Here is a 55,570-nt window from a genome sequence, read left to right on the forward strand (position 1 = left end):
AGGCGATCGCCCTTTCTATATTCTCTCCCCTGTCTCCCTTGATTCTGTCACTGTAAGCATTTGCCAAATTATTTTGACTCCTTGCCCAATATTCGGGAAAAGCTGGGCGGGTGTAAACTTGTAAAGCAACTTCATAAAAGGCGATCGCCCTTTCTATATTCTCTCCCCTGTCTCCCTTGATTCTGTCACTGTAAGCATTTGCCAAATTATTTTGAGTCCCAGCCCAATCTTGGGGAAAAGCTGCGCGGGTGCGAACTTGTAAAGCAGCTTCATAAAAGGCGATCGCCTTTTCTATATTCTCACCCCGTTCTCCCTTGATTCTTTCACTATATTTAACACCTAAACTATTTTGAAACCTTGCCCACTTTTCTGAGTAAGCTTCGCGAGTAAAAAGAGTTAATCCTATATCCAAACAAGCAATCGCAATCTCTATGTTGCTTGCCCGACTGCCTTGCTGAAGACTTGAAAATGTTAGATTTAAATTGTATAAAATATTAGCAAGATTGTATGCTTGGTCTGCATCCAAGTTTTCCCGATTTTGAGTTGCCCACTCTCGCAGATATCGGGCAAAATCATCGTCTAATAATTCGAGATTGGCTTGCAGGATGGCGGTTTGTTCGTCTCTGGGACAGGTGAGGAGAGATTCAATCAGGGTGAGATAGGCTTGGTGGCGTTCTTCGTTCATTTTTTACTACCCATGTTTGGGATATTGTACTTTTTTTACGCCGGAAAAACCAGGGATTTTTGCACAATACCTTTACCCAGATTTTGTAGGGGCGGGTTTTACCAACCATATCTAACGAATACCAACAATCTAGATAAACCCGCCCCCCACCACCGATCGCCCACATCAACCTGGAATTTGCATCGCATCGGAAAATGTAGGTTGGTATTTTTCTTTGGGTGGGGGCGGGTTTTCGAGATTGTCGATTATTGACGATTATGGTTGGTGAACCCGCCCCTACAAGCACCATGTACATTGTGATTTATGGTTGGGTGGGGGCGGGTTTATCAGATTGTCGATAATTGGCAATTATGGTTTGTAAAACCCGCCCCTACAGTTTCCCCGAAATCACCTGATCCGACTAATTACCCCAACCCTTCAACTAACAGATTGCGAGCACTTTCCAACGCTTCCTGCAACTTACTTGCATCGCGTCCCCCAGCCTGCGCCAAATTCGGACGCCCGCCGCCTTTTCCGCCGCAAATTTGAGCAATTCCCCCGATAAACTTGCCAGCTTGCAATCCTTTTTTATTGACTTCAGGACTAAAAGCGGCCACCAAACTTACCTTGTCCGGTTCAGGAATTGATGCCAAAACAACCGCAGCATTTCCTAACTTTTGCTGCAATCTTTCCGCCGCAGTTTTCAGCGCTTCTGTATCCACATCACCCAATTGAGCTACAATGATTTTGAATTCGCCGAGATCCTCAGCCGCACTCAGCAACTGGTCGGATTTCGCGATCGCCAATTCCGACTTCACAGCAGCCAAATGTTTCTGAGTATCCTTCAACTCATTCTGCAAATTAGTAATCCGGTTCGGCAATTCTTCAGGCTTCGCCTTAAATCGATCGCCCAAATCGCGCACCACCTTATCGCGCACATTCAAATAGTCCAAAACAGCTTGACCGGAAACCGCTTCAATCCTGCGAGTTCCCGCTGCTACCCCCGCTTCGGAAACAATCTTAAACAGCCCGATTTCTGCCGTATTGCTGACGTGAGTTCCGCCGCACAATTCCATCGAAACGCCGGGAAAATCGATCACCCGCACCACATCGCCGTACTTCTCGCCAAACATCGCTGTCGCGCCTTTTTCCCTCGCAAGGGCGATCGGCATTTCTGCAACGACCGCAGCGTGCGCCTCAGCAATCCAACTATTAATTAAATCCTCAATTTTCAGCAACTCTTCTGCTGTGACAGCGCGCGGAGAATTGAAATCAAACCGCAATCTTTCTGACGATACCAGCGAACCAGCTTGCGAAATCGAATCGTCCACAATTTTCCGCAAAGCTGATTGTAATAAGTGAGTTGCTGTGTGGTTAGCCTGAATTCGGCGGCGACCGCTATTGTCTATTTTCGCAGTAATACTATCGCCAACTCTCAGCGTTCCCCGTTCCACAAAGCCGAAATGCACGAAGAAATCCGATTCCTTCTTCACATCATCAACTCTTACCAACAAACCCTCTCCATTCTCTCCCTGAATGCTGCCGTTCAAATAACCTTTATCCCCAATTTGTCCGCCGGATTCTGCATAAAATGGCGTTTGGTTCAAAACAACTTGTACCTCAGTACCCGCCGCTGCTTCCTCCACCGATTTGCCGTCAACCAAGATAACTTCCACCTCAGCTAAACTCGACAATTCAGCATAACCGACAAACTCAGTTCCCTGGATTGTTTCAGCCAACTTATCCAAAGAACCCTGCACGGTCAAATCGATTGTTTGGCGAGCATCTTTAGCCCGAGTTTGCTGTACCTTCATCGCCTCTTCAAAGCCGTCCAAATCCACAGAAATTCCCTGTTCCTCAGCAATTTCTTGAGTCAGTTCTAAGGGGAAACCGTAGGTATCGTAAAGAGTGAAAGCATCTTGACCGCTGATTTGTTGGTTGGTTTGCTGTTTTGTGCGATCGACAATTTCCTCCAGCAGCTTCTCTCCGCGTTCCAAAGTCTTGAGAAACTGCGCTTCTTCCCTTGCCAATTCCGCCTTAATTTGAGCTTCCCGCTGCCGCACGTTCGGATAAGCAGCTTCCGAAAGGGCGATCGCACTTTCAGCCACCCGCACTGTAAATTCGCCCTGAATTCCAATCAGTCGCCCGTGGCGCACCACCCGGCGAATCAACCGCCGCAAAATGTAACCCCGACCAACATTCGACGCGCGAATTTCGTCCGCAATCATGTGCACCACAGCCCGAATGTGATCGCCAATTACTTTCAGCGAAACCTTGACTTTTTCATCGCTATTGTGGTAATCAATCCCGGCAATTTCCGCCGCCGATTGAATGATCGGAAAAATCAAATCTGTTTCGTAATTATTGGGGACTTTCTGGAGGATTTGCGCCATCCGTTCCAGTCCCAAGCCAGTATCAATATTTTGATTTTGCAGCGGTGTTAAATTGCCCTCTGCATCTTTATTGTACTGCATGAAAACCAGGTTGTAGAATTCAATAAACCTGCTATCATCTTCGAGGTCAATATTGTCGCCTCTCTCTGGGTGGAAATCATAGTAAATCTCCGAACACGGGCCGCAGGGGCCAGTCGGGCCGGATTGCCAGAAATTGTCATCTTCTCCCATGCGCTGAATGCGATCGCCCGGAATGCCAATTTCATCGCGCCAAATCGCAAAAGCTTCGTCATCTTCTCGGAAAACACTAACAACCAAATTCGACGCTGGTAAACCGAAAACTTCCGTCGAAAGTTCCCACGCCCAGGCGATCGCCTGTTTCTTGAAATAATCCCCGAAACTGAAGTTACCCAACATTTCAAAAAACGTGTGGTGGCGGGCGGTGCGGCCGACGTTTTCGATGTCGTTGGTGCGGATGCACTTTTGAGAAGTGGTGGCGCGCGGTGATTCGGCGGTGCGCTGTCCGAGAAATATCGGCTTGAATTGTAGCATTCCGGCGATCGTCAGCAACACTGTCGGATCTTCGGGCACTAAAGAAGCACTCGGCAAGATTTTATGTCCCCGCTGGGCATAAAAGTCGAGGAAGGTTTGGCGGATTTGGCTGCCACTGAGAAACTTAGGAGAAATAGACATGGCAAAAACACTTAAGTATGTAAAGATGTAGCAACAATAGAATTTATAGGACTTACGCACGGGTGTCCAGAAACCGGGTTTTTCTACCAAAATACTTGCTTAAAATCCTCAATCTCGGTAGAAAAACCCGGTTTCTTTGTTCGGAGCGCGTGAGTGCTAACTTACATCTATTTGGAGATTCATATCATTATACTTAGTAATGTAAAGACCTATCAAGTTTTGCAAATAGTGCTTTACTCCTCCGAAAGGCCATGCTAACTTAATAATAGACACCGGGACAGGAAGAGAAAGGAGGTCGCTATATTTAGAAAGAAAGTTCGAGGATATAGACATGGTGTCTCCGGTCTAGATTCCCAGGCGCAGCAGAAATTAACCGAACACAACTTGGAATAGTGGCGAACTGCCCATCGAGCAGTCAAGCCAAACCGCAGTCAAGTCAGACTTAGTTGTGGTTGCGGATTAACAGTAAAGCTGCACAAGTTGTAAACCCTAGTAAGTAACAGTTCTCAATCGGAAACACATCTCGTTTGTTAAAAAAAACAAAGCTCTCATATTATTGGGTCTGATCGCTGTCGATCGGGCCCTACGCTTTTTTATAGGGCGATCGCAGGAGGAGAGGCTTCGAGGGGGAGAGAGGGCAGAGTTCGAGTGTGTAAATGCTTTGTGCTCAAAGGCAACATCCCTGGGAGTCGATCGGCGATCGGTGCAGCTTTTGAGTTATATATTATATATAATGGGATGTGGAGCAAGCCCGCCCGCTGTTTGCCGGGACTCAAGCGCTGTGATATGAGGCACGGTCAAGATGCGATATCCTTGAGGATGTCAGTAGAAGACATTAAAATCTACCCCGCTGTCCTGTATAGCAGCAAATCTACGCTTCTCTGAGCTTGGTGCAAGGCAAGGATAGCAAACCGCCATTTTTGGTGACAAGACCAGGCTCAAAAATTTGAATCTCAGGATATTTAGAGTCAAAACTCTCAAAAATCCCATCCCCGACGCAGGGGTGAGAGTTCAAAAAATAAAAGCCCGCACACTCAAAAAAGCTAGTGCCACCAACAACGCTAGTAAATCACTAGCACAGTTCTTAAACTCACAATTTCCGGAGATTCCAGGTGCAAGTATGGCCGAAATAACTAAAGAAGAAATGCGCGAACGGCTGGGAAATATCGACCAGATTCGCGATATAATTTTTGGAGCGCAGCTTAGAGAATACGATAATCGCTTCGATAAAATAGATTCCGAATTGTCCATGATGCAGCAAGATATGCAAGCTCGCATCGAACAAGTGAAGACAGTTCTGTCTGCAGAAATGAAGGTGGCCGTTGATTCGTTAGAAAAGAAAGTTAAATCGCTCACCTCAAACACGCAAGAAGAAAGCGCAGACATCCGTCAGCAAGTCGATCGCGTTAACCGCAAATTCTCCAGCAGCATTGAAGCCCTCGACGAGGCTATTGACAATCAAACCCGTTCGCTTCGCGACGAACTCTCCCAAACCAGAGAGCGACTATCTGAAGAAACCCGCACTTTGAAAACACAGGTTTTTGAAGAACTAGACCGTCGCTTTTCTATGCTCAGAGATGTTAAAGTTTCTAGAGACGACATGGCAGAAATTCTGTTTGAACTCGGTATGAGGCTCAAAGGAACAGAATTTGTACCCGAACTTAAAGGCGTTGCGGATAATAAGTTAAATACCGAATTTCTGTTGCCGGAGCGCCACCATAACGGATAATAACGCATGGCTTTACCGAAAGAAAATCCGGCTGACGAAAATGAGTTAGAGGGTTTTGTTTCTCAACCTGACGAGTCTGCTGCCGATGCAGCAACCCAGCTAGAACCCTTGCTGAATCTGTTAGTCGATCTCAAAATTATTGCAGGTTCCAACCAGCAAAATGCAGAGCCCGAAGATGACAGCAGTGGCGAAAATAATCAAGCTGGGGCCCTCGGCGGGTTGATGGATTTGTTAGGTATTTCTGAGCAAGCGCCAGAGGAAGTTGCAGCGAGTGTAACCGAAACTGGGGACGATCGCCAACCCCAGTCTGGCGATGCCCCGCCTGTTGCAAACGAGTTCAAAAGTTTGCTATTCGCTACTCACAAACTCAACACTTCAGAACTGGAAAAAGACTATTCCTCAGCTAAAACTATAGATGTTTCCGCGATCGGCCAGCCGGACTTGGAGGAATCAAAGCCTGTCGAAGAGTTGTCTAACTTGACAATGAAAGATTCTCTACAGGAAGTACAGGCTCAAAAATCCCACGGGTTCGATCGGCATTTACAGGATGTTTCCGCTTCCGAAACCGAGTCAAAATCCTCGGAAATTCCCCATAATCCCATAGTTTCCACAGTATCAGAGCCACCAGCAACTGCATATTTAGATCCGGTGGTTACTTCTTCGCTTCAATCGATGCCAAACTTGGTAGAACAGCCGACAACGATATCGCAGCCAGCAGAAATATTAGGTCAAATTAAACAGGACTTAAATGAAGCCGACAGCGCGATGGAAAGGCTGCAAAGTCTAATTTTCGGCTCCCAAATGTCGGATATCGAGCAAGTGAAAATTCTGCTGGCAGAAAACGATTTGCCGGGGGTGCGCCACCTGATGGCAAGCATCGACGATAAATTAGGAAAACTGGAGCACCAAATCTACGATCCCCAAGAGTTGATTGAGTTGATGCTGCCTTGGATCGCAGAAATTCTCAGCCGCAAAATTGCCGATTCCAGAGAAGAAGTTGTCAAGGCGATCGGGCCCATTATTGACGAAGTGATTAGGGCAAAAACTGTCGAAAACAAGTCAGCAATGAGTGCGGCAATAGCTGAGCTGCTTCCCGACGCACTTGCTCAACAAATAGTGAATTCGCCAGCGGATATTGCTAAGGCGATCGCCCCAGAAATCGGTCTGGCAATTAAAGAGCAAATTCGCCTCGACCAAGAGTCGATCGCCCAAGCCCTCGCCCCGGAAATGGGCAAAGCGATTACAGCCCAAATAAAACTCGAACGCGACTCTATGGTGGATGCGCTCTATCCCGTAATTGGCAGTACAATTTCCCGATACATGGCAGAAGCTATCAAGACAATCAATGAAAAAGTGTCAAATGCCATCAGCGTTGAAGGATTGAAGAGAAAAATTAGCTCCAAAGTACAAGGAGTCTCCGAAGCTGAATTAATCCTCAAAGAATCAGTACCCTTTACCGTCCAAGCAGCATTCTTAATTCACAAAGCATCAGGCTTGATAATTTCCGAATTTCAAAACTCAGAAAGCTACCAGTTAGAATCAGAAATGGTAGCAGGAATGCTCACAGCTATTCGCAGCTTTGTTAACGAGTGCATCGTGCAGCCGGGAGAATCTTCCGAACTAAATCAAATTGAATACGGCGACTCAAAAATTCTGCTAGAAGTAGCGGGATATTGCTACATGGCAGTCGTGATTAAAGGAGAACCGCCAAACTTGTTCATCAACAAACTGCGACAAACCGTTACTAATCTCATTCTTAATTATGCTAAATTAATTCACGAGTTTAACGGCGATCCCGGTACTATACCTGAGTCCCTGCACCCGTACATAAAAAGTTTATTCGACCCGCTGCAAAGGGAAAAATCAACAAAACCCCCGATCGCCCTAGCGGCTATCAGTTTAGCCGCCTTGAGCTTAATCTTAGTACCTTGGGGAATTTATCAGTACCGCAGCAGCGTTGAGCGTCGCCTCGAAGCAAATGCCATCGCAGCTTTAGCCTCGACTCCAGAATTAGCAGTTTACCGCTTAGATGTTGCAGTTGATGGCAAAACTTTAAAGCTAAGCGGTAAGTTGCCAAATCAAGAATTGCGGGCACAAGCTGCAAAAATAGTCGCATCAACTGCACCGAAATTGCAATTAGATAATAGAATTATAGCTGTAGATGTCCCCCCCGATCCAGTTTTGACGGCGGCTGAAGTGCAGCGGATTACTGCCGTTTTGAACCAGAAAGATGGCGTTTCTATTTCTAGTGGGTATGGCGATCGTAAAGTGACTGTAGAGGGTACCGTTAGAGACGGTGCAGATGCACAGAAAATAGCTCAGTCCCTGAAGCAAATTCCCGGTGTTCAGTCGGTCATCAGTACGATTAAATTAGAGCCGCTGAAAATTACAAGCCGCATTTACTTCCAGCCAGGAACGACAACATTAGACCCTACATACGGAGAAATCATCGCCAGTGTCAAAAAATTCATGGATCAATATCCTCAAAAACAGATTAAGATAATTGGGCACAGCGATCGAACTGGGGAAATTGCTACAAATCAACAGTTGTCGCTGAGGCGTGCCGCAGCAGTGCGAGATGCTTTAGTGCGGCAGGGTGCTGACCCAAAGCGCCTCCAAACGGTTGGCATCCCCAATCCTCCTGCCGACGTGGAACCCAACCAACCGCGACTTTTAAGCAGATGCGTGGTATTTGAACCAATAACTAAGACCATAAACAGTAAATAATTATGTCAGTTACTATATCTAAAAAAATGTGTATGATCGGCGATTTTGGCGTTGGCAAAACCAGCCTGATCCGCCGTTTTGTCGATCGGCAATTCAGCGACCAATACCTCTCCACCGTGGGAGTAAAAATTTCCAGCAAAATCGTAGAATTAGAAGGGGTAAAACAGCGGGAAAACGTGACTGCAAAGTTGCTGATTTGGGACTTAGAAGGGCATACAAAATTCAAAGGAATTGCACCGACTTACTTGCAGGGAGCTAGCGGTGTTTTAATCGTTGCCGATGTCAGCCGCTCCGAAACAGTTGAGCGAATCTCCGAACACATTCAGCTTTTTTCTTCAGTCAACCCTAAAGGCTCAATTATCGTCGCTTTGAACAAAGTAGACTTGATTGACGAGGAAAAATTAGCGCTGCTAGTGGAAATATCCCATTCGATATGTCAAGACAAAGTAATAGCAGTTTACACGACATCTGCTAAAACAGGCAAAGACGTGGACGAAATTTTCTCTAAACTAGCTTACACAATGATAGAACCAGTATGAACCCCCTTTTAAGAAAGTTATTGAACCCGCGACAAATAGAGTATTTTGTAGTAAATCACCATTTCATCATTCAGGAAACCTCCGCCAAAGTGCAGCATTATGCCGATACTCCGGGCGACGCGATACCCGGTGCAGATGCTCGCATGAGTTTTCCCGAACTGATTGGCATTGAAAATATCCTCATGTCTATCATTATGGGACGGCTGCCGGGTTTTGAAGTCAAAGGTATCGCTCGGTTTGGCGACCAAAACCGCCCTTTATACTTTGATATGTTAGCTATCAAACATGAAGACGAACATGAAGATGTGCCAAATAAATTGCTAATTTTGATTGAAGATACTACCGAAAAGATGGTGATGAAGCAATCGTTGATTCAGAGCGCGAATGAAGCTAATCTTTTGGTGAGCGCCTTAGCGGCTTCTAAAGATTATATAGATAAAGTTATTCGTTCGATGGGCGATGCGTTGTTGGTGACAACAACATTAGGAACTATCAAAACAATCAATCAATCGGCACAATGGTTATTTGGGTATAGCGAAGCAGAATTTATCGGCAAACCCCTGTCTTTAATATTAGTCGAAGAAACATTAATTTACCAAGCTCGCCACCGCTATATTTTGTCTCAGAAAGAGCTGCGTAGAGAACTGGAAGTAATCTGCACTACTAAAGCAGGAGAAGAAATTTGGGTAGAATTTTCCTGTTCGGCAATTCAGACAGAATTAGAGGGACTTTACGATTTCATTTATATAGGCAGGGACATCACAGAACGCAAACAACAAGAAATAGAAATTCGCCGCTCTTTGGCAAAAGAGCAAGAACTCAGACAGGTAAAATCTCGTTTTTTCTCGATGATTGCTCACGAATTTGGCAATCCTTTAAATACAATATTATTTGCTACTAAAATCCTCCAAGACTACGGCGACGAAATCACCCACGAGGAAAAACAAGACTACCTCGGACACGTTAAATCCGCATCTAAACACATGGCTCAGCTATTAGATGACGTGCGGTTGCTCAGCAGCGCCGAAGCCGGAAAACTCGAATTCTATCCCGCACCAGTTGACTTAAAAAAATTTTGCAGCGAGTTAGTAGAATCAATTAAAATTAGTTCGGGAAAAAATCATACAATTAACTTTATTTATCAAGAATTAGTTACGCCCGCTAAAAAATATGATACCGACTCGCAGGAAACGCAACAGTTGCCCGCACTAGATCCAAAATTGCTGCGGCACATCTTGACAAATTTGCTGTCAAATGCTGTCAAATATTCGCCTCTCGACAGCCATATTTATTTTGAATTAAATTGTCAGAATAATGAAGAAGCTAAATTTAAAATTAAAGATGCAGGCATTGGCATTCCTCTAGAAGACCAAGAACAACTCTTTGAATCTTATTATCGAGCCAAAAATGTCGGAAAAATACCCGGTACAGGACTGGGTTTATCCATAGTCAAGCAGTGTGTAGACTTGCACGGAGGTCAAATCGAATTTTCCAGCGAGATCGGGTTAGGCACTACCTTTATAGTCAGAATTCCCTTTGAGAAACAGAGATAAATAGATTGATTTTCGATTCTTCGATACACAGGGCGCATTCACTACTAAGAATCTCACATGAAAACCTTGTTAAAAAAACTGTTAGTTCCCCACCACTTGGAGTACCTAGCACTGGATAAAAATTTTTTAATCCAAGAAATCTCTCTGCAAGTGCAGCGGTTTGCCGACTCTCCCGACGAAGTAGTCGCCGGCAACGATGTCCGCATTCCTTTTCCCGAATTAGTGGGAACTGAAGAAATTTTAATCGATATTTTTGAAAATCGTTTGCCAAATTATGAATTAAAAGCGATGACGCGACTATTAGAAAATGGTTCGCGACTTTATTTTGATATGTATATCGTGGATTTCACCAATGACGATACTTATCAGAGATTAATTATATTTTTTCAAGACGTAAGCGACAGGATGGCTTTAGAACAAACTCTAGTGCAAGCTACCAATGAAATGGATATTTTATTGAGTACCTTAGCGGCTACTAATAATTATGTTGAAAAAATTATTACTTCAATGGCCGAAGTTTTGTTGGTAACAACAGCCTCGGGAAAGATTAAAAAAGTCAATCAAGCGGCTCAAGATTTGTTCGGTTACAGCGAATCAGAATTAGTAGGCCACCAAATAGACGCTCTTGCTGCTGTTGGCTCCTCTTTGCAAGCAGTCAGCCAAGAGGAGCCTCAGCAATCTCAAACTAACGCCGAATTAATTTGCACGGCAAAAACCGGAGAAAAGCTCACAGTTTCGTTTTCTTGTACGGCGATTTCGACTGATATTAAAGGCGTTTCTGGCTCTGGGCCCGCCCTTCAAGATTTAGTGTACATCGGCCGCGATGTCACAGAGAGACAGCGGGCCCGCAAGCGACAATTAACTCAGTACATCACCACTCGCATCCTGTCGGCATCCGAAACAATCAAAAAAGCTATAGCAGCAATTCTCCCCGTAATTTGCGACAGCTTGGGATGGGATACAGCCGAACTTTGGATGCCCGAAGCTGGGGAAAAACTGCTGTCAGAAACTAAGAGAATAACTGCGGTTTCCGACCCCAATTTGCTTCGCTGCGTCGCCACTTGGACAAAACGCTCAGTTTCTATCCCCAAATTTGCTGAATTTACCGAACAAATGACTTGTGCGTTTGGCGAAGGTTTACCCGGTTTCGTTTGGGCCAGCGGTTCCTCTCAGTGGATTGCCGATGTCGCAAAAAGCGACAGTTGTATGCGCCGCGAAATCGCTGCTGAAGAAGGACTGCACGGAGCTTTTGGTTTCCCAATTTGGGGCGACTACGACCCTGAAAATTCTGCAAAGTCTGTGTTGGGGGTGATGATTTTCTTCAGCCGCGAAGTACAGTGTTTTGATGAAGAATTGCTCCAGATAATGGCAAACATCGGCAGCCAACTCGGTCAATTTATCAAGCGCAAACAAGCGGAAATAGCTTTGCGGGAAAGCGAAGAACAACTGCGAGACTTATTTGAAAATGCTACTGACTTAATTCAAAGTATAGGAGCAGACGGTCATTTTTTGTATGTAAATCGAGCTTGGCGGGAAACTCTGGGCTACACCGAAGCAGAAATTGCTCAAATGACTGTTTTTGATATCATTCATCCGAACAGTTCCCCAGAGTCTCTGGACATATTGTACCAAGCAATTAGCAATAAAACTGCTAAGGAAAATACATTGTATCCAGACTCTATTCAAGTAATTTTTATTACTAAATATCACGAAAAAATTTTGCTAGAAGGCAGCATAAGCTGTAAATTTGCCGCAGGTTCGCTAGTAGCTATTCGCGCTATTTTGCGAGATATTACTGCTCGAAAAATGACCGAAGACGCCCTAGCAAAATCTGTGTCCTTACTGCAAGCAACTTTTGATTCAACTGCGGACGGTATTTTAGCTACTGACAGGAGCGGAAAAATCGTCACTTTCAATCGAGAATTTGTGGAAATGTGGCGCATACCTAACGAAGTGATGGCGCTGCGAGACGACGCCACAACGATCGCCTTTGTCCTAAACCAACTCAAAGACCCCCAAGCATTCCAAGAGAGAATAGAATCGCTTTACGATCAGCCAGAAGCCGAAAGTTACGATTTGTTGGAATTTCAAGACGGCAGGTTTTTTGAACGCTATTCGCAACCGCAGCGGCTGGGAGATAAAATTATCGGCAGAGTCTGGAGTTACCACGACATTACGGAACGCAAGCAAGCAGAAGATGCCCTGCGGGAAGAACAAGAAAAATCCGAAAAGCTGCTGTTAAATATCTTGCCCAAGGCAATAGCAGAACGCCTCAAGCAAAACGAAACTACTATTGCCGAATACTTTCCGGAAGTGACTGTTTTGTTCGCCGACATTGTGGGGTTTACTGCTTTGTCTGCTGTCATGAATCCGATCGACCTTGTGGAGATCCTAAATAAGATTTTCTCAGGATTCGACCTTTTGTGCGAACGGCACGGTTTAGAGAAAATCAAGACCATCGGCGACGCATACATGGCAGTAGGAGGACTGCCTGAACCCAGGGCAGACCACGCAGATGCGAGCGCCCAAATGGCCCTAGATATGCAAGCTGAAATAGCCCGATTTAATGCTAGGCATAATCAATATTTTAGCATCCGTATCGGCATTCACAGCGGCCCGGTTGTTGCAGGAGTAATTGGTATAAAGAAGTTTATTTACGATCTATGGGGCGACACGGTAAATATTGCTTCCCGCATGGAATCTCACGGTTTACCTTGGCGGATTCAAGTGAGCGAAACTACTTATAATTTATTGGGACACAAATATTTGTTTCAGGAGCGAGGAATGATTGAAGTTAAAGGCAAAGGGGAAATGAAAACTTATCTGCTTATTGGTATAAAATAAGGCAGCTCATCAGTCATCAGTCATCTGGCTGATGACTGAAAGTATTGCTAAAGTTAATTAGCAATACTTTTTGATCGAGACTAATGGAACTTGCTAATTTGTCGGCAAATTTACGATCGCCCGACGAAGCTGTCGATCGCCACCCTGCCACGGTTGGGCCCTCGACTTCGCTCGCAGAGGCGATCGCCCTGATGCGTCAGACGAGCAACCCTTGCCCACTGCCTAATTCACCTGTATTTCCCGACTCAAACGAAACTGTAAAAGCATCGATTAGTTGCGTCTTAGTTGTCGATGAAAATCAGCTAGTCGGACTGCTAAGCCCGGAAGATGTGCTGAACTTAGCCGCCGCCGAATACGGATGGCAAGGCATGAAAGTTGCCGACGCAATGACGCGGAATTTAATTGTCTTACAAGAATCAGAATTTACAGATATTACTACAGCATTCAAGCTATTTTGTCAATACTCGCTCGATTGCTTGCCAATTGTAGATGAACGGGGTCAGCCAGTAGGTATAGTCAGCGAAACAAGGATTCGTCCAGCAATGTATAGCTGGATCGAGGCACTGAATCAAGAAGTAGCAAAACTCCAGGAACGATGCGAACTGTTAGAGGGCAATTGTGAACTAGAAAAAGTCAGCGATCGCCAAAATGTCGAAAATGCCATGCGACAGAGCGAGGCGCGCTACCTGGCGATTGTGGAAGACCAAACCGAACTGATTTGCCGCTACCTCCCAGACGGTAAAATAACTTTTGTCAATCAAGCTTACTGCCGTTATTTCGGCGTGCAGCCGTTCGACTTACTCGGCAAATGCTTCATGTCGCTGCTCCCAGAAGCAGACCGAGAAATTTTTCAAGAGCAATATACTTCTGTGTCTCCCGACAACCCTATTTTTACCTGCGAACACCGAGTAATTTTGCCGAGCGGGGAAATTCGCTGGCAGCAGTGGATCGATCGGGCGATATTCGACGAGAGCGGACAAATCGTCGAGTATCAAGCAGCAGGCCGGGATGTCACGGATCGCAAACAAGCAGAAATCGCTTTGCAGCAGCTCAATGCAGAGTTAGAACTGCGAGTGCAGCAGCGGACACAATGGTACGAAATGGCAGTATCGGCTGGCAAAGTGGGGGTTTGGGACTGGAATTTGGAAACCGGCGAAATCTACATTGCTCCGTCTTTGAAAGCTTTGTTGGGCTATCAGGACGCAGAGATTCCCAACTGCAGGGAAAATTGGGCGTCTCACGTTCATCCCGACGATCGAGTTGCAGTCGCCGAAGCCGTAAATGCTTATCTAGAGGGTTTGACAGAAATTTATGAAGTAGAACACCGGATGGTGCGTAAAGACGGCAGCATTTGCTGGATACTTGCCCGCGGCAGCGCGATCCGATCGGCTTCTGGCAAGGCCTTCCGCCTGACTGGCACTGACACCGACATTACCGATCGCAAATTGACCGAAGAAAAACTCCAAAAATCCGAAGCCGAACTGCTAGCGCTGTTTAACGCCATGACGGATATCGTCCTGGTTTTCGACGCAAGCGGGCGCTACCTCAAAATCGCTCCCACTGCTCCCGAACTGCTGTACAAACCGGCTCCTGAAGTGCTGGGCAAAACCGTCGCCGAAATCTTCCCAGAAGCGGAAGCTAATTTTGCCCTGACCCACATTCGCCAAACCTTAGCATCTGGGCAAACCCACAGAATTGAATACAGCATGGAAATTGGCTGCAAATTATTTTGGTTTGATGCCAGTATTTCGCCGCTGGAGCTCGATCGGGTGATGTGGGTCGCCCGAGACATTACCGCTCGCAAACACGCAGAAGCTGCACTGCAAAAGAGCGAGGAAAAGTTTCGCAACTTATTTGACGATGCTCCGATCGCGCTTGGTTTGGCAAGCGTGCGCGACTACCGCACGATCAAAGTGAATGAAGCTCACCGCCAGATGTTGGGCTACAGCGATTCGGAGTTGGCTACCATGACTTTTACTGAACTCACGCATCCAGAAGATTTACAAGCAGATGTGGAGCAAGTCAAGCAGTTGGTCGAGGGCAAGATTTCTCGCTTCCAAAGGGAAAAACGCTTGATTAAGAAGAATGGGGAGCTGATGTGGGCAAACTTGACGGTGACGCTGATCCGCGATCGCGAGGGCATTCCTCTCTACAGCATGGGGGCGATCGAAGATATCAGTTATCGTAAGCGAGCAGAAATGGAATTTCAGCAGTTAAAAGAACGCCTGCAATTTTTACTGGGTTCTAATCCGGCGGTAATTTTTACAGCCGCACCGATGGGGGACTTTTGTACTACTTACATCAGCGACAATGTTCAGACAATCGTTGGCTACGACCCCCAAGAATTGTTAGCAGATTGTAAATTTTGGTCGAGCAGGATTCACCCGGAAGATCGGCCACAATTTCTAGTAAATTTTTCGGATTTGTCCGAGGAAAAAAATTGCATTTGCGAGTACCGTTTTCTACACCAAGACGGAATTTACCGTTGGCTAAGGACGGAACTAAAACTATTGGTTGACAGCATGGGCATTCCGATCGAAATTATTGGTTATGCCGCTGATATCAGCAATTCTAAATACGCCGAAATCGCTAGGGGGCAGCAGTTCGACCAAGAACGCCTTGTGGAGGCGATCGCCCGTCGTGTCCGCCAGTCTTTGCAATTAGAGGAAATTCTCAACACCACGGTTGCGGAACTCCAGCAAGTCTTGTTAGCCGATCGAGTTTTGGTTTATCAAATTTTACCCAAAAGGGGCGGACGAGTCATTGCTGAAGCCGTGGCAGAAGGATGCAGCCAACTCCTGGATAGATATTTTGGCGAAGAGGTTTTTCCGCCTGAAAGTTATCAGCTTTATCTGCAAGGGCGAATTTCTGCGATCTCCGAACTAGATGACCCCTGCATTACACCTTGTGTGATTGAGTTTATGAAACAAATTCAAGTTAGGGCAAAGTTAGTAGTGCCGATTATTCAGCACAGCCAGCTTTGGGGATTGCTGATCGCCCACCAATGCGATCGCTCTCGTGATTGGCAAGAATCGGAAATGAATTTATTTCAGCAGTTGGTGAATCAATTGGCGATCGCGATTCAGCAATCTCTACTTTACCAGCAACTGCAAGCTGAACTGAGCGATCGCAAACAAGCGGAAGCAAATTTGAAAAACTCCCTCAGAGAAAAAGAAATTTTGCTCAAAGAAATTCACCACCGCGTCAAAAACAACCTTTGCGTAGTTGCGAGTCTGTTAGAATTGCAATCGAACACAGTTGCCGACCCGCAAGTCAGCAAAATGTTTGAAGAAAGTCAGAATCGCCTTTATTCTATGGCTCTGATTCACGAAAAACTGTACCGCTCGACTAACCTGGCTCAAATTAATTTTGGCGAATATCTCGAAGATTTGGTAAGTAACTTGTTTCACTCTTACAATATTAGCAACAACCAAATTCAGTTGCAGGTATTAGCTGAGCCAATTTCCCTAAACCTTGAAACTGCTACTCCCTGCGGTTTAATTGCCAATGAATTGGTTTCAAATACCCTGAAACACGCTTTTCCTGATGGCACAACTGGTACAGTTAGTGTAGAATGCTATCAAACTGGCGATAAAGAAATTAACCTCTTAGTTAAGGACAACGGCATTGGCTTTCCTCAAAACTTAGATTTTCGGAAAACTCACTCGATGGGGTTTCAAGTTGTCTGCACTTTAACCGAGCAGTTAGAAGGAACCATCGAAATTTCCCGAGAATTGGGTACCTCCTTTCACTTAAAATTTAACGAGTTAAACTACTTTCAAAGATTGTAACAATATGAGTTTGACCGAAAACCCAATTAATATTTTGATTGTCGAAGACGAACTATTAATTGCTAAAAATTTATCCCCAAAATTAGAAAAATTGGGATATCAAATCGCCGATATCGTTTCTTCAGGAGCGGATGCCATCCAGCGCGCCCACGAACTAAGGCCCGATTTAATTTTAATGGATATAGTTATCAAAGGCGAGATTGACGGTATAGAAACAGCAGCAATAATCAATCAAGAATTAGATATACCAATTATCTATACAACTGCGTATGCCGACGACGCAACTTTGCAGCGAGCCGAAAATACTGGTTCTTACGGCTACCTGCTCAAACCTTTTAAAGAAAGAGAAATGCACGCCACTATCAAGATAGCACTGAGCAAACATCAAGAAGCAGTAGGTCTGAAAAAATTAATGGCATTAGCAGCAGAAAAAAGCGAAAATAGATCGCGCTTTATTTCTATGGCTTACCACGATTTAAACACTCCTTTAACAACCATACAGTTATCGGCGGAAATGCTAGAAGATAGCGACTCGCAGAGAACCCCCGGAACTAGCAATAAAAATGTCGATCGGATTAAAAGAGCCGTCAGTAATATGAGTGGGTTGCTGGAAGATATTTTAATGCTTAGCAAAGCAGAATCCGGCAAAATTTCCTTAAATTTAAATCAGATTAATGCGACGGCTTTATGCAATTCTATTTTAGAAGAACTGCAACCTATCGTCACCGACAAACACCTAGTACATTTCCGCAGTCACACAAATCCGCTGTACGCCAATCTCGATGCCAAACTACTGCACCACCTTCTGACTAATTTGCTTTCAAACGCCATTAAATATTCTCCAAACGGCGGCAAGGTAAGTTTAGACTTAAGCTGCGAAAACCAACAAATAATTTTGTGCGTTCGAGATGAGGGAATTGGGATGACACCGGAATATCAAGGAAAACTATTTCAGCAGTTTGAACGGGGTGGTAATGTAGGCAAGATTAAAGGATCGGGTTTGGGACTCTGCATTGTCAAACACATAGTTGACCTGCACGGCGGTACAATAAGTGTGGAAAGTGCGATCGACAAAGGTACTACATTTATTGTCGCGCTGCCTTTGTTAGTCAGTAATTAGTAGTCATCTATCCTTCTTCCTCCTTCCTTCTTCCGACTTCCATCGGACTGACATCCGTTACATCCGTTACAGAATCCGTTGCCGAACTTCCTTCTGCGATAAATCGATGGGGAGATAAAAGCTCGATCGCCCTATCTTCTTCTCCCCCCGCCACATTCGCAAATCGCTCAGCCAAAGCAGGTACAATCACCAAAGGATTGCTGAGACCAGAAAAAACGTGCAATCCAGGGCGATCGGCAATCGGCCCCACTACAGGCAAATTATCAGCGCTGAATGCCACACTACACTCGTGCCAAGTTGCAGGTAAACCTGCCAAATCAGGCAAAACCTTGCCGATTCCTGCACGAATTGCGGTTTCGCTGGTTTCGCGATCGATTTTAGCATTCAAATCGCTCAAAGTGCGCGACAATTGCCCGATCCGCAAACTCCCATCCTTAAACCCAATTGCACCCGAATCTAAAATCGGCGGCTGTAACTCTTTACCCGGTTCATCCCAAAGAAAATCCACCTCAATTTTACTCGATTCAGCTTCCAATTCAAAACGTTTTAATACCGCAGGCATCACCAAAGTCCTGAGTTTCAAATCCACAGGTGCAGTTTCCAAAATCTCCGTGCGAGTAAAATAAACTCCCACAGAAACACCAGCCGCCTTCAGCAAACTTCGACTCCAACCTCCAGCACAAACCACAGTATTTTCACAACGATAAATTCCCTGCGCCGTCTTGACTCCCGAAATCCGATTTCCCTCTTCTATAAACCCAATTACTTCAGCAAACTCTATCGTTCCTCCCAACCGTAGAAACCCTTGACAATAAGCTTTATTTGTGGCTGTCGGCGAAATGTGACCGTGGCGCACAGTCAGAGCTCCGGCGATCGCACTTTTATTCAGCAAAGGTTCCAACTCCCCCGCTTCTGCAACGCTCAAAAGCTGCGGAACAATCGCAAAATGCGCGTAATTAGACGCCACTTTTCCGGCATCACTGCCCGCATCAATTGTCAGCAACAAATCCCACTCGCGAAACTCAGTATCAGCCTCTAATTCCGCCGATAAATGGCGGTGGCGTTCGATACCTTCCCGACACAATTGACGAGTTAAATCAGTCGTTCCCGACCAATAAGCCAAGCCGCCATAACTAAAACGAGTAGCATTTTGCATGGTAGCATCTCGTTCCAAAAGCAGCACAGCAAAACCTTTTTTTGCCAGTTCGTAACTCAGTGCCGCACCCGTAATGCCACCGCCGACAACAATCCAATCGTAACTTTTCATGGGCAACTCAAAGGGAATGAAAATATCATGCTTAGATTTTAGCTTACGTTTTTTCGGCACCAATCGAAAAACCTCTACCTACAGGAAGAGGCTGCCTGCGATCGCCATAACTGAAACTTCCACCCGTCGGGAGATGTTTAGGTAGAGATATTTTTCGTTCAATAGTAGGAATTAGAGTCAGCAAAAAATTAGAAATACCAGAGAGGTTTTTATGAGTATCGACAAACCAGGCAAAGATATGGAGCGCACGGTCAATCCGGGCGATCGCATTTCCGATGAACCGCAAACCCTCGAAGAAAAAGCCCAGCAACTAGCGGTAGACCACGTGCCAGACATCACGGGCGATGTTGTTACAGTTCCAACTTATGTGATGGTAGAAGAAGCCGATGGGGAAAAGAAAGCCCTGCACCACGTTAAAGACGCCGATGAAATTTCCGACGTAATTCGCCAGGCCCGCGTTGACGAAAATGGCGAGCGGATTTGGGATTAAGTTCAATCCAATAAAAACGGCTTTGTTGTACAAAAGTTATCGTAGAAATCATGGAAACAAATCCCAGAAATAGTACGCCCTATCCCAATCTTCCGCCGATTCTCGAAAGTCTCGATACAGAGTATCGCGACGCCGGCATTACGAGTACGCTTTCAGTTGCAGGCCATCCCATCCACCCCATCATCGTCATCTTTCCGGTAGCCTTTTTAGTAGGAGCCGCGGGTACGGACATCGGTTATTGGCTCACAAGCGATCCGTTTTGGGCGAGAGCTTCGGTTTGGCTGATGGGGGTCGGTTTTGCTGCGGGGATTTTGGCAGCAATCACGGGCTTTTTAGATTTTTTCAAAGTTAAAAGAGTGCGCGAGCGCAGTGCCGGTTGGTTACACATGGGCGGCAATGTGGCGGTTATGGTACTTACCCTGATTAACCTGGTGTTGCGCCAAGGAAATCCGGCTGAGCCGATCGTATATACAGGTTTAGCAATATCGATCGTCGTTGCAACCTTGCTGGGCATTACAGGCTGGTTCGGCGGCGAACTAAGTTTTCGCCACAAAATCGGCGTCATCGGCCCTAGCAGTCATAATTCCTAGGTTTCTGACCATTTGTAGTAGGGACTTCAGTCCCTCTTCATTGGATAATTTAGGACTAAAGTCTTGACTACAAACTTAAAGATTGTCCCAGCCAATTCAGATAAGCATGGCTGCCAGCGATAATAGGAATAGCAATAATTTCGGGAACTTCATAGGAATGGAGTTCCTGAACTTTTGTTTTTAAAGCCTCAAATTTAGCCAAATCAGTTTTAATCACCAACTGCCACTCTGACTCGGCATGAATCTCGCCTTGCCAAGTATAAATAGAGCGCATTGGCGACAAACTCACACAAGCAGCCAGCTTGTGTTCAACTAGAGATTTCGCGAGATTCTCCGCCTCCGCCTCGGATGCAGCAGTTACCAGCACCACCCCAAAATTAACAGTCATAACGATTTTAGATTTGAGATTAAAGAATTGATTTCAACAGAAAACATTGAGCGTAATCCTTTGTAGCTACACGGCAATGCCTTGTCCGGCGCGGATATGTACCACTTTTAATAATTTTAGTTACCGGATTTAATCGATCGTGTCGCATCTAAATTTTACAGTCAAGTTGGAGGAAATTATTGTGGGGAGTAGGGGTTGGGCGGGCATCCCGCCCAAAAATCCAATTCAGATACGCAATTACCAATTCTCCACTTCCAAATTCCCCCTTTCCCATTACCCATTTTTAATTTCCGTAACATCCCAAGAATTGACTCTGCCAGCCCCAGCTAAGGAAAAATAGCGCCTAGTAGATTCCGGCAAAATAGCGCCCGCCAACAAAGCATTATCTAAATTAGCTCCTATTAACGTCGCCTCGCTCAAATCTGCTGCAATCAAATCTGCTTGACACAACTTTGCCCAATTCAGATTTGCCCCTCTCAAACAACTTCCCCTCAACTTAGCCCCGGTTAAGTTTGCACCCGCCAACTTCACCCCACGCAACTGAGCCGCACTGAAATTCGCCCCCGCCAAATTCGAGCCTTCCAAATTAGCTCCCATTAGTTTAGCTTCACTCACGTTGACGCCGCTCAAATCTACACCGCAGAGATTCACCCCTGTCAACTGCGCTCGCCGCAAACTGACTCCGGTTAATTGAGCTCCAAAAAGTTTTGCACTATTGAGCTTTGCACCGTAAAGGTTGGCCCACTTAAAATTAGCTGCCGTCAGATTTGCGCCCAGCAAGTTAACTAATTGCAAGTCGGCGCTGCACAAATTGGCATTCCACAACACAGCACCGCGCAGGTTGGCGCCAGTTAAAGTTGCGCCACTTAACTGTGCTCTCGGCAATTTTGCTTTTACCAAAAAAGCTCCACTCAAATTAGCTTTTGTCAAATCTGCACCTGAGAGTTGGGTTTCACCCATTTTGGCAAAACTCAGATTTGTTCTGTGCAGCAGTGCACCTTTGAGGGTTGCTTTGGTGAGAAACGCCCTGCTGAGGTTCGCCCCGGAAAGATTAGCTCGCGAAAGGTTGACTCCGATTAAGATTGCTCCGCTGAGATTTTTCCCGCTGAGGTCGGCTCCAGTAAAGTCTCTTTCTCCTTTTTCGTAATTGTTTAGCAGTTCACTAACTTCCATAGGGCATCATACCTTCTATGATTGGGGGGTTTCGATCCAGAAATCTTTACTGTTAATGTTCTTTCAGAAAGGAAACTGTTTCAGAAAGGAAACTGTTTTAGCGTTTGCCTCAAACGGTATAAATTTCATTAACATGACTTCCTGTTTAAAGGCAATCTCTTAATAAAGATTTTATATCTTCCACGCGGTAGCGATCGCGCTTTCGGTATTTTTGAATTAAAAGTTAATGTTTGTTGACAGAGAAACTCCTGGCTTAAGGATCGACCGTAATTCGCAACTTCAGGCGCAGCGTGCCCTTGAACCCAGCAGGAGGTTGCCAGGAACTCATGGCTCTCTGGAGAGTCTCTACGGCGTCTGTTGCTTGCAGCGTTGAGGTTTTAGTGTCGATCGCCACTCGGGCAACGCGGCCGTCTTGTACCGATAACTCCCACACCGTTTCACCGCTAACCCCCGCCGGGAGATTAACCGATTGCAGGTATTGAGTCAAAGCGGCGAGTGCCCCGGCATCCAACCCTTCGGCGCTAACTACTTGAAGGCGAGAAGCCAAAGGCTTCTGGGGTTGCAACTCACCGTAACCGGGCTGCCGCGGCACAGGAGCTGGACTCACGGGTGCCGAGTTGCGATTCGAGGTAACGCTGCGAGAGCCGCCTCTAGTTGGCTCTGCCCCCTCCGACTGGAAAATACCTTCATAGCTGACACCCTGCGGCAATTCCACAGGCACTTGCACTCGACGACGAGTTCCATCTGCTTCGACTCGCACTTCTTCGCTCACAGCCACAAAAGCCGTGTATTCCGACAGCAAGCGATAAGTCAGAGCAGTATTAGTCACAGCTTCCACCAGAGATTTAGTCTCACCACCAAACATTTGATTCATTAAATCTTTAATGCGCGATCGCCCCCAAAGTTGAGCTACCGCCGGATTGCCAAAATCCGTAGTGCCTGCTGCGACTGAAGTTGACTCCCGCTGCCGCCCGCCGGATTGAGCAAAATTAACAGGTAAAACTTGCTCGTAAGCTTTGCCGCCCGCAAGAGTGCCGCGGATGCGAAGTTGGCCGGAGGCTCGATCGGTCTTTTTGCCAAACAAAACCAGCGGCCCACTCGCAAACAAGTCTGGGGGTGCGATCGGATAAATCTGCGGTTTTTCCCCCATTCCTTCCCAACTAATTTTAATATTAGTCAATACCGGACTATTAATTTCACGAAAAAATTTTTCTGCCGCTTCTGCCGACGGTTCATCTTGACGAATTACCTGAGAAGTGCCTCTTCCCACTTCCGCCAAACGGTTAATCAAAAACCGATTCACAGAACCGCCGACACCAAAACTATAAAGTCGATTTCCCGGTTTCAGACTCCGCTGAACCAGAGCCAGCACTTCATTTTCATTACCAATGTAACCGTCAGTAATTAATACAATACTCCGCAGCCTTCCCGTTGCCGCAGCCGGAAATTTCATCACTGTTTGAATGCCGTTAAGCAATTCACTGCCACCGTTAGCCTGCAACTTTTCGATATAATTAATTGCTTTTTGTCGATTTTCGGGAGTATTTGCTAAAGGAGTTGTTGAAAGCGCTGTCGCAGTATTGGCAAAATCAATAATAGTAAAAGTATCGTTGGGATTCAGCCCTTGAATGAATCGGCGCATCAACTCCTTAGATTTTGCCAGCGGTTCGCCCTGTTGAGAACCGGAAGTATCCATCAGAAACACGACATCTTTGGGTACAATTTCATTAGTTTTGTAGTTTAATGCCGGAATCAGATAAGTAGCAAAATGACCGCCCCGCTTGTCCGATTGAGTCAAAATAGTTGCCCGAGTATTTTCGCCCGCGACTCGATAGCGCAGAATTAAATCTTTATTGGGAATTGTGTCAGAATTGGCTAATTGGACTTGTACAATATTGCCGCTGCGGTCAGTTGTAATTTGATGCGAAGTAGAGCGGACATCACCGATCGCAACTCCGGCATCTATTTCTACCGAAACAGCGATATTGTGACCCGATCGCGTTCCCGGAGGCAAAACAGGCGGGTTAATGCGATCGGCACCAGAACTATAGCCCCCCCTTGCTAAGGGGGGGTTGGGGGGGATCGTATTTCCCGAAATATAGCGGGGCCCTACCACCATGGGAAACACAAATTCATAATCGCCGCCGGCAAACTTGAGACTTTCGGTGTAGCGAATCGTAACTTCAATTTTTTCTCCCGGTTTGATATTAGCGAGAGACTGAGTAAAAATATTGGATCGTTCTTGTTCCAACAAACCAGCAGTCCTGCCTTGCTTTCTGGCTTGTTCGTAAATTTCCAAAGCTTCCTCGCGCAGTTTGATATCAGCTTTAATAGTGCGTGAGCCTATTTTAATTTCCATATCGTCCACCGCCGCTTCGTCGGGCAAAGGAAATATATAAACAGCTTCTATAGATTCAGGAAAAGGATTTTCAAACTTCTGAACAACTTCGACGCGGGAGATATTGCCAGCTATTTTTGCTTTAACTTCAGTCTGCTTGAGAGGAAAGACTTGTTCTGAGGTCGTATTTGGAGTTTTGACGAACAAACCGCCGACTGGACAGCGAGTTTCGGGCGATCGCGACCCATTGCAATTAACATCGTTACTAGCGAGGATTTTCGGCGACACAGACGAATAAATTTCCCCAGGAGCTTTTGCCCGCGCCGTATTTGGAGCGAGCCACGCGCCACACTCGATGGCTGCGAGCAATGCGATACCAGCAGAAAGCAACCGTTGAGGGGATAGAACGCAGACAAACTTCATAGCTGTTTTTTTTAGCAGACTTGAGGTGCTTTGTTTACCATGACTTTACGCTTCGCGAAACGTTCCTGAGTTAGCTTTATGGGAAAAATGACTGAGCGCGTAGGGCTGATTTTAGATTTTAGATTTTAGATTTTAGATTGACTCGCCTAGGGGCGGACTGGGCGCTGGAACTTGTGTCGAAGCCATGATTGCTCAGGGCGACTGCTGTCGCCGGCTTGCATCCGTATTTGGGTGAGGTCGGTTGGGGCGATCGTCCGCGAACCCAACCTAGAAGATTGTATGATAGTTAAATAATTAAATAACTCTAACCTCAACCTCTCAAGCTCTAATAAAGTGAAATTGCCATGAATTTTATTAACCCCAAAACCGACTTTGCCTTTAAAAAAATCTTTGGGTCTGCTGAGAGTAAGGACATTTTGATTAGTTTCTTGAATGCCATGCTCTACGAAGCACAGCCAGTCATCGAAGATTTAGAAATTATTGACCCTTATTTAGCTCCCAAAATCAAAGGAGTTAAAGATACTTACTTGGATGTAAAAGCTAAGATTGATGGCAACAAAACGGTAATTATTGAAATGCAAGTATTGAATGTAGAGTCATTTGAGAAGCGGATTTTATACAATGCCACTAAAGCTTATTCGATGCAGCTAACCACAGGAAGCCGTTACAGCTTGTTAAACCCTGTGATTGCTCTGACGATTACCGATTTTCAAATGTTTGAGAATCTGGAAACAGTGATTTCGCGCTTTGTTTTCAAAGAAAAAACTTTTTTAACCGACTATCTAGCTGATGAATTTGAACTTGTGTTTGTTGAATTGCCAAAATTTGATAAGACATTACAGGAGTTAGAAACGCTGACAGATAAGTGGATATATTTCATGAAAACTGCTCAAATTTTACGGTCAGTTCCCGAAGAGTTGGGAAATGTGCCGGAACTGCGGCAGGCTTTTGCAATTGCGAATGAAGCAAATCTCGATCCTGATGAATTGGAAGATTTAGAAAGGCGAGAAATTTTTATTCAAGACCAGCGCGGTGCAATTACCAAAGCTACCAGAATCGGGAGAGAACAAGGCATCGAACAAGGTATCGAACAAGGCATCAAACAAGGAAAGTTGGAGTTAATTGTGCGACTGTTGGAGCGCCGTGTAGGGCCGTTGTCGTCGGAGATTCAAACTCGCATCAGTCAGTTATCCGCTGAACAATTAGAGAATTTAGGAGAGGCCGTCTTAGAGTTGGCCAGCGTGTCAGATGTGACAGATCGGTTGCAGAGATATGTTTGAGGAAAGGAAAATAAGCCTTGGTGAAGGTGGTTTTCTCAGAAGATCGATAGCCCTTGACCGAAAGCATTCAGGATACAAGCCCCCGGATTCATCCGTCCAGAAATAAAAAACCTGTATCCGATGAAACTTGCCCCCCGAATTTATCCGTGGGGTCAATTCTAAAATCTAAAATCTAAAATCTAAAACCTAAAATCTAAAATCGATTGACTGGTATCCGCCCAAAGCGCACTGATGAACAATCAACCGTTTTGAAATTGACCCACCAGCTCAAAACCCCTGTAAACCGCCAGATCGAGGTCGTGGACTACTCATCGTATCCCCAGCCGTATTTGAGAAATGGTCAAACACTGCTGGACAATTTTTGATTTTAGCTCTTAGAGTTGAGTGTTACCTTCTTAAATGAGAAAGATCTAAAGTCGAAAATCCTATGAGCAAATTTGTGTTTGTGACCGGCGGCGTGGTTTCCAGCATCGGCAAGGGAATTGTCGCTGCTTCCTTGGGCCGCCTATTGAAGTCGCGGGACTATTCTGTCTCGATTTTGAAACTAGACCCCTATATTAACGTTGACCCCGGCACTCTCAGCCCGTTTCAGCACGGAGAAGTCTTCGTGACGGAAGACGGTGCGGAAACTGACCTGGATTTGGGGCACTACGAGCGTTTTACCGATACTTCCATGTCACGCCTCAACAGCGTCACCACGGGTTCCATTTATCAAGCGGTGATCAACAAAGAACGCCGCGGCGAGTATCAGGGGAGTACGGTGCAGGTGATTCCGCACATCACTAACGAAATTAAAGAGCGAATTCACCGAGTAGCAAAAAATACTAATCCCGATGTCGTGATTACGGAAATCGGCGGAACGGTGGGAGATATTGAATCTTTGCCGTTTTTGGAGGCAATTCGGCAGTTTCGCAAGGATGTCGGCCGGCAAAATGTTGTCTATATGCACGTCACGCTGATACCTTGGATTCCTTCGGCTGGAGAGATGAAAACTAAACCGACTCAGCATTCGGTGAAGGAATTGCGGTCGATCGGCATTCAACCAGATATTTTAGTCTGTCGGTGCGATCGCCCGCTGTCTTTGGGCATGAAACAGAAATTGTCGGAATTCTGCAACGTTCCCGAAGAATGTGTCATCACCGCTCAAGATGCCAAAAGTATCTACGAAGTGCCGCTGATGATGGAACAGGAAGGTTTAGCGGAACAAAGCATCAATTTGCTGCAACTCGAACCGCGCCGCCCCGATTTGACTCAGTGGCAAACCTTAGTCAAGCGGCTTTACAATCCTAACCACAAGATTGATATTGCTTTGGTGGGCAAATACGTGCGGTTGAACGATGCTTATCTTTCGGTGGTCGAAGCTTTGCGGCACGCAGCAATCTCGATCGGCTGCGACCTGAATTTGCACTGGATTAACTCAGAAGATTTAGAATCGGGAAACATCGAAAGTTATCTCAAAGATATCAAGGGCATTCTTGTGCCCGGAGGTTTTGGGGTTCGGGGAGTAGACGGCAAAATAGCGGCGATTGAATATGCCAAACACCATAAAATACCCTTCTTGGGATTGTGTTTGGGGATGCAGTGTGCTGTGATTGAATGGGCGCGCAACATCGCCCAACTAGAGGATGCCAACAGCGCTGAATTTAACCCAGACACCGCAAATCCGGTAATTAATTTATTGCCAGAACAGCTAGATGTAGTTGATTTGGGCGGTACAATGCGACTGGGTTTATACCCGTGCCGTGTCAACCCAGACACCCTCGCTTTCAAACTTTATCAGAAAGAAGTGATTTACGAGCGGCACCGCCATCGGTACGAATTTAACAACGCCTACCGCAATCTTTTCTTAGAATCAGGTTATGCAGTCTCCGGGACATCTCCCGACGGCCGATTGGTAGAAATGATCGAATTGCCCAACCATCCCTTTTTCATAGCCTGTCAATTTCACCCCGAATTCCAATCTCGACCTAGCGCCCCCCACCCCTTGTTTCAGGGGTTTATCGAGGCGGCGAGCGTGCAGGGAAATCAGGATTTTTTAGATGCTCAGGGGCGCGACTTGGTGGCCGGGAAACTTGCAGGAAACTGATCTCATATCATGTTCGATCGATTAGTTCTGATATATTAGATGTCTGTAGGGCGGGTGAGAGTACACCATATTCAAATCAGGCAGACAATGGATCGTACTCTCACCCGCCCAACCCAACAATCGGATTTGATTCGGGTCGCACTTACCGGACATGATATCGGGCAGCATTCTCAACCAGTGAAAAATCTCACCCCTCAGCCCTAGCATAGGGGTTGGGGGATAGTACCCGAAGGGAGAAGGCAAAAGGCAGAAGGTAGAAGGCAGAAGGCAGATGGTAAAAATGCTGATATTTTTACTTAACTTTTTAGCTTTGATTTCAAAGGTGATACCAGTACAAAAAAAATGCCACTTTAGGCAGGTTCCAAACCCTGATAGTCATCAGTCATGCCCAATCTAAAATCTAAAATCTAAAATCTAAAATGGTATGAGTTGTCAAACTATCCTAAAATACCAGGAAACACAGGTTTGAGGAGGCTTTGTGGCTTATTGGAGCAAAATTACTTATGAGAAAAGTACATACATAATTGACCTTGACACTATTAGTGCTTTTTCTAGCGAACTGGATAACAAGCGTCTCACCTTTTGGCTGCCTAATAGCAGTCAGCCGATTATCCTCAATCCCCAAGGCAATTATGAGGCTTACAAGCAAGTTCTCGATTACCTCAAAAAAACCATCGATCGCAATTCTAGAGGTTCGTGGATTAAAATTCATTATGACCGCAAAGAATTTGCGATCGATATGAGTCGAATTAGCTCTTTTGCGTGCGAACAAAACGGTCGGCTAAGCTTTTGCCTGCCTGACAGCGCAACTAATATTGTTATCCTCCGCCAAAGCAACCCGGAAACTTATCAAGCAATTCAGGAATACATTAAAAATACGACTGGACAATCTCTGCCATGAAGCAGTCATTAGTCATTAGTTAGAAGCATGAACAATCAAGGGAGACTATGTTGAGTAACTCCTCACATTCATTTTATTTTTTTTAGCTAAAATGGTTAGGTTGCACCGCAATTTTAGATATGAAAAAAGCGCAGTAAAATGCGCTGCTTTTTTAAATTTTAACTATCGAACAAGCTGCCAAGCTAATTTGGCTGCCCCTACCATGCCTGCTTGATTGCCCAATTCAGCAACCAATAACTGCAAATCTTCGCGAGAACTCGGCAGAACCCGCCGCTCAATTTCTTCTCGAACCTGCGGCAAGAAAAATTCCGCACCTGCACTAATTCCACCGCCGATAATAATAGCTTCCGGCGTCAAAATATAAATGAGACTTGCCAAACCGATACCCAGATAGCGCCCGTAATTTTGCCAAAATTCTAAAGCTTTGGCATCTCCAGACTTAGCTAAATTTGCTAATTCTAGAGGTTCCAAACCCGTTTCCCGGCGAATTGCTTGCACCGAAACGTACTGTTCTAAAGAACCGCGATTGCCGCTGTTGCATTCCGGGCCGTCGGGATTTATAGTAATCAATCCTAGTTCTCCGGCCGCGCCTTGATGACCTACAAATAGTTTGTCGTCTAGGATAACTGCACCGCCGACTCCTGTACCTAAAGTTATTAAAATTAGGTCTTTAAACTGCCTGCCTGCGCCCAACCAAGCTTCTCCCAATCCGGCACAGTTGGCATCATTTGCTAAGATGGTCGGCAGTCCGGTTTTAGCTTCCACCCAGTCAGCGAGGGGGACGTTATGCCAGTTTTTGAGGTTAATTGCTACTCTAGCTATGCGACCGGCGGCGTCTGCGGGGCCTGGAGTGCCGATGCCGATCGCACTTACAGCATTTTCGACCGGATTCAGTTGTAAAATAGCATCGGTCATGGTAGCTAAAACAGCTTCTGGCGTTGCCGATTGAGGAGTTGGGACAGTTAAGGATTGGTGACAAATGCCCTCTTCGCCGAATCTGCCGAGTTTAATTGCGGTTCCGCCTAAGTCAATGCCGATTACTTGTGTCATTCGATGTGGGTTTTGGATGCAATAATTTGGGACTATTTTTAAGAGTATAAACCTATTGTATGTGCACCTAACACACCTTACAAATTAAGTTGGTAGTGAGGACTTCAGTCCTCCAACTTCTCTTTTAAATGTATGATAATTAGCCAGAAAAACTGGCATTAATTATTAATAGTATCATGTCGCTCGCAATACCTAGCAAAAATTATGGATACAAGCGAGTCCGCCTATTTAATTTGGCCTAACTTACGTTGCGCTACCTCTCGGTTGTGCAAAGCATCGTGATAGTCTGGTTTGAGAGCAATTGCCTGATTATAAGATGCGATCGCTTCTTCAAATCTTCCTAAATTATACTGCTCGTTCCCTCGTTCGCACCACGCCTCAGCATCTACATTAACTTCCGATTCTACTTCCGCACCCTCAGCGCCTCTGCGGCTCACTTCCCCAGAAAAACCCAAACCATTCCCAACAAACACCGCCTCAATCACCCTCCCCTTTGTATCCTCCTCCTCAACCTCCGGCAGCGGAAATCTTGTCAATATCTCCCGCCCAATTTGCCTCGCAACCTCTGACAATTCCCCGCTGCCAATTCTACCTAACAATACCAGTCGCTGCGCCAATTCCTGAAGCGATGACACCGCTGCTACGGAGGCGGTGTCATCATGTTCGCCCTCTAACAATCTTTGCCCAAACCGTCGCAACCAAGCCGCCAAGTCACCATCTTTAAGGCGTTTTGCGATTAAGAATCCCGCTACATCCCCGCGACTCCAGCCGGCATTCACTCCTTCGAGGATTTCCATGAATTTCGACTCGTATTCCGCGTCAGTTAAGGTTGGGCGGATGGCGGTATTTCCCGGCGGGGTGGGTGGGGTTGGGGTTCCCAATATTCGCTGAATTAGTCGTTTGAAGAATTGCCAAATTTTGTTTAGCATTTGTGCGGTTTGGAAGGTGGGTATTTTCTATTTTATAGCAATTTACATAGAGATTGTCGGCGATAATATCTGTAGGGACACGGCAGTGCCGTGTCCGGGATTGTGACGCACAGGGAACAATCACATCAAGTAGAATTAATCTACTTTAAAAGCGGATAATACAGTTCTCCTGTCGAGTTGATAAAACCGGCCCGATCGCCCGCTAAATCCCCCGTTCCCATAAATACGTCAACTCTCCCCGCGCCTTTGATTGCACCGCCGGTATCCTGATCCAAAACGTAGCGATTTACCGCATTTTGTTCGAGTTGTCCCGCCGCATTCGGATAAGGGAGTTTTGTACTAATTAATGCTAGTGCGCCAGGGGGCATTAAAGCTTTATCGGTGGCGATCGACCTTTCGGCAGTTACTGGCACTCCAATGCTTCCTGTGGCTGGAACTCCGTTAGTATCCCGGAAGAATACAAAGCTTTCATTTTTCGGCAAATATTTGTTCATATCTGCGGGAAAGTTAGTGAAATATTCCCTTAGTTTCGGCAAATTTAACTCTTCTAAAGTAAACTTTCCGTCTTTAACTAATTCTCGCCCGACTCCTGTATAACTGTGACTGGTTTTGCCTGCAAAACCGACGGTCATCACGCTACCATCTGTTAGCTGCAATCTCGCAGAACCTTGGACGTGTACGAGAAATGCTTGGAAGCGATCGCGCAACCAAACTAATTCTAATCCCCGCAGCAATCCTTTACTTGCCTGCAAAGCATCTTCGCCTTCTAATTGCAATCTTGTCGGGTGAGGTTTCGGCCAAGATGCCATGTTGGGCGGCATCCGGTATAGGGGATAACGGTATTCGGAATTAGGCGTGCGAGATGCTGCGTAAGTCGGCTCGAAATAACCCGTAAATGCGACTGTTCCCTTGCCATCTTTGCCCGTGGATTTGTAAAATACAAATTCGCGCTTGACCGATTCCTGGAGTTGTGCAGGGGTTGTGGAACTGACAACTAATTGGCGGAATCGATCGAGAGAACGCCGAACTCGATCGCGCGTAACTCCTGCGACTGGATAGCGGCTGTAAGCAGTGGCGGCGGCCGATGTATCGAGATAGCGGAGGCTGTTGTCGATCGACTTTAACAGCAATTCCCGATCGCCCGGTTTGCCATTTTCGCCCCAGATTTGAGCGTCAAAGGCGAGATCGTCCGACTCGCCAGCTTGCAATTGATTTAGACTAATTGGTTGCAGTGGCGGGGCTGCAACGGCGGGCACCGAAAAAGCGATCGCCAAAACGCAACAGACGATGGCTAATAACTGATAGCGAAAAATCTTGCTCAATTTCCAATCTTTCCTACTAAATGGATTATTTTCTTTATTCATCGAATCGTTCGACGCTAGAAGTAAATACCGGTTCTACGCGAATTGCGAGAACGCTGGTAGGCCGAACTACCATGTATTCGCCTTGAATATTTTTGATCGGGACATTAACAAATTCTGACGAATCTTGTTTGGGAACCAGAGTTTTATACCACTGTTGAAAATCTTGCAGCGTTGAAAAACGGATTTCTTCGCGGTGGCCGCCCTCAAGCAGCAGGTGTACGGAATATTCGCTGGGTGTTCTAGGCATAGGAGATGGGGAGAGTTGTTGCAGGACAATCTAAAATCTAAAATCTAAAATCTAAAATTGATGTGGTTGCCCTCAAGCAGCAGGTGCAAGGAATATTCGCACTTGTGTTCTAGGCATATCTGTATTTTAGTTTTTTGATTTTAAGCTTTTGGAACGATTCCATATTTTACATCTTCCTCGGTGCATTCCCTCATCTAGTAGGTTGGCTTGAGGGAGAGGGGCAGACTGGGAGAAGCGGAGGGTGGGAAAAACCTGAGAGTGGTTGCAGGAAAATCTCAATCTAAAATCTAAAATCTAAAATCTAAAATCGATTGACGGCGGCCCCATCTGCGGCTACGCTGTGAAATTAAGGCTGCTTTGCTCGCAGAGAAAGCAGCCCACGTCGCTCAAAAATCTAGTTGCACTGCCCAAAGCTGCTACCAACAGCAATGGACAGCTAACCGCCAAACTGAGCTAACCAGTCTGGAGGCTAATGGAGAATTCTAACACTCTCTGTAGCCGCCCTGCTCTGTGTTACCGTGCGGGGCGGCTGGGTTTTTGGGTTTTCCTAGAAAAACCAAAAACCAGGAAACCATATTATGTCACAGGAATTCGTACCTGACGATAACTTATCCGCGCGTCCAAATGACGCCTCAGCAGTATCCGAACAGGAAGTCGTGCGGATAACGGTTGTCGGTTCCCGCGCAGCCGTGTTAGAAACCATCCACACCTTGTACCGACTGGGATTTGCCGCAGTCGGGGATTGGAGCCCGCCGCAGCGAGGTGCAAAGCCGAGACAAGTGATTAGCGTACTCATTCGCCGATCGCGCAAAGCCTAAAAATAGGATGAAATACGCTAGGGACAAGGCATTGCCGTGTCCTCCATCGCTGCGGCTACATGGCTGGATCTGTGATAGTGACATCCTCGGAGGGCGATGGCGTCCCGCCCCGCAAGCTACGGGAAATTTCATCATCCAACCCGGTTAATTTTATCCGTTCCCCACAGTCAGGACACGCCTTGGCCTAAGTCCCTACAATGATTAATGGGGCGGAATAAATGGATTGTGTATTTTAGAACACGATTTGACCGCAACACTTAAAATAGTCTTGATTTACCGATCGACTGCACCCTTTTCTCATCAATATTTCTGGTTAGCTGGGGGTGTCTGTCAGCCGGAGTTGCGAGGTTCTGCTTCCAAAATGCTGAGAATGGTGCACAATTTCAAATTAACAACAAAACTTGCACTATTTTGAGTAAGCTTTTGGGGGAACAGCTTAGAAAGCCTGTTTCTAAGACTGATGCAAAATATCAAATTAATCCTCCACCTTGTCCAATTACTAATTACGAACCTATGCCCCGTCGTCAAGACTTAAAAAAAATTCTTCTCATTGGTTCCGGCCCAATTGTTATCGGTCAAGCGTGCGAATTTGACTATTCAGGGACACAAGCTTGCAAAGCTTTGCGAGAAGAAGGTTATGAAGTAGTGTTGGTCAATTCCAACCCGGCAACGATTATGACCGATCCGGAAACTGCCGATCGCATTTACATCGAACCTCTAACGCCGGTCATCCTCGAACAAATCATCGCTAAAGAAAGACCTCAAGCAATTTTACCGACTATGGGCGGTCAAACTGCGCTAAATTTAGCAGTTGCAGTCGCTAAAAATGGCGTTTTAGACAAGTACAACGTCGAGTTGATTGGTGCTAAGTTGCCAGCAATTGAAATGGCAGAAGATCGGCTATTATTTAAAGAAGCGATGGCGCGAATTGGTGTCGCCGTTTGCCCTTCGGGAATTGCCAACACTCTCGACGAAGCCAAAGCAATTGGTCACCAAATCGGCAGTTATCCGTTAATTATTCGTCCTGCTTTTACAATGGGCGGCACGGGAGGTGGCATTTCTTACAATCAAGAAGAATTTGAAGAAATGGCACAAGGCGGGATTGATGCCAGTCCAGTATCGCAAATTTTGATCGAACAATCTTTGATTGGTTGGAAAGAGTACGAACTCGAAGTAATGCGAGATTTGGCAGATAATGTGGTGATTATTTGTTCGATCGAGAATCTCGACCCGATGGGCGTCCACACCGGCGATTCTATCACCGTCGCCCCAGCGCAAACTCTTACAGACAAAGAATATCAGCGCCTGCGGGATGCTTCGGTGAAAATTATCCGCGAAATCGGAGTTGAAACTGGCGGTTCCAATATTCAATTTGCCGTTAATCCTGTCAACGGAGATTTCATCGTTATTGAAATGAACCCTCGGGTTTCCCGTTCCTCCGCCTTGGCCTCGAAAGCAACTGGTTTCCCCATTGCAAAAATGGCGGCAAAATTAGCGGTAGGTTACAGCCTAGACGAAATTTCCAACGATATCACCAAGAAAACTCCGGCATCTTTTGAACCGACAATTGACTACGTGGTGACGAAGATTCCCCGATTTGCCTTTGAAAAGTTCCCCGGTTCCGAACCGACTCTGACAACGCAAATGAAGTCTGTTGGGGAGGTAATGGCGATCGGGCGCAGCTTCAACGAATCTTTCCAAAAAGCCCTGCGGGGATTGGAAACAGGCCGTGCAGGTTTCGGATGCGACAAACCGGAAAAGTTGCCGAGTTTGGAACAAATTCGCGCCGGATTGCGGACGCCAAATCCCGATCGCATTTTTACTGTTCGGCACGCGATGATGATGGGAATGTCGGTGGAAGATATCTTCGAGTTTACAGGAATTGATCCTTGGTTTTTGGATAAGATGCAGGAATTGCTGGAAACTGAGAAGTTCTTGAAACGAACGCGGTTGGAGCAGTTGACAAAAGAGACAATGTTTGAAGTAAAGCAGTTGGGTTTTAGCGATCGCCAAATTGCTTACGCCACCAAAACATCCGAAGATCAAGTCCGCGCTTACCGCAAACAGTTAGGCGTAATTCCGATTTACAAAACAGTCGATACTTGTGCCGCTGAATTTGAAGCGTTTACACCGTATTATTATTCCACCTACGAAGCGGGAGCGGCAATTTGGGAATTGGGCGATGAAGAAAAGAAAGTTTCGCCTGTAGGTCACAGCCTCGCGCCGGAGTCGGAAGTTTTGCCTTCTACCAAACGAAAAGTGATGATTTTAGGTGGCGGGCCGAACCGGATCGGACAGGGAATTGAGTTTGATTACTGCTGCTGTCACGCTTCCTATTCCCTAGGAGAAGACGGCTTTGAGACAATTATGGTCAACTCGAACCCGGAGACGGTTTCGACGGATTATGATACGAGCGATCGCCTGTATTTTGAACCGCTAACAAAAGAAGATGTTCTCAACATCATCGAAGCCGAAAATCCGGAGGGAATAATTATTCAGTTTGGCGGCCAAACGCCGCTGAAATTAGCGGTTCCTTTACAAGCATCTCTGGAAAATCACCCCGATGTACAAACAAAAATCTGGGGAACTTCGCCGGATTCCATTGATACTGCTGAAGACAGAGAGCGATTTGAAAAGATTCTGCGGGAATTGGATATTCAGCAAGCTGCTAACGGTTTAGCCCGCAGTTTTGAGGATGCTTTAATAGTAGCTCAACGGATCGGTTATCCGGTAGTGGTGCGACCGAGTTACGTATTAGGCGGGCGAGCCATGGAAATTGTTTATTCCGATACGGAATTGGAACGTTACATGACCTATGCCGTGCTAGTAGAACCCGATCATCCGATTTTAATTGATAAGTTTTTGGAGAACGCGATCGAGGTTGATGTAGATGCGATCGCCGATGTTACGGGCAATGTGACGATCGGCGGTATTATGGAGCACATCGAAGAAGCGGGAATCCACTCCGGCGACTCTGCTTGTTCTATCCCTTACCAAACGCTTTCGGCCTCCGCTTTAGAAACAATCCGCCGCTGGACTGTAGAATTAGCAAAATCCCTGAAAGTGATCGGGTTGATGAACATTCAATTTGCCGTTCAAGGGGAAGAAGTTTTCATTTTGGAAGCTAATCCGCGAGCTTCTCGAACAGTGCCTTTTGTGTCCAAGGCGATCGGAGTTCCCTTAGCAAAAATAGCTTCGCGAGTCATGTCTGGCAAAACTCTAGAAGCTTTGGGTTTTACTGAAGAGATTATACCCACTCATGTTTCGGTAAAAGAAGCTGTACTGCCCTTTGCTAAGTTCCCGGGCGCTGATACCTTGTTAGGGCCAGAAATGCGATCGACCGGCGAAGTAATGGGAATTGACACGGATTTTGGCAAAGCCTTTGCCAAAGCTCAACTCGGCGCGGGACAAATGATGCCGCTGTTGGGAACTGTGCTGGTTTCGATGCGCGATCGGGACAAACTAGCAGTTGTACCCGTTGTCAAGGAATTCTTAGAATTGGGTTTCAGAGTAGTCGCCACCCACGGGACACGCAAAGTTTTGCAAGAGCAAGGTTTACAGGTAGATTTGGAATTGAAACTGCACGAAGGGCGGCCGAATTTGTTGGATTCGATCAAGAATGAGAAAATTCAACTAATTATCACCACACCTTCGGGCGAAGAATCTCGGGCCGACGGCATCTTTATCCGCCGCACAGCTTTGACTTACAAAATCCCGATTATTACCACAATAGCCGGTGCCAAAGCTACAGCAGCGGGAATTCGATCGCTCAAATCCCACCCGATGGAAGTAAAAGCAATTCAAGACTATTACCCGCAAACCTAGAGGGCGCACCACCCTATGTTTAGGGTGTGCAGGGCGCACTATTAGTGTCAACTTAAGCTTTTAGTCCGCCAGTTCTCTCGCTCACCCGGCACTCCGCCAGGGAATGAATTCCCTGTCTTATAGCTAAAGTCCTCTCAAAGAGGACTGAAGAACTCATTAGTCCTCAAAGCGAGGACTTTCGCTTTGAGGTTATTGTTGAAACCCCTGCCGGACAGAGGGTTTAACGTTAAGTTCACACCAATGACCGCGCACCTTATCCTAAACATAAGGTGCGCGTCACCAAAACCTAATCTGCATCGGAATCTAAAACTCCGCTAGACAGCATCAGCCTCGGCCAAACTAACAAGAAAAAACCCATCCAAGCTAATAAAGGAATCGCGACTAAAACAGTTATCCAAACATTTTTTAATAAAAACCAACTACCGCTAATCAGGCTAGTACCAGTTAAAAGAATCGACCAAGGCTGACACCACCAAGGTTTGTAACTCCAAGGGCTAATAGCTTTTCGCTCGGAAAGTTTTTTATCAGAAATAGATTTCATATTTTCAGTAATTTTTTATGGATAATAGTCTGGCTAGCTGGATTAACCGAAGTTAAACATTCATCACCTCTTCTGCTGTCAGGGTTAATTCGGGAAAAGTCCGCGACACAATTCGTTCACTGCCCTTGAACGCGCTTCTTTGATAGTTTCCCTCTGCATCTAAAAGGTGGACAAATACAGTTGGAACTTTGGGATTTCCCAGAAATTCCCTGCTACCAATTGCTAAATAATCGACAATCCAATACTCAGGAATTCCGAGGCGCCGATATTCGTCCAATTTGTCTATATAATCGTCCTCCCAATTTGTTGATGTTACTTCCACAGCCAGTTGAATTGGTTCTCGTAAGGCAGAATAAGCAGAACGGTTCGATCGCCACAAATCGCGATCGATTACGCTGACATCCGGTCTCCGCCCTTGTTCGATGCCGGCTTTACTTACAGTTCTGATAACGGCTGTAGTGTTGACTACATAATTCAAATTCTGTCGCCGGATTTCATCATTGAAGCCAAATAACAGGAAATTAGCAACATCATCATAATTTCTTGTGGAATTCATCTCTACAATTTCTCCATTTACCAGTTCATAGAGTCCATCTTCTGGACATTCTACAAGGAATTGGTCAAAGGTTAATTTGTGTGTGACTGTTGCAATCATAAGATTTATCCTTATTTTGCAGTAATACTATTAGTCTATATTACCACAGGCCGGAAAAAATTTGTTTTTTTGACGGCAGAGATCCAAGTCTCAAATCTAAAATATACAATCAAAAATCTAAAATCGATTCACGTAAATGGTAAAATGCGATAGCCCTAGCAATTTGCACTTAATTTTGTTACTGACTTGATACAGTAAAGTAACAAACCTAGAAATCGAGCCACTCCCAGGTCAACCCCGAACCATGAGACTAGACGAAGCCGTAGAATTTGCCGAAAACCCAGAGCCGCGCTGTCCCTGCGTCCTCCTGCTGGACACCTCCGGCTCCATGCAAGGCGCACCCATAGATGCCTTGAATGAGGGGCTGGAAATTTTTAGGAATGACCTAATTAAAGACGAACTAGCTAAAAAGCGAGTCGAAGTCGCGATTATTTCATTTGACAATCATATCAAAGTCGTGCAAGACTTCGTGACCGCCGACCAGTTCGAGACGCCACTGCTGACAGCTCAAGGACAAACCCACATGGGCGCCGGCATTCAGCAAGCGCTAGACACCATTGCGGCCCGCAAATCCGAATACCGCAACAACGGCATTACCTACTACCGCCCGTGGGTATTTATGATTACCGACGGCGAACCTCAAGGCGAATCCGACGATGTGGTGGAAATAGCAGCACAGCGGATTAAAGAGGAAGAAACTAACAAGCGCGTGGCATTTTTTGCAGTCGGAGTGGAAGGTGCTAATATTCCCCGTCTCGCGCAAATTGTCGAGCGCACGCCTGTAAAATTGAAAGGATTAGACTTTAGAGAGATGTTCATCTGGCTGTCGGCTAGTATGCAGAGAGTTTCTCACTCAAAAATTGATGAACAAGTAGCACTGCCACCACCCGGATGGGGAACTGTTTAGTTATTAGTTGGAAGTCATTAGTCATTAGTAAGTGACAAGCGCTAAGGTGCGGTGTGCATGGAGCCCTACATAATAAGTAAGGTGTGGTGTGCATCGCCCTACCTAATTAGGGATAAATAAACCCGTCCAGACTTTGCATAGTTGTGAATTTACGAAGTTTTGAGTTAAAGAGTTATTAATGCAGAATTCATCCTTTAATTGGCAAGTTGTAGCGGCATCGGTGATAGGTACGAGCCACGAAAAAAGATCGCAGCCTTGTCAAGATGCCCACTGCTGGCGTCTCTTGCCGAACGGTGTTTTAGCAGCAGCGGTTGCCGATGGCGCGGGCTCTGCAGCACTCGCAGAAATTGGGGCGAAAATTGCTGTGGAAGCGGTGGTTGAAACGATTTGCCAGCAACAGGAAAAGCTGCCTCAAAATGACGACGAATGGCAAGTATTCTTGACAGCATCACTGCAAGTCGCGCGGGCGCAGGTGGAAGCAGAAGCTGCTGTGCGGGCAGTGGCGCCGAGAGATTTAGCCTGCACTTTAATTGCTGTTGTTGCTACGCCGGAATTAATCGCAGTTGCTCAAATCGGCGACGGTGCTGCTGTAGCAGGTGACAGTGCAGGAAATGCGATCGCCCTGACTGTACCTCCCTGCGGCGAATACATCAACGAAACTATCTTTTTGATTTCGCCGAATGCGATCGAAACAGCGCAATTTCAGGTACTGCGGGAAAAACTGCGACACTTGGCCGTGTTTTCCGACGGCTTGCAAATGCTAGCTCTCAAAATCCCGGAAGGCACGCCGCACGGGCCGTTTTTTGCGCCTTTGTTTCGGTTTTCTGGCGAGTGGAAAGAAGAAGAAGATGCGAAACAGCAGTTAGAGTCATTTTTGCGATCGCCCCGCGTTTCCGAACGCACCGATGATGACTTAACTTTATTGTTAGCAACTTTTTCGAGTAATGTCTGATTTGTTCAAATCCACTTACAAAAGCCGGATAAAAAGTTATGACAGCTCCACGAATTAGTGCCAGAAGCTTGTTGCGAGAAACATTTGCTACTACGGGGCCTCTATACGCTCCCCTGTTGATAATCAACTCTCCCAGTTTGATATTTGCCGCGCTCAATAGTTTGGGCAAGCTAGGTTCAGCAGGTGTTGCCTTCAATATTATCTACTGGTTCGTGGCACTTCCTTTGTTGTCGGGAGCCATGATTTTCTACACTTACCGAAGTTTGACAAAAAATAACGTAACTGTGGGTCAGGCTTTCAATCAAGCAAACAGAAGATTGCTGCCACTAATTGGGGTTTATATTATGTGTTTCCTGCTGGTGTTCGCTGGCTGCATTGCACTAATAATTCCCGGGCTTTATGTATCATATCGCTTAATATTTTCATTGTACGCTACCGTCATTGATAACTCTTCGGTGATCGACAGTCTTAGCAGCAGTTGGGAATTAACTAAAGGGCGCTGGTGGCTGGTGTTTCGATCGTATTTTCTGATACTTTTTGTTGTTTTCGTGCCAATATTGTTGATTGTCCTATTAATCAGTTCGACGGGAAATTTGCTAGCATCTAAGCTTGTGGCTAATGTACTCGGATTTTTAGCCGGACTGTTGATGAATGTTTATTTGGTTTTATTGTACCTGCGCCTGCGGGCATCGGCAGCAACTATTCAATAGACATCTCCTAAAGATCAAGTCAAGGGCTGTCAGGATACCTACCCCAGAACAATTGTTGGAAATGTCTAATGAGCGGTGAAAATTTGGTGCGGTTCTATAATAAAATCGAGGTGTCAACAATTCTGCTTTAGTTTGTACAGTAGGTCGTCGTTTGCAAGCACAAGAGATTAAGGATAAGCTCAACTCCCTAATTAGCGCAGCAGATCCAATAGATCCGAGTTTGGCGAGAAGATTGGATGAAATCAATCGCTGGGTGAAAGATGTTAAACCCGGTTCGCTAACGGCTAAAAAATTTGTGATGGCTTTTTTGCTGCAGCTTATCCGAGATTCTCAGGTTTGGCTGGCGGTTCAATCTCTACCTTCGGAAAGAGAAAAAAAAGCCGCTTTTGAGTTAATGACTCCGGGGGAAAGGTATTGGTACAGCTATCTATTTCCTAAATGGCTGAGCGAAAACGATCGCAAATTTTACATCTGGAAACAAAAACTAAAAGCCGGTAAATTCGATCCGGGTGACGATCTCGTCATTCGTGCGATCGCAGCCCGAATTGTCGATCGCCAAGGCACTGTTTTGTATCGATATGTTGCCGATCTTTCTATGGCAACCGATTCCATCGTTAGCAGCCGCCAACAGCAGCCCCTCTGCATTCAAGTGACTACTCTTTCGGATGAATTCTCTGAACAAAAATATCATAATTGGCAACAAACTCTTCAAGATTGGGGGATTGACAGAGGATTATTTTTAAGTTATGATAAAAATGATGCAAATTTCTTGAACCAGTTAGTTAACATTGCATTATATAATAGTGATAATTTGCCCGCAGGTCGTTACCTCAAGTTCCCGTAAATCAAGCAGATATGCTGCTGAGAATAGTTCGACTGCTCCCAACTCGGTGAAAAAGAAATTTTGACTAACTCACATATTGCACCATTCTCGACAATGCCAAAAGCCTAGTCCCCAGACAGCTTCCCGCAAAAGCGAAGGCGGAGCAAGATTCTTCCTCCCCTTTTCTGGTTCCGGGAGGGGTCTGCCAGACGGCGACAACAGGTGCTGGATACGAAGGCTAAGCAACGGGAAGATTTACCGCAGCAATCAATAAGAGTGAAATAACTAGCAACTCGGCCTAAATTGAATTGAGATTTGATTTAATCGCCGTGAATTGTTGGAAATCAAATCAAATTACATCAAAATCAAATACTATGACTGTACAAGGTACGAACGCAGTTGAAAATAACTTGCAGAAAGTCTGGGAAGAATTGGAAGCGGCCAGAATAATGCAGGATGAATGGATGAATTACGGGGTAGATTTTGTAGATTTGTATGTGGAAGATGCGGGCGGTGATTGGTTGGAAAAGTGGGGTAAATGTGAAGAAGAATTAGAGCGAATTAAACATAATGTAGATATTGAAGCAGTCAAAGCAGCGATCGACATTCCCAGCTTTCAGCAGACTAAACTGCTGGAAATCGCCTTGAATTGCCGTTACTATACCAGCGATTACTCCGATCGCCCCGAGGAGTCTCCCGCTTGGCAAGACGTTAAGTACAAACGGCTGTCACTCTTAGGCGGAGCGATTTTCGGTGCTGTTGTTACCGATTACCTGTACCGCGAATATCCAGAACTCGCTCCCGATGCGATCTCAACTTTAAAAGCTCGTTTAGCAGACCCGAAAAAACTGGCAGAATTTGCACAAAATTTGAAGTTAAACCAACTCGGTTGGCGCGTATGGAATCGGAAACAAACAGACGAAAGCGAGTACAATAGATTGCTTTCGGAGACTTTTGAGGCTTTGTTCGGCGCGATTTACTTGGAGTTTGATCGGAATTTTTTCCGTGGGGGAAACTGGCTGATTCAGCACTTGATTGAACCAATTGTTAGCCAGCAGGGGGATTTAACTCAGCGGCGACAAATAGGGCCAGAAAACGAGCTGAAACGGCGGGAAATTCTGGGTGCGGATATTCTAGAGGCGATCGCGATCGACTATTTGTACAACCGCTTTCCCGAACGCAGCGCCAGCCAGCTAACTCGCTGGAAAAATATGTTAGTGGCTAAAAAGATTTTTCCCAAAGACTTTAAGGCAAAATTAGGCAGTCATTACCTAGAGTTGGAGAGCAATTTCTCGCGTACCCGCGACTGGTTGGTGGATAACTTTATCAAAAGTGCAGTTGACGAACTGTTAGAGGAAAGCGACACTCAACCAGAATATCTGATTGACAGTGCGAACCCCGAATCGCTGCCAGAATTGGTCAACCGGATTACAGACAAAAAGTGGAAAAATGAATTTGTGAGAGTTGTCAGCATTTTGCAACCGGCTGACGAACTTTTGCTGCTGATGCAACAAAAATTAGACAGTATGGCGGCTAAAGATGAAACTTTGCAGCAGTTACTAATCTGGGCAAATCACAAGTCTCAGTTAGTGCAAAGGAATTTTAAACCAGTCGAAAATCGCGCTTTTTATGTTGCCTTAGTTTGCGTCCTCGATTTGGCTTTGACTCGCGTCCTCGATCCGAGTCAGAAGTTTGATAGATCGAAAGTTCGCAAGTTTCGGAATTGTTTGGCAAAGGCTGGAAAAAATGTAGAATTTGCAGATGTTAACGAGTCTCTGAAATTGGCTTTTGATAATGATGTGGCGGGTACTTTGGTTGGCATTTGGGCGCTGGATATTGAACCAGAACTTAAACAACTGCTGGCACAATTTCAGACTGAGATGCCGGATTTGCAAAACTGGAAAAACTGGCGCAAAGAGTTCGGTAGCTGTTGGCTGGCAAAATTCAAAACTGCGATCGGCTACAATCGAGACTTTCGCCCCCAACAGAAAACTTTGCTGAAACAGTATTACTATGCCCACAACTTGCTGGTGGAATGCCTCAACAGCGATAATTGTCAGGTGACACCGGCCGTCAGACAAAAAATTGAGGATAAAATGTTGTTATTGTCGGTGGATTTGAAGCTGGTTTATATTTAATTTTGATAGCGCGGACGGGCGGGACGCCCATCCCACCAACAGCAACAGGGCTTACCCACTTCCACCCAAGAAACCGGGTTTTTTACCGAATCTGCGGGCTGCAACGCCTCTTTTGGTGAAAAACTCGGTCTCTCGTCACCGATGCCTAAGTCATAACAAAGTTGACACTCCCGGGCTATCAGGCGGGGGGATTCTTGGTTCTGGCGACATACCTTAAAACTATCTATCCTTGCGGCAATACTTAAACCAAATATCCGTTCAAAGGAACCAAATATCGAGCCTAATTTAGTTAGTCCCAGAGGGTTTTATCTCCCCAAGCGTTCGAGAATTACTTCTCATGTTACCGGATGCCCTACGGTACGTTTTAACTTTCAAAAATTTACTTTTCTGGTTTTGGCTTACGTTAGTCAGCCTAGCTATGTTTTTCGTGGTTTTCGCCACCCACTAACCATTATTGTTTTCCGACCAGTCGTTTGAGCTTGGTGTCTCATGTGTATCGGCGGTTATTCTACCTGTGGTATAAGTGTCATTGTACTCTACCTTAAATAGAAGGCAAGGAAATTTGAAAAATAGATACTAACGCAACTAAACGATTAAAACAAAAATCGGCAATCAATTAAAGCCTTCCTATAAGGACGGGGCTTTAGACCCAATTATTTTGGTAAGATTTAATGGGCAAGTCAAATTTATTGAGTGATGGCTTCCAAATCCTGTATCCCCTAACGGAATTATATGCAGTTGCAGCGCCAATTTAGCGGACAACTGATTGCGATCGACACCAAAACCGCGATCGCCAGTGGCGGTGAAGGTCGCATCTACCCGATCGCCCAAGACTCGTCCCTTGTAGCAAAAATCTACCACAAACCGACAGACGAAGACGGCGACAAACTCACAGTCATGTTCAGTATGCCGCCGGATGCGCCGATCGCGGAACCCGGGCACGCTTCCATTGCTTGGCCGATCGATTTGCTGCATACTGTCGGCGGGCGAGAAAAAATTGTCGGTTTTGTGATGCCGCGCGTCAACAAAGTGATGCCGGTACACACTTTTTACACTCCCAAAACCAGGCGCGAACAAAAACCGCTATTTAGCTATCTTTACCTCCACCGTACCGCCAGAAATCTCGCCTCGGCTGTAAATGCCCTCCACGTCAGGGGTTACGTCATCGGCGACGTAAACGAGTCGAACATTCTCGTGACGGATACGGCGTTGGTAACGCTGGTAGACACGGATTCGTTTCAAGTCCGCGATCCTTATACGGGTTACGTTTATCGGTGTCCCGTGGGGAAACCCGAGTTTACGCCGCCGGAGTTGCAGGGCCAGACTTTCCGCGATATCGATCGAGCTCCTGAGCACGATTTGTTCGGTTTAGCGGTATTAATTTTTCAATTGCTGATGGAAGGTACGCACCCGTTTTCGGGAGTTTATCTCGGTAGCGATGAACCGCCGCCTTTGGAAGCGAGAATTCGATCCGGCCATTTCCCCACAGGTACGAAGCGGATTCCCTACCGCCCGATGCCGGCTGCGCCTCCTTTTGAGATGCTGCATCCGCGGCTGCGACAGATGTTTATCCGCTGTTTTGAGGAAGGGCACGGCAATCCTTCGGCGCGCCCGGATGCGAAAACTTGGGTGAATGCGATTCGGGAAGCGGAAGATGCTTTGGTTACTTGCAGCAAAAACACTCAGCATAAATACGGAAATCATCTCAGTCGGTGTCCTTGGTGCGATCGGGCAAAACTCCTCAAAGGGCGCGATCCGTTTCCTTCGCGGCAAGCAGTCAACAACGGATTGCACTTGCAGCCCGCGAAAACCAAGCGTAAAAAGCCCCAACCACCGCCCGTCGTGATGCAGCCCGCAGTGCGCCGGCAACAGCCCTCCACGGGGCTGTCGCGCCCTATCGGCCAGTACGCAGTGCCCTTGCTGCCGATGCCGATGTCTCCTCGGAGTCGGACTCCTGCGCCTCAGCTTCCCGTGGGGAAGTTTGAGCGCATTTTTCAGGATGCTGCTTGGGGAGGTGTTTGGGGCAGTTTGTGTTTGGCGGCGATCGGGGGGATTTATTCGGTAATAGCTGAGGGCGGCGGCGCTATTTTGGGGGCGATTTTTGTTGGTACGATTTGGGGCTGTTTTTTTGGGATGATGTGGGGCGTTTTTACTTTGCCGCCGAATCAGATTTGGCGGAAGTGGGGCGGAGTTGTGGTGGGGGCGGCTTGGGGCGCTTTTTTGTTGGCGGCGATCGGCGGTGCGGTGTTTGGCGCGATTAATAGCACTCCGGGAATCGGGGAGAGGATTTTGGCTGGGGCGGGGGTTGGTGCCGTCTGGGGCTGTGTTTGGGCGAGTTTTCGGCCTCCTCTGGCGCTGCCGGCAGGGAGGGTGTGGGGCCGGCGCGGAGGGTATTTGGGGGCCGTCTGGGGCTCGTTTGTGGGGACTCTGGCTGGTGTTTTGTTGGGGGCTGGGTTGGTGGTTTGGCAGCAATACGGTGTCCAGATGCGGCCGGTGAATGAGTTTGCGGGTTTGTTGCTGGGTGTGGCGATCGTGGCGGCTGGTGTCGGTTCTGTTGGAGGTGTGGTTTCTGGGGGTTTCTTGGGTTTGTGCGGGTTTTCGCCGAAGTTGCCAATTTCGTTTCAGCCTTCGGGCTTGAAGGGTGGGACTTTGGGGGCGATTTGGGGCAGTTTTTTGGGGACTTTTGCGGGTGCTGTGTTGGGGGCGTTGGTGTCTGCGATGTTTCCGGCTGTTAGCGCTGGGGTGCCGGTGCAGTTGGGGCCTGTGGCGGGGGCGATCGTGGGGGCTGGTTTGGGGGCGATTTGGGGGGTGGTTTCGGGTACTGTTTGGGGGGCTTTGGGTAAGTGGTGATCGGTTGATGTCTGTTTTTGGGTGGAAAATGCGTCTATGAGTAGGTGTAAAAATCGAGGTGTTAAATTGGGGGGCTATAATGTAGATGCTGTAAGGGTTAGAGGCACTTCAAGCAATAAAATGGTAGACGCAATCGCTGAAATCTATGCGGGACAAGGGTTTGAGGGCTGTCTGAAAAGTTGGGTATTGACAAGTCGAAGGCTGAAATGGTACTTTTGTTTTATGCAGACGCAAATGAACCTTGAAAACCAAATACAGCAAAGCTTCTGGAACGGGCTGTCGGAAAAACCATAAAACCCTATCAGGGATTGAAACCGAGCTGACTTTGTTATTGGTTGGCGCATCTCTCATGTCGGAAAAACCATAAAACCCTATCAGGGATTGAAACTGGTCTTCACAGCTACACTCATCATCAATTTTATCAAGTCGGAAAAACCATAAAACCCTATCAGGGATTGAAACTCTTACCGGGCGGTATAGGTTGGAAAGCTGGCAACAGTCGGAAAAACCATAAAACCCTATCAGGGATTGAAACAGCAGCATCGATCGAACACAATCTCGCCAAGAAGTACGGTCGGAAAAACCATAAAACCCTATCAGGGATTGAAACTTGACCGCCGCCAAAAAGTCGTAACTGTAAACGTCGGAAAAACCATAAAACCCTATCAGGGATTGAAACCTGACTCAAAAGTTTCCGACCAAGAAATTGTCCCGTCGGAAAAACCATAAAACCCTATCAGGGATTGAAACTATCCCAGTAATAGCTGGGTTTATTACATCCGGTCGGAAAAACCATAAAACCCTATCAGGGATTGAAACGGCTCGCCGTCGTAGCAGGGGTATTTGTAGCCCGCCGGTCGGAAAAACCATAAAACCCTATCAGGGATTGAAACACAAGTCAACATTTAGTTGTAATTGAATGACAAAGCGTCGGAAAAACCATAAAACCCTATCAGGGATTGAAACGGATAACTGCCGATAAGTACCACGTACAAAATGCAGTCGGAAAAACCATAAAACCCTATCAGGGATTGAAACAAGCTCGATAACTTTACCCGTATCTGTCTCTACCGTCGGAAAAACCATAAAACCCTATCAGGGATTGAAACAATTGGCAGAGGAGAATGAGATTGAGACAATTGTGTCGGAAAAACCATAAAACCCTATCAGGGATTGAAACAAAAATACGGATACAGATAACAAATTCTTTGAAGGGTCGGAAAAACCATAAAACCCTATCAGGGATTGAAACTGGCTTCCGATTGATCATACTTGCGCTGATTTCTCGTCGGAAAAACCATAAAACCCTATCAGGGATTGAAACCAATAAAAAATGAAGCCCAAGCAATTAGCTAACGAAGTCGGAAAAACCATAAAACCCTATCAGGGATTGAAACCGGTGTTGGTTTCTTTGGCGATCGGCTCTGAAACCGAGTCGGAAAAACCATAAAACCCTATCAGGGATTGAAACGTACAACAGGTGACGCCTCTCTACGTTTTTTCATGTCGGAAAAACCATAAAACCCTATCAGGGATTGAAACCCAGAACTCAATAAGTGCTTGATCACACTTGCTGATGTCGGAAAAACCATAAAACCCTATCAGGGATTGAAACAGGGGAGCTAGCCAAAGGGCGATTGCCGTTCCCGTCGGAAAAACCATAAAACCCTATCAGGGATTGAAACAGCCAAGTAATAACCCGTCGCGTGTCGGAGCATAGTCGGAAAAACCATAAAACCCTATCAGGGATTGAAACCGGCGTATGGCGCAAGGGAGATTGACTACTACGTGAAGTCGGAAAAACCATAAAACCCTATCAGGGATTGAAACTCTTGCTTCCTCCGGTTTGCAGGCAATCGCTTTTTAAGTCGGAAAAACCATAAAACCCTATCAGGGATTGAAACCTGAGACACATCTCGACTGGAAATTAGGAATAATCCGTCGGAAAAACCATAAAACCCTATCAGGGATTGAAACTAGCTAATGGGCAATTAGAGCAAGTTAACGGAGTTGCAACGTCGGAAAAACCATAAAACCCTATCAGGGATTGAAACGAACTCTTGTTAACACTAAATCCTCATTGACAAGTCGGAAAAACCATAAAACCCTATCAGGGATTGAAACGAAAGCGTCTAAATTACGGTTCTTGAGGTATGTCACCAGTCGGAAAAACCATAAAACCCTATCAGGGATTGAAACTATTGGAAGCTACCTTAAACAACGATTGTCTTGAGCCGTCGGAAAAACCATAAAACCCTATCAGGGATTGAAACAATTTGATGCACCCGGTCGGAGAGTTTTGCTGCGTCGGAAAAACCATAAAACCCTATCAGGGATTGAAACTTATAGCACTGGTAGCCATTGTGAATAACAGAAGGTCGGAAAAACCATAAAACCCTATCAGGGATTGAAACAAATTCGAGATGCAGCCGACTCAGCCTACACGGATGTCGGAAAAACCATAAAACCCTATCAGGGATTGAAACTTGATTTTAGAATGTGTTAATTTAGCGATCGCTTGTCGGAAAAACCATAAAACCCTATCAGGGATTGAAACGCATGGACGGCGCTGGGGCTGGGCGGACTAATAAGGGTCGGAAAAACCATAAAACCCTATCAGGGATTGAAACCGCAGAAGGTGCGCCATATACGCTAAGTAGGGTTTCTCGGAAAAACCATAAAACCCTATCAGGGATTGAAACCCAAACACCGCGATCACTGTAGGCCGGCTTAGGCTGCGTCGGAAAAACCATAAAACCCTATCAGGGATTGAAACGCCAAATATCTTTTGTACCGGGAATGCCGGGGAGAAAGTCGGAAAAACCATAAAACCCTATCAGGGATTGAAACTTCATCCTCTGATTCGATTTCTATTTCAGTGAAGTCGGAAAAACCATAAAACCCTATCAGGGATTGAAACCGATGTCTGCGAACTGGACAATCATCACCCCAGTAAATGTCGGAAAAACCATAAAACCCTATCAGGGATTGAAACAGATACTTGACGCAATCACGATAATGACCTATAATACAGGTCGGAAAAACCATAAAACCCTATCAGGGATTGAAACGATCGCCTTGTAGTCCATCCCCTCTCCCACAACTTCAGTCGGAAAAACCATAAAACCCTATCAGGGATTGAAACGATGTTTATACAGTTTTAGATGAAAATACGGCTGAAAGTCGGAAAAACCATAAAACCCTATCAGGGATTGAAACTGGGACGCCAACGCCGATGTCGATACCCTCACAAGTCGGAAAAACCATAAAACCCTATCAGGGATTGAAACTGCCAGAAGCGACAGCCCCAGAAATAAAAGCCAAGTCGGAAAAACCATAAAACCCTATCAGGGATTGAAACCAAGCAAATTACTTAAAAAAATTGCACTCAAGTGGAAGTCGGAAAAACCATAAAACCCTATCAGGGATTGAAACCTGAATTAGAATTTGTCTTGATTGAAGCTACTGTCGGAAAAACCATAAAACCCTATCAGGGATTGAAACGACTGGAATATCAAGGTTGTGGAGTTCCACTAACTGTCGGAAAAACCATAAAACCCTATCAGGGATTGAAACCTGGACTTGCTAATGCTCCGGCTACCGAATACCGTCGGAAAAACCATAAAACCCTATCAGGGATTGAAACACTGAGGTGCGGCTTGCGTAGGGAAACAAAGTATCTTGCGTCGGAAAAACCATAAAACCCTATCAGGGATTGAAACGGAATTGCGTAATGCTATAATACAAGCAGACAAGCGTCGGAAAAACCATAAAACCCTATCAGGGATTGAAACATAAAATTAAGCAACAAACGCTCTTTAGAATATGGAGTCGGAAAAACCATAAAACCCTATCAGGGATTGAAACGGAATGAGCGAAGCTAAAGCCGGATTGCTCTTACAGGTCGGAAAAACCATAAAACCCTATCAGGGATTGAAACACAACTGTGCCAGCCGCTTGAGTTACGTGAGTCAAGTCGGAAAAACCATAAAACCCTATCAGGGATTGAAACTTTCTTTTTCTTAAGAAAATTTCTATAGAAAAGAGTCGGAAAAACCATAAAACCCTATCAGGGATTGAAACGTTGGAATCCGCTTCCATCAAGCGCCTAGTGGGTCGGAAAAACCATAAAACCCTATCAGGGATTGAAACTGATGAAGCCATGCACCTTAAGGATTGGATGATAGCCAACAAGTCGGAAAAACCATAAAACCCTATCAGGGATTGAAACAATCACTGCGTGCAACTAGAATACGAAGGAGGCAAGAGTCGGAAAAACCATAAAACCCTATCAGGGATTGAAACGATCTACAGATTCTCAACTCAGAAATTGATAGGCGAAGTCGGAAAAACCATAAAACCCTATCAGGGATTGAAACCGCCGCCCGGTGGAGGTGATGCCATGCTGTAAGCCTCCAGTCGGAAAAACCATAAAACCCTATCAGGGATTGAAACGTGGCGACTGCTTTGCCCTTCAACGATCGCATTGAATGTCGGAAAAACCATAAAACCCTATCAGGGATTGAAACAATTTATGGATTGATGCTGCTGTTGAAAATGTTGTCGGAAAAACCATAAAACCCTATCAGGGATTGAAACTTGCCTTGAAGTGGAAATATTGGGTGATTACAATGTCGGAAAAACCATATTTCCCGATATAAGGCTTGAAACCCTGTATTGGAAGGCTTTCGCCTCGGACAATGTAGCGGGAAAAACCATAAATCCCTATCAGGGATTGAAACAAAGTCCAAGCGCGCTGCAATAAACCTAAATCCCTATCAAAGATTGAAACTAAATCGGGTATGATATCATTTGCGGTTGCACTCAGACATGACTGTTGACTGTGACTCGAAAAACTGAAAATTACGCTGATATTTGTTGGCAGCTTGACTCGACTTTACCAGGACGGACTATGAAGCGCGGATTTGATATGATTCCCGCGCACCCGAAATTGAGATGAAGCAGCAAAATACAAATTAAGCCACAATAAACCTAAATCCCATTTTCACTTGAGATGACAGTGACAATTCGGCTTTTCAATCAAAGACTCAACCAAAGCATTCAAAGCAACCGCCGCCAACAACCCGCCACCAAAAGTCCCCACAGTCGTAATATAAGCAACGCCCGATCGCACTAACCGCCGTTTCGCCACCGGAGAATGACTAAAACCGATCGGCATTCCAATCACCAAAGCCGGTTGCAGTTGCCCATTCTCGATCGCCTCGCAAACCGCCATCAGCACAGACGGCGCATATCCTATCACCAATATACATCCTTTTTCCAGTTTCAACAACTTATCAAACCACTCACCCTGCTGCCAGAATTCCTGTTCCGCTTCCGCCGCAGCATTGACGTGCGGGTCATCAATTAAAGTTGCTATACTTGTTCCTAAATGCGCCAATCTTGTCCCATCCAAAGCCGCAAAAACAGGCGGCACATCAGCCACAATTTGACACTGATTTTTCAAAGCTTCCCGCGCCGATTTAATCGCCGTTTCGCTCAACTTCACAAACGGCAGCAGCGAACAATCTCCGCAGGCTAACACCAGTTTAGAAAGCAAGTCTACCTCAATTTCCGAGCGATCGGGCAAATCCGGCAACAAAAGCTGCAACGACTCCCCAAAATCCTCCGGGTGAGTGTGCGCCCCCGCATCCCAACCCTCCCAAAGTTGTTCCAACTCATCCAACCCCCCCTCAGTTTCCGCCTGCAACAGCCTTAATTGCGCCAAGGCGTCGGCTTGCACCGCTTGACAGGAAATATCCCGCCCCAGCAATCCTTCCAGCGCCGAAGCCGTTTCTCTGAGGCGAACAATTTGCTGAATAACCGACAGATATTGCCGTTGCAGAGTCGCCATCAGCGCGTCTGGCGAAGCATCCGCGTCAGTTTCTAACAGTTTGCGGATGTGAGACAGTTGAAAGCCTTGCTGCTTCAGTGCGACTATTCTTTGGAGTCTTTGCACATCGCTGCGGGTATACAATCTATAGTTAGAGGTCGATCGTACCGCCGGAGATAGCAGCCCCAAAGCGTGATAATGTCGCACCATCCGAGGGGTAATTGTGCCTTTTACCGCTTCTGTAAGTTGTTTGATTGTCAGGTATTCTTGCATTGGATTTTGGGAATTTTGGAATTGTATATTTGATTCTCGAATTCACCCAGATTCCGCCGGGGAATGAATTCCCCGTCTCATAGCAGAAGTCGGTTAAAACCGACTAAAACATTAAATTCACTTCTCAGCCATCTTCAGTCCTCTTTCAGAGGACTTGCGCTATGAGACAGGGAATTCATTCCCTGTCGGACTCGGGAACTCAACTATTCTTTTTGCATTGAATTTTGGGAATTTTGGATTGTACATTGGGCTCTCGAATTCACCCAGAGTCCGCCGGGGAATGAATTCCCCGTCTCATAGCAGAAGTCGGTTAAAACCGACTAAAACATTAATTAAATTCAATTCTCAACTCTCTTGAGTCCTCTTTCAGAGGACTTACGCTATGAGACAGGGAATTCATTCCCTGTCGGACTGTCGGACTCTGGGACTCAACGAGGGGCGAGTTGATGCTGGATTTATTTTGGTTTCACTCTTGACATTGACATTAATGTCAAGGTTTAGGGTAAAGGAGTCATTCTACCAAATCAAATTTCCCCAATGACTCCCAATTCCCTCCCCATTTCTCGCCTCTGGCGCCTCGCCACAGAACATCCCGACGCTTTAACAGCCGCCCTGTGCGGAATTCTAGTAATCTTGGGTTCGCTAGCCCTGCAACTCGGCTGGCTGGGTGTAGCCGTGTTAATCTTACCCGCGGCTTATGTTATCGGCGGCTATTCCAGCACCCGCGAAGGCTTAACTACGCTTTTTCAAGAACGCGAATTAGATGTAGATTTGTTAATGATTGTCGCTGCTTTGGGCGCGGCTGGTTTGGGGCTGTGGCGGCAAGAATATCATTTAATTGTTGACGGTGCGGTGTTGATTTTAATCTTTGCAATTAGCGGCGCCCTTGAAGGTTATGCTATGCAGCGGACTGAACGCAGCATCCGCAGTTTGATGAGTTTGACTGCAGATACTGCTAGGGTGGTAATGTACGGCGGGGAACGGTTCGTTGCGATCGACAAATTGGAAATTGGCGATTACATTTTAGTCAAGCCCGGAGAAATCATCCCCACAGATGCGATAATTATTGAAGGCTACAGCGCGATCGATCAAGCCTCGATTACCGGCGAATCGATGCCCGTGGAAAAAACCAGGGGCGATGAAGTCTATGCAGGTACAATTAACGGTGTCGGCGCGCTGAAACTCGAAGTTCATAAAACTCCCGAAAGCAGCTTAATTCAGCGAGTGATTCGGCTAGTCCAAGAAGCGCAAACAGCAGCGCCGCCTTCTCAAATGTTTGTGGAAAAATTCGAGCGCGGTTATGCTAAATTAATTGTCGGTTTAGGCTTGCTTCTGGCAACTTTGCCGCCCTTTGTTTTGGGCTGGAATTGGGAAGAGACAATCTATCGGGCGCTGATTTTCCTAGTAGTCGCATCCCCCTGTGCGCTGATGGCTTCGATTATGCCGGCGCTGCTTTCGGGAATTGCTAACGGGGCGAGACAGGGAATTTTGTTTAAAAGTGGCGCGCAATTAGAGATGATTGGTAAAGTAAGGGCGATCGCCTTTGACAAAACCGGAACTCTCACCACGGGAAAACCTGAAGTTATCCAAATTGTACCAGCAGCCGGATATACTGAAACAGAAGTTCTGCAATTGGCTGCCGCCCTAGAAGCTCATTCCGAACACGCGATCGCCTCTTCAATTGTCAGCGCCGCCCAGCAGCAACAATTACAATTGTCAACCGCTACCGATGTACAAGCAAAAATCGGTCAAGGAATTGTCGGCAAAGTCAACAATCAAATCATTGCCATTGGTAAAGCCGAATTTGTCGAAGCAACTTCCGAATTAGCTCAAATCAGCCAGCAGTTGCAAGCAGAAGGTAAAACAGTTGTTTGGGTAGCAAAGGGCGCTCAGCTTTTGGGAATCATTGCCGTAGCAGATACCCTCCGCCCCGAAGCAGCAGCAACGGTAAAACGCTTGCAAAAATTAGGTGTAGAACATATAATTATGCTAACCGGCGACAACGAGCAAACCGCTCAACACATCGCCCGCCAATTAGGCATCAAAGAAGTGTACGCCGAACTTTTGCCAGAAGACAAAGTGCAGGCAATTAAACAACTGCAAACCCAGTATCAAACTGTAGCAATGGTAGGAGACGGCATCAACGACGCCCCCGCCCTCGCTCAAGCTTCCGTCGGCATTGCCATGGGAATTTCCGGCAGCGATGTTGCTTTAGAAACTGCTGATATAGTATTAATGGCAGATAAGTTAGAGCAACTAGCTAAAGCAATTAGTTTAGGCCGCCGCGCTCAAAAAGTTGTCAAACAAAACATTGTTTTTGCACTCAGTTGCATTGTGCTGTTATTGGCGGCTAATTTTTTCGGAAATATCACCATGCCTTTCGGCGTCATCGGTCACGAAGGCTCTACAGTAATAGTAACCTTAAGCGGTTTGCGACTGCTGAGAAATTAGACACGAAAAACAGCTAAAGTCGAGGCAGAGTAAGAGTGAAATGCGTTCTAAGGCAGATCCTATTGGTGACAATTTAACGTTAAACTAACCGTCTCTCTTGTTTATATCGAAGCCTAGATCCCCCCTAACCCCCCTTAACAAGCTATGCCTTACTCACATCTTTCTTAACAAAATCAGGCTTGACATCTGGGGGGGAATGGGTGGAAACTAATTTC

At 46.1% G+C, this 55,570-nt stretch carries 35 protein-coding genes and 1 CRISPR repeat array; of the genes, 22 read left to right on the top strand and 13 right to left on the bottom strand.

The features are described from left to right. Window positions 1-685 (bottom strand): tetratricopeptide repeat protein (locus QUB14_RS18985; RefSeq protein ID WP_333297279.1); only part of this gene is annotated, 685 nt, incomplete at its 3' end. 404 nt (window positions 686-1,089) lie between these two features. Next, window positions 1,090-3,750, bottom strand: coding sequence for an alanine--tRNA ligase (alaS, locus tag QUB14_RS18990; RefSeq protein ID WP_333218599.1), 2,661 nt, complete (start codon window positions 3,748-3,750; stop codon window positions 1,090-1,092). 648 nt (window positions 3,751-4,398) lie between these two features. Between alaS and QUB14_RS18995 the strand changes: the two genes are divergently transcribed. From QUB14_RS18995 to QUB14_RS19030, 8 genes are all read left to right on the top strand, one after another. Then, window positions 4,399-4,635 (top strand): hypothetical protein, encoded by a 237-nt coding sequence (locus QUB14_RS18995; protein ID WP_333218600.1) that lies wholly within the window; start codon window positions 4,399-4,401, stop codon window positions 4,633-4,635. A 235-nt stretch (window positions 4,636-4,870) separates the two neighbouring features. After that, window positions 4,871-5,479: a hypothetical protein gene (locus QUB14_RS19000; RefSeq protein ID WP_333218601.1), complete on the top strand. Its 609-nt coding sequence runs from the start codon at window positions 4,871-4,873 to the stop codon at window positions 5,477-5,479. 6 nt (window positions 5,480-5,485) lie between these two features. Beyond that, window positions 5,486-8,206: an OmpA family protein gene (locus tag QUB14_RS19005; protein WP_333218602.1), complete on the top strand. Its 2,721-nt coding sequence runs from the start codon at window positions 5,486-5,488 to the stop codon at window positions 8,204-8,206. Window positions 8,207-8,208: 2 nt separating this feature from the next. Then, window positions 8,209-8,745 (top strand): Rab family GTPase, encoded by a 537-nt coding sequence (locus QUB14_RS19010; protein WP_333218603.1) that lies wholly within the window; start codon window positions 8,209-8,211, stop codon window positions 8,743-8,745. Continuing rightward, window positions 8,742-10,298 (top strand): PAS domain-containing sensor histidine kinase, encoded by a 1,557-nt coding sequence (locus QUB14_RS19015; RefSeq protein WP_333218604.1) that lies wholly within the window; start codon window positions 8,742-8,744, stop codon window positions 10,296-10,298. Before QUB14_RS19010 ends, QUB14_RS19015 begins: the two co-directional genes overlap by 4 nt. A gap of 57 nt (window positions 10,299-10,355) precedes the next feature. Then, window positions 10,356-13,142: an adenylate/guanylate cyclase domain-containing protein gene (locus tag QUB14_RS19020; protein ID WP_333218605.1), complete on the top strand. Its 2,787-nt coding sequence runs from the start codon at window positions 10,356-10,358 to the stop codon at window positions 13,140-13,142. A gap of 83 nt (window positions 13,143-13,225) precedes the next feature. After that, window positions 13,226-16,933, top strand: coding sequence for a PAS domain S-box protein (locus QUB14_RS19025; RefSeq protein WP_333218606.1), 3,708 nt, complete (start codon window positions 13,226-13,228; stop codon window positions 16,931-16,933). 4 nt (window positions 16,934-16,937) lie between these two features. Then, a complete protein-coding gene (locus QUB14_RS19030; protein WP_333218607.1) occupies window positions 16,938-18,053 on the top strand; it encodes an ATP-binding protein in 1,116 nt (371 codons plus the stop codon). Between the two features lie 7 nt (window positions 18,054-18,060). Here QUB14_RS19030 and QUB14_RS19035 read toward each other — a convergent pair whose 3' ends face one another. Then, window positions 18,061-19,320 (bottom strand): FAD-binding oxidoreductase, encoded by a 1,260-nt coding sequence (locus tag QUB14_RS19035; RefSeq protein WP_333218608.1) that lies wholly within the window; start codon window positions 19,318-19,320, stop codon window positions 18,061-18,063. Window positions 19,321-19,531: 211 nt separating this feature from the next. On the opposite strand from QUB14_RS19035, the gene QUB14_RS19040 reads away from it, so the two are divergent. Beyond that, window positions 19,532-19,810, top strand: a complete 279-nt coding sequence (locus QUB14_RS19040; RefSeq protein WP_006635678.1) for a hypothetical protein — start codon at window positions 19,532-19,534, stop codon at window positions 19,808-19,810. Window positions 19,811-19,860: 50 nt separating this feature from the next. Beyond that, the gene (locus tag QUB14_RS19045) at window positions 19,861-20,400 is read left to right on the top strand and encodes a DUF2231 domain-containing protein (RefSeq protein WP_333135351.1); all 540 of its coding nucleotides are present in this window, start codon (window positions 19,861-19,863) and stop codon (window positions 20,398-20,400) included. Window positions 20,401-20,467: 67 nt separating this feature from the next. Here QUB14_RS19045 and cutA read toward each other — a convergent pair whose 3' ends face one another. The 3 genes from cutA to QUB14_RS19060 all read right to left on the bottom strand — a co-directional run bounded on the left by cutA (window position 20,468) and on the right by QUB14_RS19060 (window position 24,722). Continuing rightward, window positions 20,468-20,788, bottom strand: a complete 321-nt coding sequence (gene cutA / locus QUB14_RS19050) for a divalent-cation tolerance protein CutA (RefSeq protein ID WP_333218609.1) — start codon at window positions 20,786-20,788, stop codon at window positions 20,468-20,470. Window positions 20,789-21,061: 273 nt separating this feature from the next. Continuing rightward, a complete protein-coding gene (locus tag QUB14_RS19055; protein WP_333218610.1) occupies window positions 21,062-21,961 on the bottom strand; it encodes a pentapeptide repeat-containing protein in 900 nt (299 codons plus the stop codon). Between the two features lie 253 nt (window positions 21,962-22,214). After that, window positions 22,215-24,722, bottom strand: a complete 2,508-nt coding sequence (locus tag QUB14_RS19060; protein ID WP_333218611.1) for a VIT domain-containing protein — start codon at window positions 24,720-24,722, stop codon at window positions 22,215-22,217. 344 nt (window positions 24,723-25,066) lie between these two features. On the opposite strand from QUB14_RS19060, the gene QUB14_RS19065 reads away from it, so the two are divergent. The 3 genes from QUB14_RS19065 to QUB14_RS19075 all read left to right on the top strand — a co-directional run bounded on the left by QUB14_RS19065 (window position 25,067) and on the right by QUB14_RS19075 (window position 28,989). Further along, a complete protein-coding gene (locus tag QUB14_RS19065) occupies window positions 25,067-26,002 on the top strand; it encodes an Rpn family recombination-promoting nuclease/putative transposase (RefSeq protein ID WP_333218612.1) in 936 nt (311 codons plus the stop codon). Between the two features lie 427 nt (window positions 26,003-26,429). Beyond that, window positions 26,430-28,088: a CTP synthase gene (locus QUB14_RS19070; protein WP_333218613.1), complete on the top strand. Its 1,659-nt coding sequence runs from the start codon at window positions 26,430-26,432 to the stop codon at window positions 28,086-28,088. A 478-nt stretch (window positions 28,089-28,566) separates the two neighbouring features. Further along, on the top strand, window positions 28,567-28,989 hold the full coding sequence (locus QUB14_RS19075) for a hypothetical protein (protein ID WP_333218614.1): 423 nt from the start codon (window positions 28,567-28,569) through the stop codon (window positions 28,987-28,989). A gap of 162 nt (window positions 28,990-29,151) precedes the next feature. Here the strand turns inward: QUB14_RS19075 and QUB14_RS19080 are convergent, their stop codons facing one another. The 4 genes from QUB14_RS19080 to QUB14_RS19095 all read right to left on the bottom strand — a co-directional run bounded on the left by QUB14_RS19080 (window position 29,152) and on the right by QUB14_RS19095 (window position 32,579). Then, window positions 29,152-30,039, bottom strand: coding sequence for an ROK family protein (locus tag QUB14_RS19080; protein ID WP_333218615.1), 888 nt, complete (start codon window positions 30,037-30,039; stop codon window positions 29,152-29,154). A gap of 224 nt (window positions 30,040-30,263) precedes the next feature. Then, the gene (locus QUB14_RS19085) at window positions 30,264-30,968 is read right to left on the bottom strand and encodes a tetratricopeptide repeat protein (RefSeq protein WP_333218616.1); all 705 of its coding nucleotides are present in this window, start codon (window positions 30,966-30,968) and stop codon (window positions 30,264-30,266) included. Window positions 30,969-31,108: 140 nt separating this feature from the next. Further along, a complete protein-coding gene (locus QUB14_RS19090) occupies window positions 31,109-32,332 on the bottom strand; it encodes a murein transglycosylase A (protein ID WP_333218617.1) in 1,224 nt (407 codons plus the stop codon). Continuing rightward, a complete protein-coding gene (locus tag QUB14_RS19095) occupies window positions 32,325-32,579 on the bottom strand; it encodes a hypothetical protein (RefSeq protein WP_333046692.1) in 255 nt (84 codons plus the stop codon). The genes QUB14_RS19090 and QUB14_RS19095 overlap by 8 nt, the downstream gene beginning before the upstream one ends. Window positions 32,580-33,157: 578 nt before the next feature. Between QUB14_RS19095 and QUB14_RS19100 the strand changes: the two genes are divergently transcribed. Together QUB14_RS19100 and carB are read left to right on the top strand one after the other, a co-directional pair. Then, entirely contained in the window at window positions 33,158-33,397 is a 240-nt protein-coding gene (locus tag QUB14_RS19100; protein ID WP_333218619.1) for a hypothetical protein, read from the top strand. 513 nt (window positions 33,398-33,910) lie between these two features. Continuing rightward, a complete protein-coding gene (gene carB / locus QUB14_RS19105; protein WP_333218629.1) occupies window positions 33,911-37,222 on the top strand; it encodes a carbamoyl-phosphate synthase large subunit in 3,312 nt (1,103 codons plus the stop codon). 286 nt (window positions 37,223-37,508) lie between these two features. Here carB and QUB14_RS19110 read toward each other — a convergent pair whose 3' ends face one another. Both QUB14_RS19110 and QUB14_RS19115 read right to left on the bottom strand, forming a co-directional pair. Next, window positions 37,509-37,763 carry a DUF6737 family protein gene (locus QUB14_RS19110; protein WP_333218620.1) on the bottom strand — a complete coding sequence of 85 codons (255 nt, stop codon included), beginning with the start codon at window positions 37,761-37,763 and terminating at the stop codon, window positions 37,509-37,511. A 52-nt stretch (window positions 37,764-37,815) separates the two neighbouring features. Next, on the bottom strand, window positions 37,816-38,418 hold the full coding sequence (locus QUB14_RS19115) for a Uma2 family endonuclease (RefSeq protein WP_333218621.1): 603 nt from the start codon (window positions 38,416-38,418) through the stop codon (window positions 37,816-37,818). Between the two features lie 244 nt (window positions 38,419-38,662). Here QUB14_RS19115 and QUB14_RS19120 point away from each other — a divergent pair, with 244 nt between their 5' ends. The 6 genes from QUB14_RS19120 to QUB14_RS19145 all read left to right on the top strand — a co-directional run bounded on the left by QUB14_RS19120 (window position 38,663) and on the right by QUB14_RS19145 (window position 46,798). Beyond that, on the top strand, window positions 38,663-39,325 hold the full coding sequence (locus tag QUB14_RS19120) for a vWA domain-containing protein (protein ID WP_006635663.1): 663 nt from the start codon (window positions 38,663-38,665) through the stop codon (window positions 39,323-39,325). Between the two features lie 178 nt (window positions 39,326-39,503). Next, window positions 39,504-40,277, top strand: coding sequence for a PP2C family serine/threonine-protein phosphatase (locus QUB14_RS19125; protein WP_333218622.1), 774 nt, complete (start codon window positions 39,504-39,506; stop codon window positions 40,275-40,277). 38 nt (window positions 40,278-40,315) lie between these two features. Beyond that, entirely contained in the window at window positions 40,316-40,987 is a 672-nt protein-coding gene (locus QUB14_RS19130) for a hypothetical protein (protein WP_333218623.1), read from the top strand. A 151-nt stretch (window positions 40,988-41,138) separates the two neighbouring features. Further along, complete coding sequence (locus QUB14_RS19135) at window positions 41,139-41,831, top strand: hypothetical protein (RefSeq protein ID WP_333218624.1); 693 nt, start codon at window positions 41,139-41,141, stop codon at window positions 41,829-41,831. A gap of 353 nt (window positions 41,832-42,184) precedes the next feature. Beyond that, window positions 42,185-43,948, top strand: a complete 1,764-nt coding sequence (locus QUB14_RS19140) for an NACHT C-terminal helical domain 2-containing protein (RefSeq protein WP_333218625.1) — start codon at window positions 42,185-42,187, stop codon at window positions 43,946-43,948. Window positions 43,949-44,680: 732 nt separating this feature from the next. Beyond that, a complete protein-coding gene (locus QUB14_RS19145) occupies window positions 44,681-46,798 on the top strand; it encodes a DNA-binding protein (protein ID WP_333218626.1) in 2,118 nt (705 codons plus the stop codon). 278 nt (window positions 46,799-47,076) lie between these two features. Then, window positions 47,077-51,397: a CRISPR direct-repeat array (repeat unit 37 nt; unit sequence GTCGGAAAAACCATAAAACCCTATCAGGGATTGAAAC). Between the two features lie 406 nt (window positions 51,398-51,803). Here QUB14_RS19145 and QUB14_RS19150 read toward each other — a convergent pair. Next, entirely contained in the window at window positions 51,804-52,904 is a 1,101-nt protein-coding gene (locus tag QUB14_RS19150) for a precorrin-8X methylmutase (RefSeq protein ID WP_333218627.1), read from the bottom strand. Window positions 52,905-53,441: 537 nt separating this feature from the next. On the opposite strand from QUB14_RS19150, the gene QUB14_RS19155 reads away from it, so the two are divergent. Beyond that, on the top strand, window positions 53,442-55,355 hold the full coding sequence (locus QUB14_RS19155; RefSeq protein ID WP_333218628.1) for a heavy metal translocating P-type ATPase: 1,914 nt from the start codon (window positions 53,442-53,444) through the stop codon (window positions 55,353-55,355). Window positions 55,356-55,570 lie beyond the last annotated feature (215 nt).

It is taken from the genome of Microcoleus sp. B3-D2 (assembly GCF_036705345.1).
Classification (GTDB): domain Bacteria; phylum Cyanobacteriota; class Cyanobacteriia; order Cyanobacteriales; family Microcoleaceae; genus Microcoleus.

Coding starts and splice junctions, on each gene's coding strand:
- QUB14_RS19100 (WP_333218619.1), top strand. CDS start 33,158: ATGTCACAGGAATTCGTACCTGACGATAACTTATCCGCGCGTCCAAAT.
- cutA (WP_333218609.1), bottom strand. CDS start 20,788: ATGACTGTTAATTTTGGGGTGGTGCTGGTAACTGCTGCATCCGAGGCG.
- QUB14_RS19090 (WP_333218617.1), bottom strand. CDS start 32,332: ATGAATAAAGAAAATAATCCATTTAGTAGGAAAGATTGGAAATTGAGC.
- QUB14_RS19145 (WP_333218626.1), top strand. CDS start 44,681: ATGCAGTTGCAGCGCCAATTTAGCGGACAACTGATTGCGATCGACACC.
- QUB14_RS19110 (WP_333218620.1), bottom strand. CDS start 37,763: ATGAAATCTATTTCTGATAAAAAACTTTCCGAGCGAAAAGCTATTAGC.
- QUB14_RS19000 (WP_333218601.1), top strand. CDS start 4,871: ATGGCCGAAATAACTAAAGAAGAAATGCGCGAACGGCTGGGAAATATC.
- QUB14_RS19125 (WP_333218622.1), top strand. CDS start 39,504: ATGCAGAATTCATCCTTTAATTGGCAAGTTGTAGCGGCATCGGTGATA.
- QUB14_RS19155 (WP_333218628.1), top strand. CDS start 53,442: ATGACTCCCAATTCCCTCCCCATTTCTCGCCTCTGGCGCCTCGCCACA.
- QUB14_RS19095 (WP_333046692.1), bottom strand. CDS start 32,579: ATGCCTAGAACACCCAGCGAATATTCCGTACACCTGCTGCTTGAGGGC.
- alaS (WP_333218599.1), bottom strand. CDS start 3,750: ATGTCTATTTCTCCTAAGTTTCTCAGTGGCAGCCAAATCCGCCAAACC.
- QUB14_RS19060 (WP_333218611.1), bottom strand. CDS start 24,722: ATGAAGTTTGTCTGCGTTCTATCCCCTCAACGGTTGCTTTCTGCTGGT.
- QUB14_RS19085 (WP_333218616.1), bottom strand. CDS start 30,968: ATGCTAAACAAAATTTGGCAATTCTTCAAACGACTAATTCAGCGAATA.
- QUB14_RS19150 (WP_333218627.1), bottom strand. CDS start 52,904: ATGCAAGAATACCTGACAATCAAACAACTTACAGAAGCGGTAAAAGGC.
- QUB14_RS19030 (WP_333218607.1), top strand. CDS start 16,938: ATGAGTTTGACCGAAAACCCAATTAATATTTTGATTGTCGAAGACGAA.
- QUB14_RS19120 (WP_006635663.1), top strand. CDS start 38,663: ATGAGACTAGACGAAGCCGTAGAATTTGCCGAAAACCCAGAGCCGCGC.
- QUB14_RS19015 (WP_333218604.1), top strand. CDS start 8,742: ATGAACCCCCTTTTAAGAAAGTTATTGAACCCGCGACAAATAGAGTAT.
- QUB14_RS19080 (WP_333218615.1), bottom strand. CDS start 30,039: ATGACACAAGTAATCGGCATTGACTTAGGCGGAACCGCAATTAAACTC.
- QUB14_RS19115 (WP_333218621.1), bottom strand. CDS start 38,418: ATGATTGCAACAGTCACACACAAATTAACCTTTGACCAATTCCTTGTA.
- QUB14_RS19055 (WP_333218610.1), bottom strand. CDS start 21,961: ATGGAAGTTAGTGAACTGCTAAACAATTACGAAAAAGGAGAAAGAGAC.
- QUB14_RS19010 (WP_333218603.1), top strand. CDS start 8,209: ATGTCAGTTACTATATCTAAAAAAATGTGTATGATCGGCGATTTTGGC.
- QUB14_RS19040 (WP_006635678.1), top strand. CDS start 19,532: ATGAGTATCGACAAACCAGGCAAAGATATGGAGCGCACGGTCAATCCG.
- QUB14_RS19130 (WP_333218623.1), top strand. CDS start 40,316: ATGACAGCTCCACGAATTAGTGCCAGAAGCTTGTTGCGAGAAACATTT.
- carB (WP_333218629.1), top strand. CDS start 33,911: ATGCCCCGTCGTCAAGACTTAAAAAAAATTCTTCTCATTGGTTCCGGC.
- QUB14_RS19065 (WP_333218612.1), top strand. CDS start 25,067: ATGAATTTTATTAACCCCAAAACCGACTTTGCCTTTAAAAAAATCTTT.
- QUB14_RS19005 (WP_333218602.1), top strand. CDS start 5,486: ATGGCTTTACCGAAAGAAAATCCGGCTGACGAAAATGAGTTAGAGGGT.
- QUB14_RS19020 (WP_333218605.1), top strand. CDS start 10,356: ATGAAAACCTTGTTAAAAAAACTGTTAGTTCCCCACCACTTGGAGTAC.
- QUB14_RS19140 (WP_333218625.1), top strand. CDS start 42,185: ATGACTGTACAAGGTACGAACGCAGTTGAAAATAACTTGCAGAAAGTC.
- QUB14_RS19025 (WP_333218606.1), top strand. CDS start 13,226: ATGGAACTTGCTAATTTGTCGGCAAATTTACGATCGCCCGACGAAGCT.
- QUB14_RS19070 (WP_333218613.1), top strand. CDS start 26,430: ATGAGCAAATTTGTGTTTGTGACCGGCGGCGTGGTTTCCAGCATCGGC.
- QUB14_RS19035 (WP_333218608.1), bottom strand. CDS start 19,320: ATGAAAAGTTACGATTGGATTGTTGTCGGCGGTGGCATTACGGGTGCG.
- QUB14_RS19045 (WP_333135351.1), top strand. CDS start 19,861: ATGGAAACAAATCCCAGAAATAGTACGCCCTATCCCAATCTTCCGCCG.